The following is a 57,671-nucleotide window of genomic DNA, read 5'->3' on the forward strand; positions in this document are numbered from 1 at the left end:
CGGCAACAACGGCTTCAACTGGAACATGTGGGGCGGTGGCGGCGGAGGCGGCGGAATGGGAAGTTCCGGCACCACCGGCTGGCAAATCGAGAGCACCATGAAAACCGGCATGAGCGGGCTCAAGATCCCTAACTGGCTGCTTGGCATGTGGAAAGACAGCCATTACCAGAGCGAACTGAAAAAACGCTGGGCGGAACTCCGCAGCGGCGTATGGCACACCAAGACGATGGACATGTATCTCGACTCCATGAAGACATACCTGACCAAGGCTGCCGACAGGAACTTCAAGCGCTGGCCGAACCTGGGTAAATCGAGCGGTCAGGGAGATGCCGACCCGGAACCGATGAAATACTGCAACCAAGGCGGTGGTCAGCAAGGCTGGGGCATGAACATGCCTATGGGCGGCTACAATGCCGACACTTGGGACGGCGAGTTCGAACACCTCCGCAAGAAGATGAAGGAACGCATGGCATGGATGGACCAGCAGCTCGGATTTACCGAACCCGCGCAGCCCATCGTGACCGAGCCCGTAATCCACGTGCCCAACTGGCAGATGGACACAGTCACGCAAGATTTGCACGTCGACGACATAAGCAGGCTCTCCCCGACCAACTACTTTGCCATGAATGGAGAGTTCCTAGAAATTCAAACGGACCTCGGCGGCAAATTCGCCCTCATCGACCTGAACGGCAAGGTACTGTACACGACCCGAATCGGGACTGGCCTCACGACCTTGAAGATTCCGGCCAAGGCCATGAACAAACACTGGATAGCCACCCTCAACGGGAAGATGCTAAGCCGCTAAAGTTTTTACCGCGGCGCACGCCCCAGAAACTGTCGTGAACTTGGTGAAGTGTATTTTTACCGTTCACGACAATTTTTATTTCTAGGCGCGAGATGTAGACGCCAGTCCCGACCAAGCGGCCGCTATTGGAACGCATGTTCCATGCAAGGAAGATATTTCCCTTGTTCTTGAGGCAGCCCTCTTCGCCGTACACGCCCTTGTCGGAGCACCTTATCGTATTGGACGTTCCGCCCACGTACTCGCCGAACTGACTGTAATAGAACGTGCGGTAGTGCAGTTCCACGGCATCGTCAGATACAATCGTCCTTTCGCCGCTACGGTACTCTTCGAGATTGAATTCGGTTACCTCGCCCGCCTTTACGGCATCGATAAGTTCACGCGCAACGCCTGCTTCTGCAAGTTCCGCATCCAGCCTGCCGCTACGGATGGCATCGAAGAGGTCGGCCTGCGTCACGGTCTGGACGTTCCCTATGGTGATTACCGTATCGCGGCTCGCCTCGATATTCGCCTCCGCCATTTTCGCGAAGAGCTCCAGGTCGCCCTCGCCGACAAAGGACCTGTAGTTGTCCTCGGTAATGGAACCGTCCAAAATCCCGTTGATGGCCTGCTCGCTAAAACCGTACGAGGTATCCACCAGGTTCACGCGAATGTCGTTGAACAACTGCGTCAAGGCTTCCTGCTCGCTGATGCCGACAATCGTCGTGTCGTAATCAGTTTCGCTCCCGACGCGAGAGTTCACGAAGGCATCGAACTTCTCGACGGCATCCTTCGTCTGCTCTACCATAATCTTCGCGATATCAAAATCGACAAGCGAGCCCTGCACGCCGAGCGAATCCGCTATCTGCTGGGCGCTCTGGCTTATATCTGTCACAAGCTTCACCTGCGTAACCGTATCGTTCCCGATAACGCCATAGGGGTCTTCTCCCAGCGAGACTACGCCCGGGTTCTCTACACCGAGTTCCTGGTCGCCCGTAATGGCAACCCACGGATTGTCCCTGTGCGGTACGTTCCCGGCAAGGTCCTGCGCACCGCCCTTGGGTGCAAACCTGATCAGGTCACCATCCGTCGGCAGTACAGCCCCGTTCCCGCCCGAGGTATAGATGAGCGTCATGTGCGCTCCCGTTCCGCCCTGCTGCAGAGGCCTTTCGGGCTTCTCGTTTATTCCCGAGCGCATGCAGGTGTATTCAAAGATTTCAGTAAACAGGTGCCGGGACTCTTCAGAAATCGCCTCGCTGAAGGTAATGTCTATAAGCCTGCTCCCGTCCTTGCTTAACTTTTTCGAGGCAGAAAGCACGATGGGTCCGACACCGTCGGCAACCTGCTCGTTCTCGATAAAGAAGTTGCTGACCTCGCCCTCATTTTCGTAGGTAAACCAGTTGTTCAGGCTTCCAGAATAGATTCCCGACGCATCTCCGGTAAACTGCCTACTACCAAAACCGCAAACCTTCCCGGTACATTCCGCGCCAAGGTCTTCGGCAGTAAGCACGATATCGGTCTCGTTCACAATCTTGAAGTTCGATGTCGCCACGAACGTTTCTCCGAAAGTCAGCTGGATAGAATCCAGACGGCTCTTGCCATTGACTGCGCGCTCAAAGTGAACGTACAGGCTGTCGGCACGCCCGTCCCCGTTCCGGTCCATCGCGACCGCCCGCTCTACGCGCGGTGCGGGAGGTTCGGCAAACTTCAGGTCGGTCCATACCGAAACCCCCGCCGCGGCGCCCTTCGCCGTGAGCACGGCTCCGGACACGGGAGCATTCGCATGCACGTAGAATGTCGCACGCCCATCCTCGTCCAGGTTCACCGCGCTGATTTTCTTTCCGCCCGGCGCATCCAGGATATCTATCGCCGCATTCGAGAACGATAGGTTTATCTTGCGGTTGTAATTGTTGACGACGGCCCATTCCTCGAAGAACGTGATATTCACCTGGTAAGTCGCATACGCCCAGGGGCCAATCTGCGCCGTATCGCCAGAGACCTGCGTACCGAGAACAGTCCAGTCTTCCTTCGCGAACGCGACGCTCGGCACGGAATAGGACGGCACAGTAATTTCCACCTTCGTCACCTGGCTCGGGTCAGCCTTCAGGGAAACCTCCAGGAAGTAGTGCCCGGGAGCAAGCGCGTAGTTCGAAACAATCGCTGCAGAATCTATCGAGAACGTGGAATCGCTCGTAATCTTGATTCCCTCGTAATGGGTACCGACCCCGAGTATCTCGGGCCCCGCGAGGTTACCGCCGGTAAGCTTGAAGGTCGACGCGCCACCGGTCGTATCACGCTCGGCAGAATTCGCGTCGAAATTGCAGGAAAGCTTGCTCTTCTTGTTGATCTGCCATACCTCGTAACTCATTCCGGAGCCGCGCCTGTCCGAAGTCAGGAACAGCGACGCCTCGACCTGCAGGTCAATAGAAGTGCGCATGCGGAAATTAGACGAACCGGTATGGCGCTCCACGTAAAAGATATGGAAGTCGTACGTCTTGCCCGGAACAAGCATGTCACCGGTATTCTGCCCGATGGTATCGAGATCTACAGCACCCGCCACCTGGCCATGCTGCCCGCCGATATCCACCGCAAGGCGATTGTCGATAAAAACCCACACGTCGTCGTCGCCGTAAAAGTCGAAGTACTGGCCCGGGACATACTCGAACGTCGCCTGGATCTTTGCGGCATACCCGAAGTTGTGCTTCCCTATCTTCGTTCCCTTCAGCTGGTCGTAGTAAGGGTTCGGAACCGTCTCCGCATCGTCGAGAAACTCGAAATCGTCCAGCAGGAACATTCCGTCCGAATTGGCCTCGTTGCCTTTCGATATCTGGTCCTTCGAAACTTCCGCAAGCCAGAAACCCTCGTCGTCCATAGATACATACAGGTCGCGGCAGGTCATGTTCGTGTATTCGTTGCCCGCACTGTCCTTGGCGACAACCTCGGGTAGGAACCAGCTGTCGAGATGCTCCGTAATCTTGCACTTTTCCGGGAAGGGGTCCGCTCGCACGGGGACCCCGTTCGCACCGAGCCTGTATTCGACCATACCCGTAACAGCCTTGTCCTTGCCGGAGCACCCGCCCGAACCGAAGTCCGCGCTGACGCCGTTTGCGGGGTCACCGTTTTTTCCGCTTCCGTCGCCATCGCCATCGGTACCGTGCAGCCAGTCGTAGACGGTCACGGGAATCTTCTTGAGCGGGCAGTCGCCAAGCACGCCGGGGTAACCGGAAAACAGCGCGGGAACATCGGCCTTGTACCCCTGCACCCAAACCGTATCGGAGAGGGCGGCAACGGAATCCAGCAATATCTCGCTTGATTCCGTAGGTTCCTCGGCGACCATGCCCTCGGCACCCACGTAGTTGAGGCCAACAGTCTGCTTGAAGTAGACCCCGAAGCCCTCGGCGGGCGCATCCACCGTCGCCTTGAACCAGCCGCAGTAATTTTCGAGAGGCGTCATCGTGGCTACGGAATCGCCCCCTACGAACAGCACCGCGTTTGTGTTCGACCACGGTGTAAAGAAAACGACCGTCTTTTCGGCATGAGCCGTTCCGAGCGCCAAGACGGCAGCCACGGCCAGCATCCTGGCCCTTTCAACCCAATTCACCATAACATCCATCCCTGAGATCATCTACAATGTTCTCAAATTTTAGAAACAAATATAATATCATTCCAGCAAAATCTATTATTTTAAATAAAATTTTACCATTTTTCAACAGTAAATGTTCTCATTTTCCCCTTGAGCAGAACCAAACAAAAAAGGCGGCGCAAGGCCACCTTTAATTTGTTTTTAACACGCAGTATCGCGATGCGTTATAATTCGAATTACTTCGCGACGGTCTTTGCGAAGGAATCCTTCAGATCGACAGTCCTATTAAAGACAAGATGGCCCGGCTTGGAATCTTCGCTATCGAGGCAGAAGTAGCCCTGGCGCATGAACTGGAAGCGGTCTTCGAGCCTTGCGTTTGCGAGGCTCGGTTCCACCTTGGCCTGCTTGATGACCATGGATTCCGGGTTCAGGTAGTCGTGCCAGTCTTCGCCCTCGGGAACCGCGGCCGGATCCTCGAGCGTGAAGAGGTTGTTGATTAGGCGCACTTCGGCATCCACGGCGTGTGCCGCAGAAACCCAGTGGATGGTTCCCTTGACCTTGCGGCCGTCGGGAGTCTCGCCGCCCTGGCTCTGCGGGTCGTATTCGCAGTGAATCACCGTCACCTTGCCGTTTGCATCCTTCTCGACGCTCTTGCAGGTCACGAAGTAGGCGCCCTTCAGGCGGACTTCGCCATCCGGCTTGAGGCGGAAGTACTTCTTGGGCGGTTCTTCCATGAAGTCGTCGGCCTCGATGTAGAGTTCCTTACCGAAGGGGACTTCACGAGTACCGGCGGCGGGGTCGTTCGGGTTGTTTTCAACCTTGATCATCTCGACCTTGCCGTCTTCCCAATTGTCAATCACGAGCTTCACCGGGTCGATCACGGCCATCACGCGGTTCGCCGTCTTGTTCAGCTCTTCGCGGATGCAGAAGTACAGGAGGTTCACGTCGACCATGGAATCGGCCTTCGAAACGCCGATGCGGTCGCAGAACTCGCGGATGGAACTCGGCGTGAAGCCACGGCGGCGGTAACCGCAGACCGTCGGCATGCGCGGGTCGTTCCAGCCCATCACGGCCTTGGTCTCCACCAGTTCCAAGAGCTTTCTCTTGCTCATCATGGTGTAGGTCAGGTTCAAGCGGGCAAATTCAATCTGCTGCGGGCGGTTGTCGAGACCGAGTTCGATCAAGAACCAGTCGTACAGCGGGCGATGCGCCTCGAATTCCAGCGTACAGATAGAGTGCGTGATGCCCTCGATCCAGTCGCTGAGCGGGTGCGCAAAATCGTACATCGGGTAGATGCACCACTTGTCGCCGGTGCGGTGGTGGGTGCAGTGCTTAATACGGTAGATGACCGGGTCGCGCATGTTCATGTTCGGGCTCGAGAGGTCCACCTTCGCGCGGAGGCACTTCTCGCCGTCGGCGTACTTGCCGTCGCGCATCTCGCGGAAGAGCTTCATGTTCTCTTCGACGCTGCGGTCGCGATAGGGGCTCGGGCGGCTCGGCTTGCCGGCGTCGTTGCCGCGGTATTCCTGCATCTCGTCGCGGGTCAGGTCTTCCACGTAGGCCTTGCCCATCTCGATGAGCTTTTCGGCAAAGGCATAAATCTGGTCGTAGTAGTCGCTCGCGAAGTATTCGCCGCCCTTCCATTCAAAACCGAGCCACTTCACGTCTTCGCGGATGGAGTCCACGTATTCCACGTCTTCCTTGGAGGGGTTCGTGTCGTCAAAGCGCAGGTTCGTGATGCCGCCAAAATCCTTATACTTGATGGCAGTACCGAAGTTCAGGCAAATGGACTTCGCATGTCCGATGTGGATGTAGCCGTTGGGTTCGGGCGGGAAACGGGTATGCACCTTGGTGCGCTTGCCCGTCTTGAGGTCGTTGACGATGATGTCCTGCACAAAATTCGAAGATTCGGGGATTTCCATTGTGGTATCCTTTTAAAATTATGGGGCTAAATATAGCATTTTTTAAGATTTTCCACCACTTTGATGTCGGCAGGGCACCACTTGAGCGAGTCCAGGTCCCCGAGCGGAACCCAGCGGGCCGCCTCGTGCTCCAAAAGCGTGAGTTCCCCACCCACCATGGAGCAGTAAAGGCAGTGCATAGTCAGGTGGAAATTCGGGTAGTCGTGCTCCACGGTGCAAATAAAGTCGCCCACCTCCACCTGGACCGCGAGTTCTTCCCTAAGTTCACGGGCAAGCGCCTGTTCGCGGGTCTCCCCCGCCTCCATCTTGCCGCCCGGGAATTCCCAAAACCCCTTGTAGTTCCCATACCCGCGGGCGGTAGCAAAAAATTCCACTGCCCCATTTTGGGTACGGGTCAAGACTCCAGCAACAACTTCAATAGACTTCATAGAGATTACCTGAAATATAAAACCTCTCGTGTTTCAATAACGCCTTATTCGGGTAAAATTTCGGTAGCAGTGGAATTTTCGACCAAAGACAATATATATCTTTGTAGAAGATTATTTAGAGTTCAGCTCCAGGTGAGCGGACATATTGAGGAATTTATGGACGGAAAAACCGAGTCCTTGTGTATTTTTGGGCACCCGGTGGCACATAGCAAGTCGCCGCTGATGCACAATGCGTTATTCGATGCCCTCGGCATCAATGCCGCCTACCTCCCCTACGCTCCAGAAGCAGATCAGTTCGCCGACGCCATCCGCGGGTTCAGGGCGATGAAGTTCCACGGGGCAAATGTCACCATCCCCTACAAGACCGAGTTCATGGAAGCCGACGGCTCCCCCCGGCTGGTCGACGAACTAAGCGACATTAGCAAGTTCACAGGGAGCGTGAACACGCTCTACTGGAAAGACGGCATTGTCGGCGGTACGCTTTGCGGGACCACAACCGACCCGTACGGTTGCATCAGGAATCTCGAAGAACACGGCGTGGTGGCCTCGAACACGAAAGTCGCTCTGCTCGGGAACGGCGGTGCCGCCAAGGCAATCGCCTACACACTGGTGGAACAAAAGAACGAGCTCACCATCGTGTGCCGCAACAAAGAAAAGGGAACCGCCCTGGCGAACGCCCTCAAGGGGAACGTCGACGCGGTCACCTTCGGTGAATTCGCGGCGGTATCGGCACAATTCAAAATCATCATCAATGCCACATCGGTAGGCATGACGCCAAACGAAGGAGAAAGCCCGCTCGGCGAGGACTGCCTGCACGCAGGGCAAGTCGTATGCGACATCGTGTACACGCCGCCCCGCACCAAGCTTTTGCAAATGGCCGCGGCCAAGGGATGCAAGACGGTCACGGGCGAAGGCATGCTAGTCCACCAGGGCCTAGAGAGCTTTAAAAAATGGTTCCCCGTCGAAACGGCTGAGAAAACAAACGACGAATTGACGGCGATTATGCGCAAAGGAATGCAGGGTTAACATGAAAAAGCACATCTTTTTTACAGGTTTCATGGCGAGCGGCAAGTCCCGCACAGGCAGGGCCATGGCCGATCGCCTGCAACGGCCCTTTATCGACACAGACTCTGTAATCGTGGAACGCGCCGGCAAGAGCATCAGTGAAATTTTTGAACAGGACGGCGAGGCCAAATTCCGCGAGATGGAACGCGAAGTCATTGCCGAAATCGCGAGGAACGAATCCCCGCAAGTGGTTTCGCTGGGCGGCGGCGCACTGAACCAACCCGAGAACATCAAGGCAATCCGTAGCTCGGGTGTGTTGGTGCGTCTGTGGGCCAAGCCCGAAATTTTGAGTGAGCGCATTGGACGCAAGAATACGCGTCCGCTTCTTGCGAACCTGAACGACGAGGAACGCCTTGCCAAAATCAAGGTGATGCTCAAGGAGCGCGAAAAGAACTATGCCCAGGCGGACTTTAGCGTGGAAAGCACCAACGAAGCAAACGAAGCCCACGTGATCGAACGCATTTTGCACATGCTCAAGTTCTGGGAATCTCACGCCCTCGACGTGTGCCCCAGCAGCGGGGGGCGCTACCCGATCTTTATCGGCAAAAACATCACGCCCACCGCGGCATGCCTGCTGGAAGGGCTCCGCCTTACCCCCAACTACGAATTTTTGGTTTGCACCGACACCACCATCGCCAAGGCGCAAAACGAGATGCTCCAGGAGCTTCGCGGCCAGGCGGGACGCTGCCCGGTATTCAAATTCCAAGCCGGGGAACGCAACAAAACACTCCACAACCTGAACCAGCTTTACAGCTTTATGCTGCACCGCAACTACACCCGCAAGAGCTGCCTTTTGCAGTTCAGCGGCGGCGTCGTGGGCGACATGGCCGGATTCGGTGCCGCCACGTACCAGCGCGGCATCCCATTCATCCAGTTCCCCACAACCCTCTTGAGCATGGTCGACAGTTCGGTGGGCGGCAAGGTTGCCGTGAACCATCCCGAGGGCAAGAACATGATCGGCGCTTTTTACCAGCCAAGCGCCGTGGTTTGCGACATCTCTGTTTTGAGCACGCTCCCCGAAAACGAATACCTGGCAGGGCTCGCCGAAATCGTGAAGTACGGGGTGATTTACGACGAGGAATTCTTCAAGTACATGGAACAGAACGTGGAAGCCATCAAACGTCATGACTATGACACGCTCCGCCACTTGATTTTCCGCAGTTGCCAAATCAAGGCCGAGGTCGTGGGCATCGACGAAAAGGAAGCCGGTCTCCGCGCCATCTTGAATTACGGGCACACTTTCGGTCACGCCATCGAAAAAATCACCAACTACGAGAAATTCAGCCACGGCATAGCCGTTTCGCTCGGCATGCGCGTCGCCGCCCGTACCGCCGTTTTGCTCGGCAAAATTGACGAAGTTACCGAAAAACGTCAAAACGCACTTTTGGACGCCCTAGGATTCCCCAAGAGCTTTGGCGTCAATGCCGAAGCCGCATGGAACGCCATGGCCGTCGACAAGAAGGCAGAAAAAGGGACCCGCGTTTACATTTTGCCTACCAAAATTGGAGAAGTGGAGAAAGTTACAAACATCGACAAGGAACTCATCAATAAGTCCTGGTTAGCCATCCAGGCAAAAGAGGCGTAACATGAGTATTTTGGTTACAGGTGGTACAGGCGCGCTCGGCTTTCACCTGCTTTCGAACCTCAGTGGCACAAATCACGACCTTTACAGTTTTAGCGACGAACAGCCACAGCCCTGGCAAACATTGGACAGCGTCCACTACCTGAGCGGCGACCTGTTAAACTTCAAGGATGTGTACGACATGCTCCAAATGGTGCAGCCCACGCACATTTACCACTTGGCAAGCCAATCCTCCGTGGGGCTCAGTTACAAAAAGCCCTACGAGACTTTGAACATCAACCTCCTCGGAACGCAGACCATCTTGGAAGCTGCAAGGCAGGTGGTGCCCAAGGCGAAAATTCTTTTGCTGAGCAGTAGTGAAATTTACGGCCGCACCGACCAGAAATTAACTTGTCTGCACAAAGAAACCGACTTGCCGAACCCCCTCACGCCCTACGCCACGTCCAAGGCCTGCATGGAACTCCTCGGCAACCAATTCCGTAACGCCCACGGGCTCCACATTGTGTTTGCGCGTCCATTCCACTTTACAGGGCCCCATCACAGTCGCCGTTTTGTGCTGCCCTCCATCACGCACCAGCTAGTTAAAATCAAGTACTACGGGGCCGAGCCGGTCGTTTACTCTGGCAGCCTCGATGTGAGCCGCGACGTGGTCGACGTGCGCGACGTGGCCCGCGGCATGATCCAGATTTTGAATACCGCCGAATCGGGCGAAGCCTTCAACATTTGCTGCGGCAAGTCTTACACCTTCCGCGAGCTGGTTGAGATGCTCGTGGACATCGCCGGCGTGAGCGTCGATTTTCGCGTGGACCCCGCCTACGAACGCAGCAACGACATTCCGCTGTTGATTGGCGACCCCACCAAAATTACGAGCCTTGGCTGGAAACCCATGATTACCATGGACGACTGCCTTACCGACCTGTTCAACGAAATGGTGGTGCGCCGCCGCGTGGAACTCAAGATGGGCATGGGCCGAGATTTGCGACTGTAATGCCAGTTTAGCCGATGAATGCAGCCTTGCCCGGGCTGCATTTTTTTATTTTTATAGCATAATGTCATGGGTTAAGAAGTTTTCTTTTTTAGTTAGTGCCGTATTCGGGTTGACGCTCACTGCACACGCCGAAGATGTAGTAGGCCCCAAGGGTGCCGAGCGCAACCTGACCGTTGCAGACTTTATGCCGCACAAAAATTCGGCCAAAGAATTCAACGAAACCTGGAGCTACCAGTTCGTATTTGACAACGGCACCCGCGCCTTTGTCAACTACGCGACCCTCTACATCCCCGGCACAGGCAAAAAAGTCGCTTGCGACTTGAATTTTTGGAATTTCAAAGGCAAATCTTATACCGTCGGGCGTCAATACCCGCCAGAACGCCTTGAAGCCTACAAAGACAAGGCGACCATAGACATTAAAGGCGAATACGCCATGGAGCACAAGCCCGGCAAGGGCCACCGTGTTTATTTTACCGCCGACAAGGGCGGGAAGTTTTTCTTAGACGTCACTTTTGAAAGTGCCGAACAGGGCAAAGTCCCCGGAGACGGCGTTTGGCAGGTAGGTAAAAACAAGTTCGCCCAATACGTACACATTCCCTATGGTCGCGTAAGCGGACGCATTGGCTACGAAGGCGACACCATCGCCGTGAAGGGCTACGCCTACATGGACCAAACCTGGCAAACCGACCAGGCGACCGATATCGCCGCCCGTTCCATCAACTTTAGCACTAGCGCCAAAAGCCCGCTCTTTGCCGGCCGCATTTCGCTTACCGAGAGCGGCAAGCTCATTGGCTACGCCCTCTACAACAACGGCGAAGGCGTCAAGGTCGCCATGCCCACGGCCATCAAGGATGGCGACGACACCTACAAGGGCAAAAAGTTTCCCAAGGGCTCGCTCAGTTTTGAATTCAACGGCGGAGTCCCCGCCCTGAGTTTCGCCGCGAACAAGCCCCTGCAAAAGGCTTCCCTCCTCGACAAGGTCGACGGGTGGCTCGCCAAGAAGGCATTCAAGATCGCCGCCGGTGGCGAAGTGCTATTTTACCGTGGCCGCAGCGACGGCAGCCACGGCAAAAAAGTGGACTGGACCATTACAGGAGTCAAGGACTGATGACCAAGTTTCGCCCCTGCATAGACCTCCACGATGGCAAAGTCAAGCAGATTGTCGGTAGTTCGCTCAGCGACAGCGGCAAGGGACTCAAGACGAATTTCGAGACGGACCGCAGTTCAGCCTGGTTCGCCGAACTCTACAAAAAAGACGGCATTAAAGGCGGGCACATCATTATGCTCGGCAAAGGGAACGAGGACGCCGCCAAGGAAGCCCTCGCCGCCTACCCCGGTGGACTCCAAGTGGGGGGCGGAATCAACGCCGGCAACGCCAAAGAATATATTGACGCCGGGGCAAGCCACGTGATTGTCACCAGCTGGATTTTCCCCGACGGGAAACTGGACCGCGAACGCCTCGCCGAGTTAGTCAAGGCCATTGGCAAAGAGCGGCTCGTGCTGGATTTGAGCTGCAAGCGCACCAACGCACCAAACGAAGCCCCCGCTTGGAACATCGCCACCAACCGCTGGCAAACGCTCATCGATGTTCAAATTACCGAAGCCACGCTCAAAGACCTCGCGCAAAGCTGCGACGAATTCCTGATACACGCCGCCGATGTAGAAGGAAAGCAGCAGGGCATGGACGATGAACTCATTCGCTTTTTGGCGGCGCACAGCCCTATCCCGGCGACCTATGCCGGCGGGGCCAAGTCCCTCGAGGACCTGGTGCACGTAAAAGAAATTTCTGGCGGAAGAATAGACCTCACCATCGGAAGCGCCTTGGACCTTTTCGGTGGCAAAGGAGTGAAATATGACGACTGCGTCAAATTCAACCAAGCTTAAGGCCACCGATTCCCTGGATTCCCGCCCAAGTATTTTCGGACGCACGGTTACCAGCACCTTCCGCAAGGGCTTTAGCATCAAGCACAAGCCTCCCGGAAACATTCGCACCTGCTGGATTCCGCCCATTGTCTTTCTCTCGGTCATCTGCAATATACCGGCGCTTCTCAAGTTGCGTTTTTACCTCAAAAAGGAACGCAAAAAACACCCCGCCGACGACGTGCGCATTCTGTTTTACTCCGACAACCTGGACGAAACGAACGGCATCGCCAACAACCTGCGCAACGTGATCCCCTACATGCGTGCCCACGGCATGAAGGCCTTCCTTGCCGGAAGTGCGTTCAACACACGCCCCTGCGGCGTCGTGGAGAACAGCTACTGCATGCTGCTCCCCCGCATGTTCAGCATGGAGCAACTGGGCTACGCCAACAGCGAGCTCGCCATCCCGCGCATTAGCCCCGCACTGCGATTGCTCAAGCGCTACCCGGTGGATTTGATTGAACTCGAAACACCAAGCCCCGGCGCCTGGCTGGTATGTTTTTGCGCCAAGGTCGCAGGCATCAAGGTCTTTAGCCATTACCGCACCGACGTGCCCACTTACGCCAAAACGCTTGTGAAGGCCAAGTGGATGCACACCTACGTGCTCAAGCTGATGCAGATTTTTTACGGGATGGCGCGCCCGGTCATTAGCCCCTGCGACGACTACGCCGACATTTTGACCAAGGAACTCAAGGTTCCTGCCAAGCAGGTGAAAATCCTCCCCCGCGGGCTCCCGCTCGAAAAGTTCTCCCCCGACATGCGCGGCAAGGGAACGTGGGAAAAATACGGAGACTCGCGCGAAAAACGCCCTGTGCGGTTCTCGTTCATTGGACGAATCTCCAAGGAGAAAAACCTGGAGTTCCTGAACCGTGTGTGGCGCCAGTTTGCCGCTAGGCACAACGACGTGGAACTCATGTACGTGGGCTACGGCTGGTACCTTGAAGAAATCAAGAAGAGCTACGAGGGCGACGACTCCGTCCACTTTGCCGGGGAACAGGGCGGCGAGACCTTGGCCGGCCTCTACGCCGATACGGACTTTTTCCTTTTCCCGAGCACAACCGACACCTTCGGCAACGTGGTCGTCGAGGCCATGTCCACAGGCACGCCCGCCATCGTGAGCAATTACGGCGGTCCGCGCAGCATTGTAAAGGACGACCTGTGCGGACGCATTTTACCCATTGACGAGCAGAAATGGCTTGAGGCCCTCGAGGAATGCCGAGAAATCAAGCTCTCGAAACCCGAGCTCTACCAAGACATGCGCAAATGCGCCCACGAAAGAAGCCTGATGTACACCTTGGAAAGTTCCACTAGGGCGCAGTTCGACTATTTCCGCCAACTCAAAAAAGATTACTACAAACTCTAGCCGCACCATGCAAGGCGATGTGCTAAAAAAATTGCGAACATGGTTTACCAAGAACGCTGCGGAACTCCCGTGGCGTTTGGACGACCTGAACGCCCCCCGTGATCCTTACGCTGTCTGGATTAGCGAGACCATGCTGCAACAAACGCAGGTCTCGACAGTACGTGACTATTACGTACGTTGGATGAAACACTTCCCAAACGTGAACAAGCTCGCCAGCGCAACCGAGGACGAAGTATTCCGATATTGGCAGGGGCTAGGCTACTACAGCCGTGCAAAAAACATTTTAAAGACCGCAAAAATCATTGCCGGCAGTGGCGGCAAGTTTCCCGAAACAAGGGATGCCCTCGAAAAGCTCCCGGGCATTGGCGCCTACACGGCGGGGGCCATATTGAGCCTCGCCTACCACCAGCGCGAAGCCATTTTGGACGGGAATCTTGTCCGTATATTCAGTAGGCTCTACAAGCTGTCATTTTTACCTACCGAAAACAAAAAAGCCGCCGAGATCTACTGGGAACAAGCCCGCGATGTCGCCCGCGGTTCCAAGGCCTACCTGCACAACGAGGCCCTGATGGAGCTGGGACGCACCATTTGCAAGGTCCGTAATCCACTTTGCGACAAGTGCCCCTTGGCAACCGCCTGCCGTGCCCACAGCGACGACTGCTGCGCAGCGTTCCCGCCCGCAAAAAAACGCACCCAGCAAGAATGGCACGGCACCGTACTCGTCGTGGAATCCGCCGACCACAAGATTCTCGGCGTGATCGCGGGGTGTAAGTTCTTTAAAGGGCAGCTTTCGCTCCCCCACTTTGAATCTCCGCGCAACGCCACCGTAGGCCTGAGCGCCGAGGCGGAAAAGCTCATCCCTGACGACGACATAAATTCATTGAAGCCCTGCGGCAAGTTCCGCCACAGCATCACGACACACAAAATCGAATGCGACGTGCTGCACGTTACCCTAAGGGCCCGCGCCGCCCACACTGCCCAAGCAGCCAATGCGATCCAGTGGATTCCAAAGTCGAAGTCCATGGAGACCTTCGCGAACAGTTTCAGTTTAAAAGCGTTAAAGCTGGTCCAAAAAGACTAGAACGTCTTTTTGACGGTACATACAAAGCGAAGACGGTCCTCGCTCCCGTTTGGAGTCTGGATAACTTCGTCAGCCAGCACGTGCAAAAGCGTTCCCGTCAAATAGAGCCCCTGTTTGGGGAACATCTGTTCAAACGTGGCGTCCCAGTACCAGTCCCCCTTGACCACCATCGGGTCCCTGCCGCGCAGGTTCCACTCGGCATCGCTACGATAACGCAGGGAATGCGATATGCGGAACGACTTGCGCAATAGCCAATCGGCGGTAAAAGCCACAAAGAACTCCGCAGGGGTCACTTCAAAACGGAACGTATCGCCATCGATGCGTTCAAAGCCTCCCAGAGCCTTGAAGTTGAACATGTCCTCGTACCATAGGCCAAGCCAAAGTTCCCCCGTTATACCCTTGATCCAGTCGTTAATACGGGAGACGTTTCCATAACGGTAAATGGCATTCTCTTCTTCTACGGTTGCCGTCGTGTCGAACGTTTCGGCCCCGTACTCGGTCCAAAAACTGGCGCGACCGCCAAAGCCCACATTCCCGGCGGTATCCGAGAACACGGCATAGCCCTGAATCAAATTCATGTGGCCATCCGCCGAAAGCCTGATGGTCTTGCCATCAAAAAATTCCCTGTCGTCGGCCAAAGGATTCATTCGCGAGCCTGCAATGTTCTTTACACCGACAACTACACCCGAGAACTCCGGCGCAGGAGCCCGGAACTCAAGGCTGTCTTGCACAAGCCAGTCATCGTCGTTGATCCCAAACATCACGTCGGCAGTCACACGCTTATGCGGTTGCACGCGCAGTTCCATGAACGGCCAGGCGACAAATTCCTCGTCGAGGGCGGTGTAAACCTTGCCCGAATCATATACGGCACGAAACGCCATGCCCGCCGAAGCCTGGAACATTCCGCTACGGCACGCCCTGCCGCATTGGTAATGCACGGAACCATCGAGTTCCTTTCTCGCACCCTTTTCTTTTTTCGCAAAATTCTGATACTCCGCATTCTCGTACACCACAGAAGCCATCACGTTGCCAATGTCGGCACGGGCTTCCACACGGGGCTTGTAGTGGACGGGAATCCAACGGCTGCTCTCACTAAAGAGCCAAATGTGTTCTTCGCCCACCAATACGGACGCATTGACAAGATCGCTGGTATAGCCCAAGCCGCCGTACATGGTGCTGAACAGGGGCCTGTTCTCTCCAAAAAACGAGAAATCGTCCTCTACCCATGGACGGCGGTAGCTTGCGTTTCCCATTGAATAATGATCATCCTGAAAAGCGCGACCGGTTGCCCAAAAGCCCTTGATTGCTGGAGTCCTAAAGCCTCCATCCAAAATGGGCGTACGGTTCTCCGGACGTTCTTTGGTCGTGATAAAATCCTGGTAAATTAAATCCCCCAGTTCATTACCCGTCTTGAGCCAAATAGAAGGCTCGTAGGGATCCCAGCTTGGCAAAATAGACATCCGGTTGAACAAAAGGCGTTGACGCAATTTTTGAGGAGTCCAGAGTTCACTCTCGGAATGAATGCCGCCCGCACCGAGAATGCGGTCATAAATGTAGGTCGGACCGCCCACCAAAAAAGTCCCGTCATCGCGGGAAACGGCTTCCATGCCTTCCATCTCCGCATTCACTGCGGCAGAGGCCAGGGACACACACAAGGCGACCAGCGGAATAACGCAGCCTTTAAAAGAGAATTTCATCACCAAATCCTCCTCTCAAGGTAGACCCCCACCGAGAGCATGTTGGAACGTTTGGGCAACGTCCACAACTCTTCCCATAAGATATCCAGGCCCGCATAGAAATTACCCTTATGCCAACAAGGGAGATTCAAGCGAGCAAACCACCCGAACTCCGTCTCGTTATCGGTCAAGGTTCCCCCTGGTTCCGAAAAAGCCAGGTCGCTGTTTTCATCGTCGTAATCGGCTCGCGCCCAGTTGCATATAAAACCCGCTCCAATGGCCAACGGGCGAATTTTACTCCAGCGCCAATCCAGGCCAAAGCGCCCGCTAAACTGGTGCACCCCATAAATATTCACCGAATCGGCAATTGGCATAAAATAGGAGTAATTGAACTGGATAAAGCCGTCGAAATCTTCCCAATAAGTGTAACGGACACCGACACCCCCAAAAAAGGTGTTATCGACCGCATCAATCAAATCACCAAAGGGGTATATTTCACCACCCTCAATACCCACGTACAAATGCGAGAAGGCAGAATCCGCCGGTTCCGCATACGCGGCCATGCACGAAAGCGCTAAGGCGAGCATAAACTTTAGGATCTTCATTTTTTACGCTCCAGTGCCTGGGCAAAGAATCTGTCCAGGCGGGGGTCGCCGTTTCCGGGAAGCACAGGCGTTTCCACCTTTTCGAATTCGGGATGCGCCTTGACAAAGCGGTTGATAACCTGAGTCGTCTCTTGCGGGTCGGGGCTACAGGTGGCGTATACAATGCGACCGCCATCGGCAAGGGCTGTATAGGACTTTTCGAGGATGCTATACTGCAACTCGGTAAGTTCCTTGAACGATTCCGGAGTCACACGGTACACAGCCTCGGGGCGACGCGCCAGCACGCCCATGTTGCTGCAGGGGACATCCAGGAGAATGCGGTCGAACTTGCCCGTAACCGACAACGGCCTTTCCATCTTTACATTCTTGAGTTCAAGGCGGTCTACCAGATCCTGCATTTTTTCGAGACGCGCTTCAGAGGAGTCCGTCGCCGTGATTTCGAGGGAACGGTCCATCTCGGCCATGAGGGCTGATTTTCCGCCAGGGGCAGCACAGACATCCCAAACTTTTAAGCCCGGTTTAAGATTCAAAAGTTTAACGACCTCGAATGCCGAAGGATTCTGGAAACTGAACTCGCCCTTCACAAATTCTGGGGTCGCCAAAAGCAACTTGACGCCCACATCCCGCGGGAGTTCAATAAACCTGTCATAAAGAATCGAAGCGCCCGTAATACCTAGCTTTTGCGCCAGCACCGGAGCCGAGGTCTTTTGCAGGTTCACGCGGATCCATTCCACAGGGCGTTCCAAAGTCGACTTCGCCAAGGCTTCGGCACGGTCACCGCCGTACACGTCGAACCAACGGCGCACAATCCACTCGGGCACAGAATTCTCTATGCTGATGCGACGAACTCGCTGTGGAGGAAGAGCAGGTTCGCCGGACCGCCGGGCTGCCCGCAGCACGGCATTTGTGAGACGGGCGGCGCCGTCTCCCAAATTCGCCGCTTTCGCCATCTCGACACTCGTGTTGATGGCGGCGTGGTCCGGCACATCCATAAAGAACATCTGGAATAGTCCCATCTCCAAAATCACGCGCACTTCCAGCGCGGGCATCTTTTTGGTGAGCGTCTTGATAAAGTACTCCAAGTACAAGTGCCTGCGGCATACACCCAAGGCAAGTTCCATCGCAAACGGCGAAAGCCCGCTTTCTTTAATAAAAGCGTCTTCCTTTAGCCACAGCAACAACACACGGTATGCTTCTTCTCGTTCCGTCAGCAAAATACAAGTCCCTCGCGTTTTTGGATACCACGCATAAAATCGGCCACAGGCATGGACTTTTTACCCTCGGCCTGTATTTCAACCACCTCCAAAATACCATCGCCCGTGCCGACAAAGAATCGATTCTCTTTGAAGGCAACCGCACCAACAGGGAGGTTCGCCGAAACGCCCGACGCCAACTTGCAATCGCCCACCCCAACCACGTCGGTTTTGCGCAGGTAAACCGTGCGACCGCCGAACTTGGAATAGCCGCCCGGCCAGGGATTGAACGCGCGGATGCGGTCGTGAATCACTTGCGCCGGCATGTTGAAGTCAATATTGCCTTCTTCTTTCTTGAGCTTGGGCGCTCCAGAAGCCTGGGCATGATCCTGGGTCAAATCTTTTTCGCAACCGTTCTCAAGCTGGGCAATGGCGTCGTCCAAGGCTTCTGTGCCAGGAGCAACCATCTTGTCGAGCAGGCTTACCGTTGTATCTTGATGGGCAATCTCAACAGTACGCTGCGCAAGAATCGGGCCATGGTCCATCTTTTCGTCGAGGCGAAAAACCGTCACTCCCGTTTCTTTAAGGCCGTCGGCAATGGCACGCTGCACCGGGGCGGCACCGCGGTACTTGGGGAGCAGGCTTCCGTGAACGTTAACGGCACCGAACTTCGCCACGCCCAAGATGTTCTTGGGCAAAATGGAATACGCCACCACCACAAACAAATCGGCATTATACTTGCGGAGGTCTTCTTCAAATTCGGGAGCCTTCAAATCGAGCGGTTGCAACACAGGCAAATTGTGATTGAGGGCGGTCACCTTCACCGGCGGCGGCGTGAGCACGCGTCCCCTGCCCGCGGGTCTGTCGGGTTGGGTAACAACAGCAAGGACTTCCTTATCGGGACACGCAATGAGGTGTTCCAAAAAATGCGCCGCAAATTCCGGCGTTCCCATAAATACAATCTTCATGGCGAAAAAGATAGAAAGGACAAAAAGCAAAAGACGAAAGCTCAAAGAAAAGTCTCGGCTTTTTCGGCCTATATGCTCTTTTTCTAAATTTGGCAGTGGAATGCGAGTTTTACAGCAACTAGCCATTATTTTTGGAATCTGCCTTGTGGGCGACATTTTGCACACCCATGCAGGCGTCCCCGTCCCAGGCAACATCCTTGGGATGATCATCCTCCTTTTGTTACTTTGTCTTAAAATTGTCAAAGTCGACCAGATCAAGGACGTGAGCGACTTCTTTTTAAAACGGCTGGCGTTCTTCTTTTTGCCGCCCAGCATCGGTATCATGGCCGCTGGCGACGAGGTCTTGAGCCAGTGGCCCCTGCTGTTGATCCTCTGTATAGCGCTCACCATCGTCACCATGGCGGTGACCGGCTGGACCGTGCAACTTTTGAGCAAGAACAAGGAGGGCAAATAATGCAAACGCCTCTCTTTGGAATCCTCCTTTCGCTCATCGCCTTCGAAATAGGTGTCGCCATCCGCAAAAAGTGGCAGAACTCTCTTTTGAACCCGCTCCTCATTGCAAACGTCCTCATCATCGGTTTTCTCAGCATTACCGGAGTGAGCCTTGAAACTTACAACCTCGGCGGCGACTACATTTCGTTTTTTCTCGGGCCTGTGACCGTCGTGCTCGCAGTCCCGCTCTACAAGCAAATACAGAACCTAAAAAAATACTGGCTCCCCATCCTCACCGGGATTTTTGTCGGGAGCATCACTTCGGTACTTTGTGTTATCGGTTGCAGCAAGCTGGCGGGATTGAGCACGACCCTGATGCTATCCCTGGTGCCCAAGTCCATCACCATCCCGATGGGCTCCGTACTGTCAACGCAAATCGGGGGCGTTTCGTCCCTCACCATCATCGCGATTACCATTACGGGAATCACGGGAGCCGTCACTGCCCCCATGGTTTGCAAGTTCTTTAAAATCAAGAATCCTGTTGCGCAGGGCGTCGCCACCGGGACAGCGAGTCACGCCCTCGGCACCAGCCGGGCCATGGAAATGGGCGAAGTCCAGGGCGCCATGAGTAGTCTTTCTATTGGCGTCGCCGGTATATTTACCGCCCTCGTCGCCCCGTTCATCGTTCCGTTCTTCCTATAAAAAGAAAAGGCAGGCCCATTAAGACCTGCCTTTGTTTGGGGTGTATTAAAGATCCTTCACGCACCGCAAGTGGCATCCATCCGACTTGCGGTAATCATCGCCTGTCAAGTAATTGCTCGAATAAGTCATGGTGTAAATCCAGGCATAGCTCGCCGAATACGAATGCGCACTGCAATACCTAGCGGCAAGATTACCAGAATAACTATAGGAACCGTACGCGTAACCCGAAGGGAGGGCCGTAAAGCCCGTCGCATTTGACGGCGCCGCGACAGAACTCGAATACGGCCAAACGCCGGAAGCCTTCAAGGCAACGGCAGAATTGCCCGCGGCGACATAGAGTTTGCGCCATTCCGTGGAATCCGGGACATGCCACCCTGTGGGGCAAATGCCCTGGTGCGGCTTGTGAATCATGGTATCCGGAACAGACGACGAGTTGTAGGTAGAAGACAGGTTCATGGCCGATGCCCAACGGTAGCTCCTGCCGCCAATAACGCAATTGGAGTCCACATTACCGTAGCAGGTATGCCCGCTAATGAGATTGGGAGTAGCAGTGGTATCGGCGTAATTCAAATCCTCCGCCATCCAGGTAAGTCCGCCAATATCAACGGTCTTGTAGGTCTTATTATCGCGGGCATCCGTCAAGGTGGCGTAAGTCGCCGTTTTGCTAAAGTAGTCCTTTTTGCCAACTTTATAAAGGGAATCTTGCCCCCAAATGCCCGAGCGACAAACAAATGTGTAGCCGTTCATGTCACGAGTTTCGCCTTCGCGCTTCTTGGTACAGGCGTAAAGCATGCAGACTTCCATGGACTTCGCCTCGCGCCAATGGTCTCCGTCGTACACATAGTAGACTTGGCCACTTTCACCCTTGAACACGCAGGACGTACTCAAGTCAGAATACTTGCTGCTCGAATAGCTGAACGCCCCCGGCTTAAAGGTTCCATCGGTAGAAGCCTTCCAGCCAATTGTATCGGCCACGGAATTCGAAGCCGCATACCAATATTCGTCATCGCCGTCGCACACGTAATAGTCGTGTTTGGCATCGCCAATGACCCCATTGGAATCGTATGCAAGTTCGCCATCGCGGGCCGCCGTGCAATAACCGAGGGTGGCCTCACGAATGTTTATCGAAGACGAACTGTAGTAAGACGAAGATGAGTAACGGGAAGAAGACGAGGAGGACTTGGCTCCAGATGAAGAGGACGCTTGCAGCCAGAGAGTCGACTCAATCCACTCGTGTTCGGAGCAAATCACCCAACTCTTCATGGAAGATAGGTAGACCCGAGCCCCGGTAATCGAGGAAAGGCAAACGGGGAGCGCCGACATCGAGCTGACCGTATCGGGAACCGACTGCAAAGCGAATTCAAGCCACTTTCCATCTTCCTCAACGAAAATCAAGTTAATATTCAGCGACTTCACGTAATACACGTCCTTATCGCGGGAATAGTTGCAAGTCGGCAGGTTCGAGTAGTTCGAAACGGTGTCGTCGGCAAGCACATCGGGTTTTTCTTTTTCCCTCATGGCGGCCTTCCATTCAAAATACTTAATCCACTTGCCCTCGTAACAGACCATGCGCGTATCCGTTTCCGAGAAATGGACAATCATGCCATCGCGATCTTCGTTACATTCCAAAGAATCCAAGTCGTCAATGGACTTCATGTACTCATCAATTTTTTTCTCCTGCACACTTTCGTCATCACTACAAGCAACAAGGGCGGTAAAGGAGACAATCAGTATGCAACCAATAGCAAGAATACTCTTTTTCATAATTCCTCCTTATTCGTCCACGTCCTCAGTTGCAGATGAAGAACTCTCCGGGGCAGAAGAATCGCTTTCCGGGGTAGAAGAATCGCTTTCCGGGGTAGAAGTACTGCTTTCCGGAGCAGAATCGCTACTCGCCGGAACAGAAGAACTGCTCGCAGGCGCAGACACCGTATTCTTTATGCAGCGCAGGTTACAGGTGTCGATCTTGTCATCGCGCCTAAAGGACATGTAATTCGTCCCATAGCTCAGGGTAATCACGTAGCTTTCGTCACTATACGAGGAATACTGCGTCGCCGTGCAGAAATTGGCGTAATAGCCGCCATCGGAACCGGCTTCGTACCCGGCAGGAACAGCCGAGAAACCCGTCGTATTGGTCGCCACCTTCACAGAATCGCGGTAGAAGGGCCAGACGCCGGCGCTCTTCAAAAGCGAAGCGTCGTTGTTCACGGACTTTCTCAACACACCCCATTCCGTAGTATCGGGGACATGCCAACCCGAGGGGCACAATCCCTGGTGGCTGATGGTATCCAAAAGCGGTGCAGTCAAGCGCTTGCTGTTGTATGTGGAAGAAACCTTCATGGCAGCGTTCCAGTAATAGAAGCGACCACCAATGTCACAGGTAGTATCGGCAGAAACTGCATAGCAACGGCTGTAGCCGCCCTGCAGTGATTCCACCTTGATGGAGTCGGCAAAGTTCAAATTCTCGGCCATCCAAGTCTGGGTGCCGATGGTCACCGTTTTGTAGACCTTGCCGTCACGCTCGTCTGTAAGCGAACCATAACTCACGTCGGCATTAAAGTACTTTTTGTTGCCCATGCTGTACAGTGTCTTGGGCACCCAGTTAGTACCGTTGCACGAGTAGGTGTAGCCGTTCCATGTATTCACGGTTCCGGTCTTGGCCGAAGTACAACCTTTTTGGAAGCAAATCGACAAGGTGTCGGCAGCGCGCCAGTGCCCGTCGTAAATGTACACCTTGTGGCTATACGAAACATTGGAAGCAAGGCAGTTCTCGGAGAACGGCTTGTACGAGTAAGCAGACCACAGTCCCTCTTTCAAGGTGCCGTCCATACCGGCAGTCCAGCCCAAGGTGTCCAGGTACAGCTGGGAGGCTGCAATCCACAGACCCGAGCGGCAAACATAGTTGTAGGTACTGGAATAACCAATGAGGTCCGAGGAATCCATTTTGACAACGCCCTCGTTGGTCGGAGTGCATTCGCCAAGGACATCTTCCCTAGTGAGCGAAGAGCTCGAGGACCTCTTATAAGAAGAAGAGCTATAGCGGTAAGAACTGGAAGAAGAACCCCAAGTCACGTGCTCAGTCCACGACCCGTCTTCACAAACCAAGGTCATCTCGTCGTCCTCGACGTAAATCAAGTTGCCCTCGCTAGAGGAATTGCACTTGTACGAGGTAATCTTGGAAATCGTCGAGATGGTGTCGACCTTCGACGAACCCGCCGACGACGAGGAGGACGACGACGGAGTCTTGGGCTTGTATTCCATCCATTCGTAGTCAAGGCAAATCATGTACGTGTTGAGAGAGGCGATGAACACCACAGTGCTGTCGTAGCTGTATGTGCAGGAGCTCAACTGGGAAAGTGTGCGGAGCGTATCGTCGGCGGGGAAATAAATGTTCAACTTGCCCGAAGATGCGGAACCGCCCTCTTGCTTGTCCTCGACAGTGAATTCAGCCCAAAATCCGTCTGCGCAGTAAACGTACTTGTTTTCTTCTTTTACATAAACGGAATCGCCGTCATTCGACTTGGCGCACAAGCCCAGGTCGTCGTAGGTGTCGACCGCGGTATACTGGTCGGTCGGGTCTGTGTCATCGGATTTGGTCGAACTGCCACACGCAGTCAATATACATGACACTGAAAAAGCGGCAATGAGCGTTGCTGTTTTTTTCAAGAACATATTTGACTCCTTCAACCTCTTTCGGGTTGTCTTTTCAAAATAAAAAATTCGGTTCACATTCGTAAACCTACAACCCGTAAAAAATGTTGTAGCAAGGAGCAACAAATCCTTTTTCGGAACCGTCGCCCCTCACTCTACCTTGAGGCGCTCTGCAGGCGGAGGTTCTTCCCCACCAGGGAACAAGAAATCACTTGCTCGCTCTCTGGTATCCCGCTGACTTTCCTCAAGTCGTCTTGGAACACAAAATGTTCTGTACGCACATTCTTATGGAGCAACCGACCCGAAAGGTCCAAAGACTCCTGTAAGAATCCTGCGTTTAAATTTAGATAACGATACGCTCTTTCGCCAAGGATCCCGCAAGATTCTTCCAAATTTGAGGTCAAAATGACCGCGAACGAGGCATTCTGGACCGCCTCGGGGTCGGCAAAACACTTGGCAAACTTTTTGATGTTCGCATCGTGCCTCTGCATATAGATGGATTTGCGCACCGGAACGTAGCGGTAAGCACCCGAAAAAACGAACATCACGTCAAAGACGACCACCCATATTTTAAGTAGCCCCGCCCCGAAGGCGTTTATCGGTCCGGCCTCGAGCCAGCGCAGCATCGAAGAAAAATCGTCAATGTCCATCGTGGCGCGGTCAAAGGGAACGGCTCGACGTTCTGGCGACTTCAGGAACCATATCTCGTGGAAAAAGAAATCGCCTGGGTACTTTGCCGGGGTAAGAGGGAATTCCTCGCCCGAGAGAGGCTTGGTCACCACACGGCGCACCTTGATGCACCGGTTGAGGTCGTTGATGCACTCCCCCCGGTTTTGCAACATAAAGCGCGACGGGTAACGGGGGCCCGGTTCCATATTCTCGCTGCGGTTGGAGTAGGCGAATTCGCCCATGCCGTCGTCCACGGAGTTGAAGGCGACCATGCTGTTCTCCGGGAATAGCGCGACCGCCGCCAGCGGGAGCTCAGTCGGGCCGAGTTCAAGCGCCACGGCAAGCGCATCATCAACAAAACCGGCAAGAGGGAATACTTTTTTGCCCTGCGACTTGGCAAAGAGAATCGTATTCGCGCAGGCGGCGCCCACGTCCATTTGCACCTGGCGGTAAGCGGACTCCCTAAAGCGCCACACAGACCGTTCCATGAGGCCGGTGTACAAATAAAGGATATTCGCCTGCTCCACAAAATTTTTTTCGGGGAACACAGCGGCAATGGCCGCCATCATCGGCCTCCCGCCAATGTTCACCAGCTCGCGCGAATCCTGGTCGTAAAAGTAGACGCCGTCGGGAACTTCGCCACCGCGAACCACCAAGTACACCCCAACCGAGCAAAGCCCGTCGGCAAAGGCGGGAGCGTGCAGCGGGCACTTGGATTCACTCAGGGCATAGCGCTTGGCACCCGCATACCGCTTGTCGAGCAGCGGCATGTTCTCCCAGTGAAGCATGACCGGGTCGCCACTGCTGCGGGGCGCGTACTGAGTGGAGTCGTGATATGTCTCTGAATAAAAGGGCACGGATAAAAATTAAATAAAAAGCTAAAAAAAAGCCCCGAAATACGCAAAAAATAGGCAAATTTCGCAAATCCAATACATTTAATACAGTTTTGTCTCTAAGTTCACTTTCCGCACAGACATTCCCATTCAAAGTTCGTAATTTAAAAAAGGAAGAGACTCAATGTTTCAAATCTCCTTTCATAACCAAACCCACAAGCTGCACGGCAGAACCGTGCGGCTTTCTTGTTTTTAAATCCCTAAAATTCCTAAATTTATGGGTATTATGCGTTTATACAGGAAGACTTGGCTCTGTTCGGTAGTTTTGATGGCGGGCGCCGCCCATGCCGCCGGTTTTTATGGTAACCAAAGCGACATCAAGTGGAAAACCGCCGGAACCGAGCATTTCCAGTTCATGTATCCGCAAGAATACACGGAGCACGCCGCCGTGGTCTCGGCCTATGCCGAAGCCGTTTACGACTCGGTGGTGAGCCGCTACCGCATCGACCTGCCCGGCCGCGTGAACGCCACCCTGAACAACGCCCTGTACAGCAATGGCAGCGCTGTCCCCAGCGAGAACGCCATCAACCTGTGGCTCACCAACTGGGATTTCAAAGTGAGAAGCAGCCACGGCTGGGTGAGCGACGTGGTGACCCACGAGTTCAGCCACCTGGTGAGTATCGAGAACGGGAGCAAGTTCGTCCCAAGTCTCTACGGCTTCCAGGTCAGCTACACCGACTACTACAACGAACGCACCACCAGCGACTTCGCCACCATGGTGCCCTTCACCCTGCAACCCCTGTGGTTTGCCGAGGGTACCGCCCAGTACGAATCGAGCCGCATGGGCTTTGACGCCTGGGACGCGCACCGCGACATGCTGCTGCGCACCGCCGCCCTGAACGATAGCCTGCTCCCGCTCGAGTACATGCACGACTTTTCAGACAACTCGTTGTTTGCGGAGCTGGGCCCCTACACCCAAGGCTTTGCCTTGGTGCGATACATCGCCAAGCACTATGGAGACAACGCGGTGCCCAAAATTTGGTCCGAGCTGGCCCGCCCGCACCGCGTCACCCTCGATGCCGCCCTCAAAAAAGTACTACGGGTTGGCGAAAAAGAACTCTACGAAGCATGGAAAAAGGAAATTACCGCCGGCTACAAGGCGCAAAAGGACTCCCTCGGCACACTGGTCCAGGGAACCAAGATTACCGCCGACGCCTTCTGGCAGGATTTTCCCGTGGTCGCGGGCAAGCACCTGTACGGCGTTTCGAACTTTGGCGGGCCCTGGTTTGACGGCTCCGTTTTCAAGATGCCCATCGAAGCCGACACCGTAAACGCAAACAGCGATAAAATGGACTCCGCCGACAAGAACGATTCCACGGGCACTTCTGTCAAGGTCGGTGATATTTCTATCGAGGGCGCCAACACCGACAGCACCATCGACATTTCGGAATACGCCAAGAGCGGTTTCAAGGCCAAAAAGCCTTGGTTCGACAAGGGCATTGACGTAATCGACTTGCCCGAACGCGGACCGATTCTCGCCTACGTGAGTTACCAGAACCGCGACAAAGACGGCCACGCGCACTTTGACATCGCCGTGAGCGACACCAACAAAAACCAGCTCACCCTCACCTACCTCGCCGACGCCATCTACCCTGCCTTCGACAAGCAGGGCTCCACCATCGTGTTCGCCCGCCGCGAGCCCTTCAGCACCCGCTTTGTACTGAGCAAGGTTCCCTTCAACGCCGATTTTTCGGAATACGTTTCCGAGGACCCCATTGACCTCTACGTTCCCGACAAGACCTTTAGATACTACAACATATACAGTCCCAAGTTCAGCCCCAACGGCAAGCGCATCGCTTTCGGCTTTTTTGACGACAAACAGCGCGGTATTGCGGTGATTGACGCCGACGGGCAGAACTTCAAAGTCGTGAGCACCAAAGGCTTTGACGAGCGCGACGTGAACTGGATCGACGACGACAAGATTGTTTTCGCCAGCAACCGGAACGGCATATTCAACCTGTTCGAAAAGAGCCTGAGCACCGGAGTCGAGCAGCCCCTTACCAATGTTTTGGGCGGCGCGTTCACGCCAACAGTCGACAAAGACACGATATACTTTACCCAGTACGACAAGGACGGGTTTTCCCTGTACAAGCTGGGCTACAAGGCTCCCGTTCCCGCCACAAGCGACACGACCGTGAGCATCACCACGCGTGACAGCACCATCCAAGTCGCCGACACCACCTGGAGCGTGTGCCCCGACTCGACCCTCAAAGACAGCACCGCCGATTCTACAGCCCAGTGCGTGCCGACACCGACCGTAGCTACAAGGGACAGCGTCATCCACATTCAAGACACTGTCAGGACGGTTAACGCCAAGGAGGCCGCCAACGTCATCACCCTCCACAGGAGCCTCCCCGTGCGCGAAAACAAGCCCCTGGAACTCACCGAGCGCGAATTCGCCGGTGCCGAAAAAGACTACAGGCCCATCCCCACCGTCCCCATGTTCGTTCCCATCTTGAGCTTCAACGAAAACGCCCCGGACCTCACCGTATTTGGCGAAGGTGAACTCAAAACAAAAGCCGGGCTTGCCGTCATCTTGAGCGACCCGCTCAAAAAGAACGTGGTGCAGCTGGGACTCTTGCTGGAACTGGGCAAGGGAATCGACTTCATCAACGGCGACGGGCTCAATCCCGAGCAAGAAAAGGAATTCTTTGCCGCGTGGGAAAACCACAGCACACCCATTGACCTCGGACTCTCTTACAGCTACGCGAACTACACCAGCAAAGACACTGTGCGCTACGAGGATGTGCGCGCCCACAACGGCGACAGCCTGGGCATGAGCCACTACGCCATCCCCATGCAGTCCATCATCGGCACGGCGGGCTACAGCATCTTCAAGAGCATCGACACCTTGCAGGTCGCCCTCGGTTACGACTGGGCCGACTTCAACCTCTACGAAGACAGCTTTAGCTGGACCTACCAAAAAAGGATCAGCGCGCTAGTCGCCCTCGGCCTTTACGGCGACCATGAAGGCGAAGAGGGCACCGGCATTAGCGGGCAGGGCAACGGCCTCTTGCTCTATTACCAGTACGCCAACAGCGACCTCTACCGTCCGGGCACCTTCGCCGAGAGCTTCTACATTACCGAGAGCGGATCCATCAAGCCCAAGTACAGGAACTTCAACATCAACGAAGTCGGCTTGAACCTTTACGGCAGCATCCAGAGCCCGTTCACCGGGGCTCGCCTCGCCGCAGGCGGCAAGGTGAGCGGCATTGTGAGCTGGAACACCGACGCCCCCGAAGACACGCTGGACTCGTACTACTACAGCCCGGTGTTCCTTGAAGGCTACCCCTACCTGCGCAGCAGCGAAGACTACACGCGCGCCGGCACCAAGACCGCCATGGCGGAACTCCACTACCTGTTCCCCATTTACGACGACTGGCGCAAGTCCGCCTGGATCTTTAGCACACGCGCATTCTACTTTGACGTGTTCGCCCAGGTGGGCGCCGCCTGGAACAGCAAGTGGTTCGACACCGACAAATTCACCGATCACCGTTTCTGGGACCGTGACGTGGGCATCAGTTTCCGCATGTCGAACAAGATTTTCTACAGCATCCCGCTCGACATCTCGCTCACGTTCGCCCGTGGGCTCAGCCGCATTGGCGAGGACGACGAACTGCACGGAGGCTGGAAACTCCACCCCATCGACCTGCCGCTACTCCCCGAGAGCATTTGCCCCACGAGGATCAAGTTCGCCATTGGCATGGGTTTTGTGAATTCTTGGCAGTAAGCTAGCGCCTTTTTTTGCTGTTGACTTCGCCGGGCAATAACTGTCCCGGGCTGGAGCGCTGTCCGTCCTTGCCCGTAAAGTTCGGGTTGAACGGTTTCACTAGGTTGTTCTTCTTGATTTCACCCTGGACCTCGGTCAAGTGCGCTTCCCACTCCTGCATGGCGTTGTCCAAGTCGGCACGAGCTTGCAGCATCATTTCGCGAAGCTGCACCAGTTCCATCATCTGGTCACGCTTCATAATCCAGAGTTCTTCTTCCTCCGGCATGCGCTCGATGTTAAAGAGCAGGTTCAGGTACTTGTCCTCGGCTTCTTTGTACGCCTTGTAGGTATCCGTGTAAACCATGTGGCGGTCGTCCACCATCGTCTGCTGCGGAGACGGATGGCTGGTACAGCCCGCAAAAACGAGAGCCGAAAAAAGCAAAGACAAAGGAGCCGAATATCGCATATCGTTAAACTACAAAAATCCTACTCGGCAGGCGTCTCGGCGGCGACTTTCAAGTTGTAAAGGCGCTCAATCGAAATATGGCTTGTGAACTTGACGGTATCCTTGGTAATGGGGTGCACCATCGTATGCGTTCCGACCTTGACCTCGCGTTCCTGGCAGGGCACGCCCGTTTCGGGCTCAAGCATGACCTCGTACTGGGTATCGTACTCCGCCTTGAGCCCCATGTTGTACGCCTTGTACTTTTCGGGAATGATGTTGCTATTCACATGCTGTTCCCAAATGTAGTACGGGAAGCTTTCCTTTTCGTGCAAATAGATGATGTAATCCAGGCAGTGGCGATGGTCACGGTTCTCGAATCCCTTGGTCACCACGGAGTCTATTTGAATCAAGGCGAAGTTCAAACGGCCCTGATCCTTGAGCATCTGGGTCACGTTCGCCTTTGTAGGCACATTGCCAATAAGCAGGTGGTCCATCTCCCAGCGGTGCTTTTCCAGGCGCCTGAGATGCGGCTTGTAGTCGGGATTCAAAAGTTGGGTACGCCAGCGCTCGGGCATGGGGATGTGCGCCACAAGCGTGTCGTAGCCGTCTTCAAGGCCGGTCAGCGAAACGACCTCGCGGTCCACCGCCTTGGTCTCGACCTCGGCCACACGCCAAGCCAGTTCCGAGGGCATGTAGTTTTTGAGGTAACCGCGGGATTTGTCGATGATGTACTTGCGCTTGACAACTATCGTATCGCCAACGGTAGAATAGTTCAAGTCCACATACGCCGCGGTAATGGTCCCCATCTTTTCTTCGCCCTCCATGTCCAGGGTGGCAAAGTAGCTCTCTGTATAGAGTTCCAAATCCACGGGTGTCACCACCTTGTAGTTCACGGTCACTTCGGACTCTCCGCAAGCCGCAAGCATCAAGGAGGCAAAGCCGGTCACAGCCAAAAACTTTTTATACATCATCTGTTTCCCAATAAAACAACTGGGCCAAAATTACTTAATTGTCGTGAGCTGGAGTTCCTTGGCGGCAAGAACCTTGCCCCCCGTAGAGACTTCGACCACGATGGACCCTGCGTGTTTGTGCTTGGTCATATCGCGGGCAGTCAGGTACTGACCATGCTTGGTGCGGCCCTGCAGCGTGTAAGAGCTCATCTTGTCGGTCACGCGGGCCTCGTGACTCCAAATTTCGGCGCCCCTGTTTTTGAGGGTTCCCTCATAGAACGACATCTTGAGGGTATTGAAGTCAAAACCCGTACCGTAGCTGAACTGAATAATCAGCTGGTCCGTGAGGTCGAACGTGCTCGACGTGTCGGCCACAATCTGGGAACCCGGGTTCCATTCTCGCCCGCAAACGATCTCGGGAGTCGGATTCGAGCAGCCCGCCAGTAGCGAGACCAGCGAGAGTGCAGTCAAAGCTGCGATTTTTGTCAGTTTTCTCATTTTACCCTTCCTTGTTAATTAAAACCAGAACCGCAGGCCTATGCGGAAGTAAAAGTCAGGAATCTCCCATTCCACATCACTATCGTCATGGCCTACATAGTCTTCGTCCCACCACAGGTAGTGGAACTCACCCACAGGGTTCAATTCCAAATAGAGCTGCAGAGGCATCACAGGGAATTCCCACTGGTAGCCGCCCACCACGCCAAAGCGGATGGCAAGTCCACCATAATCCCAGCCGCTGTACGACTCGCCCCACCAGCCTAGACCGCCGGCAGGACCGCCATACACGCCCATGCGTCCAAGTTTACCGGGGACACCGGCAAAATAGTAGTTCCAATAATACCCCACGTAGCCGCCCAGCGAGTTGTCGCCGCTGCTAAAGTAAAAGTGCAGGTAGATGTCGACCGTAATCAGGTCGCCCTGACGCAGTTCAAAATCCAGACCAAAACGTTCACCGGGATTGCCGGCTTGCGCCCAGCCACCAATACCCATGCTCTTGCCCGCGGCCTCGCTTTGGGCAAAGGCGGCAACAAAAGAAAACAACAAAACAGCAATTAACTTTTTCATACGGTCTCCGGTTTCAAGTTAGCAATAAGGCATGTAAAATAGGCGAAACAATAAAAAAAAAGCGGTAAAATCCGACCTTCTTTCGCACAAATTTATATGATATGCAAGCTTTAGCGCGAAAGCACAAACATCATTTCGAGGTGAGGCGTTTGCGGGTAGAACGCGAACCCCTCGGCATGCTTGAGCGCAAAGCCCGCGGCGGCGAACTTGGCGTAATCGCGGGCGAGCGTCACAGGGTCGCACGAAACGTAAATCAGGCGGTTCACCGAGGATTCCGCTATGGCGTCGAGGGCTTCTTTCGGGAGGCCCGTGCGCGGCGGGTCCACGATGAGCGTCGCGGGGATGTTTACCACGTTGCTCGCAAGCCATTCCTCGGCCGGGGCGGAAATCGACTCACACGTATCAGATAAATTAACTTTCGCATGCTGCAGGCATTTTTCTTCGCGTTCCACGGTCGTGACGCGTTTGAACTTTTCTTGCAAGAGGGCAGCAAAGAAACCTACCCCGCTAAAAAGATCGATAAGCCATTCGTCGCTCGCTTCACCGCTTGCCAGGCCCTCGTCCACGGCATCGCGCACGGACTGTACCAGCGCGGGCAACAGCGCGAGATTGCTCTGGAAGAACACGCTAGCGTCACTCTCGATTTTCTTGCCGCAGATTTCGGCGACGCTCGCCGCATTCTCGCTGAACTCGCGGGCAGGCATTCCCTCGTAATAGTACGAGATTTCGCCAGCGCCGTTATCAAAGAGGTTCACCTCCATCTCGCGGCCGGGGCGGAACTTGCCCGCAAAAATCTCGCGGGCGCGACCCTGCAAAAAATCGTTGAGCGCGGGAGTCAATACGGGGCAGTTCTTGAACAGCACCACGCTGTTGCTTTCTTGCTTGCGGAACCCGAAACGCACAATCGGCTTGTCGCCGGCCTGGTCGCAAACCACGACGACCCGCGCGCGGTTGCGGTAACCCCACGCGGGGCCCGTATGCACCTTGAAATCTTCGGGCAAATCGATGCGGGCGATGCGCCGGAAGTTCTCGCGCTCGACCTGCGCCAGGTATTCCGCCTGCTTTGCGCTATCCAGGTGCTGCAAACTACACCCGCCGCACTTGCCGTACAGCGGGCAGCGCGCTTCTACGCGGTCGGGATTTGCACCTTCCAGGAGCTCCACGACATGCCCGCGAGCAAAATCCTTTTTCGTAAACGTCACCGCCACCTTGCAGAATTCGCCAGGCAACGCGCCCGCGACAAAACACACGCGGCCATCGGGCAGGCGCGCCATCCCCTTGCCGCCCTGCACCATCTTCTCGATGCGGACATCGAACACCTCGCGGGCGGGCACGGAATATGCGGGGCGTGCAGACGCAGGGCGCTTGTGGCTCGGTCTGCGAGGCTTGCCAGGTTTGTAGAAATTGCGGGACATCGGGCTTAAAGATAGAAAAGACACACCTATCTGCATACAACTTTCTTATATTAACAAACATGAAACGCGCTCTCCTCTTTACTCTTGCACTTATTCCTGCGTTCTTTGTTGCCTGCGATGATAACGATTCCTCTGCAACAGTCGCCGGCACCGATGCAGAACAATCGCCTAGCAGTTCGTCCATGGACGAAACCGAATCCAGTTCCGCGATATCTTCGTCCAACAGTGCGCAACCATCAAGTAGCGACATTTCCTCGTCAAGTGAAGCGCAACTGTCAAGCAGCGAAGTCTCTTCGTCAAGCGAATCCCCTAACACAAGTATAACACCCGCCAGTTCCACAACGGACGTCATCCTGAGCAGTAGCGACAATGCGACTAGTTCGGCTGATTCGGCAGGTTCATCAACCGAATCGATTTCCTCGAAGTCTTCGTCAAGCAGCGCACAGTTATCGAGCAGTACACAATCGTCGGGCAGCAAAACATCATCGTCCAGCACCGAACCGAGCAGTTCCTCTGAAACCCTAGTGTCGATAGAGACATGCCCGAATCCGGATATCGAATATGGGACCTTGATCGATCCACGCGATGGCAAGACCTATAGAACCGTCAAGATTGACGGGAAAAACTGGATGGCAGAAAACCTGAACTATGCGGACAGCGTAAAAACTCCAAGCCTTCTGACAGGAACCTGGTGCTATAACGAGAATGACACGAACTGCAATGCCCTAGGGCGTCTTTATACCTGGGGTTCCGCCATAGATTCCGTTGCGCTGGCGACGGAACAATCCCTTGATTGCGGCTATCTAAAAAAATGTCGTATTCCCGACGAAATCCAAGGAATCTGCCCTCCAGGTTGGCGTCTGCCTAATGAAGGAGACTGGAATAGCCTACTCAAGGCCGCCGGCAATAATAGGGGAAGTGTCCTTAAGTCGCGGTGTGGTTGGGCTAATGACGGGAATGGAACGGATGATTTTGGCTTTGCAGCATTGCCTGCAGGCGGAGGAACCGGAACCGACCAGTTCACCGGATTTGGCACCGCCGCACACTTCTGGACTTCATCTGGTGGCGCAGTAGCATCTTCAGCCTCCCAGATAACCTTCTACGAAGATTACAGCAATTACGTCTATGTAGGTTCTGGACTTGGCAATAAGAATTCCGTATTTTCTGTCCGCTGTATCCAAGACTAGCTTTTCTGCACTTTATCGGGAAAACAAACTCTCCGCATAAGCGGAGGGCGTTTTATTTCTATCTTTGAGCCCGAAGATGTCGACGATTCTTTTGCCAGAAACCCTTTCGGCAGCCAACAGCAAGGTGCTGCTGCAGAACTGCAAGAAGCAGCTCTGCACGGGAGCGCTTACCCTGGACGGATCGCAACTCAAGACCATGGACTACAGTGCCGACGCCTTTTTCGCGCTTCTCGCCGAGCTGGCCGAGAAAACGGGAAACAGGCTCACGCTGGCACACTTCAACGAAGACATCAAGGCGCACCTGAAATCGCTCCGCAAGATGGACCCGCCCGAAAAGCCCGTCAAGGGCACGAACAACGTCCTCGAGATGCTCGGCGGCCTCGGCTTCACGTTCATCAAGGAATTCGTCGAAGTCCTCATCCTGCTATTCATGTCCATCTACTGGACCGTATTCGGGCCGTTCGACAAGGGCAAAATCCATTTTGGCGGAGTCACCAAGCAGATGTTCAAATCGGGCAGCGAAGCCATGGGAATCTGCTTCTTGTTCGTGGGGCTCATTTGCCTTACGATGGCTTTGCAGAGTTCGGTGATGCTCAACGCCGTCGGTGGCGGTTCGTACCTCGCATCCGGCCTCGGCTTCCTCATCTTCGCCGAAATCGGCCCGCTCCTCACGACCATCATCCTCGCCGGCCGTTCCGGCAGCGCCATGGCCGCCGAAATCGCAAACATGAGCGTCTGCGAAGAAGTCAAGGCCATCAAGTCCATGGCCATCCCGCCGGTGCAGTACCTGGTTGTCCCGCGCTTCATCGCCTTGAGCATCACGACACCCATCCTCTCGTTCTGCTCGTCCATTGTCGGGTGCCTTGCCGGTTTCCTCATCGCCTACTTCTTCTGCGACATTTCTTTTTCTAACTACATGATGGGCATTCGCGACGGCATCGCCCCCATCACGTTCCTCAAGAGCAACGTCAAGGCGCTCGTATTCGGCTGGATCGTGACGCTCATCGCCTGCAACAAGGGCCTCAACGCCCACGGCGGCGCCGAAGCCGTCGGCAAGGCGACTACCGCGAGCGTCGTTTCGGCCATCTGTTCCATCGTCATCGCGGACACGCTGTTCGCCTTCATATTCTACTAGGGGTAACCATGGAAGAAATCCTGAAAGTAGATCACCTGAAGGCCAGTTACGGCAACGAGACTATCCTCAAGGACATCTCGTTCGGCGTAAGGAAGGGCGAAATCCGCATGGTACTCGGAAGTTCGGGTTGCGGCAAGTCGACGCTCCTGAACAATATCCTGAAATTCATCAAGTCGGATTCGGGAACCATCACCTACTTCGGCAAGCAGTTCGGCCCCAAGGACGGGCTCGACAGCGAGACCCGCATGCACACGGGCGTACTCTTCCAAAGCGGGGCACTCATCGCCGACTTGACTGTCGCCGAGAACGCGATGTTGCCCTTGAAACGCAGCATGCCCTACATGCCCAAGAGCCAGATGGAAGCGATTGTTGCAGACCGCCTGGAAAAGGTGCACCTGTTGCACGCTTTCCACAAGTACCCCGGCGAGATTTCCGGCGGCATGAAAAAGCGCGCCGCCCTCGCCCGCGCTATAGCGCTCAAGCCCGAACTGCTCTTTTGCGACGAGCCTTCTACAGGCCTCGACCCGGTGACGGCACGCTCGCTCGACGAGCTGCTCCTGGAACTGCGCGACACGCTCGGCGTCTCGATGGTCATCGTGAGCCACGAACTTGAGAGCATCAAGATTATTTGCGACCGTTTCGTGTACCTGAAAGACGGCTATGTCCTGATGGACGGCACGCTCCAACAAGGCATGGAGTCCGACGACCCGACGCTCAAGCACTTTTTCAGCCGGCAATGCCCCAAGGAAACGTATTCCACCGGCTTCTACAATTTTGAATTTATTGATTGAGTTGGAGACACAATGGAAACCACCCGATCCGAAAGAATTAAACTTGGCGCCTTCATGCTGTTTTGCGGCATCATGGTTTGCGTATTCCTCGGCTACGTGCTCAAGCGCTACCTGAGCGAGCAGTACGACAACTACTACACCATTTTCGACACCGACGTGAACGGTCTCTTTGTAGATGCAAAGGTCAAGCTGAACGGTATCGACGTCGGTAGCGTCACGAACATCGTGATTAACGACTCGAACCTGAACCAAGTGGTGGTCTCGTTCAAGGTGCATGAGGGGACCCCTATTAAGCAGGGCACCCGCGCGGGCATGACGGCAGGCATGAACCTCACCGGCGAAAAACAGCTGGTGCTCTCGGGCGGCAATTTCAACGAGCCGAACGTTCCCGAGGGCGGCCTCGTGCCGGCGGCCTACTCCACCTTTGACCACATCACGAACCAGGCATCCAACATCGTGGGGCACGTAGATTCGGTTCTCGTAAACATCAACACCATTTTTTCCGAAGAAAACGCGCAGAACCTGAGCAAGGCCATCCAGAATTTCGAAGCCATGACAAACAACCTCAAGCGCGTCACGCAAAGTATGTCGGGACCCATCGAGAACATTTCCAAGTCTGCGGAATCCATGCACAAGGTGATGACGGAAATCGAAGAAGCGAAGATTGCCGCCAAGGCCAGCGAAGACCTGGATATCGTCAAGGAAAAGCTCGAAGCCATCGACACGAAGAGCCTGAACGACAGCTTGCAGCAAGCCATGGCCGCCATCAGCCAGCTCTCCAAGCGCATGGACCTGATGATCTACAACAACCAAGACCAGCTGGGCGAAGTGATGACGGAGCTTGGCTCCGTGCTCGAGAACCTCAACGAATTTAGCCAAAAGATCAAGAACAACCCGTCGGCACTCATCCACGGCGAAAGCCAGAGCCGCCGTAAGTAAGGGGAAGAGCCATAATGAAGAATATTCGAATTTTTGCCATTGTCGCAACGTTCCTAGCCACCACGACGCTTACCGCATGCCTTGGAGGCGGCAAGAGCGAGCCCACCCGTTACTACACGCTCGCTATCGAGAACATCAATATGCCCTCTGCCGGCGACGCCCAGAACGCCCCACGCGTCCAAATTCGCAAGTTCACCGTAGAGGCCGCCTACCAGAGGAACAACATTGTCTACCGCGAATCCGCCTACGACTTTATGTTCTACGACCTGGACCTGTGGGCAAGCCGCCCCGACAACATGCTGACGCAGCTTGTGACCGAATACGTGAACCAAAGTGGTCTCTTTAAGCCCGCCGAGGCAAAGCCCACGATCAAGCCCGACTACGAGATTGTCGGGAACGTGAACGCCATCGAGGAAGTGGACGAAGGCAGCAACCGCTACGTCCACCTCGCCCTGTCGCTTACCTTCCGCAAGGTCGACGATGCGAACGCCCTGTGGGAAGGCCGATTTGACGAAAAGATTTCCATGAACGGCAGTGAACCGCACCATGTGGCCGAGGCGGCATCCAAGCTTCTCGCCAAGTACATGGAACGCGCCCTCGGCGAAATCGCTTCGGCAATAAAATAGGGATATTCACAAATTGTGTACCCCTTTTTTTGTGAAGGGGCACCCTCTTTTGAAAATTTTGATTAGTTTATAGATGTAAAAGGAGTGTCCTATGGATTTCAACAGACAAGAAACATCTTCGATGGCAAAGCCCTATTTGTTTGCTGTTAAAATCACATTAGAAAACGTTCCTGCCGGGAAAGAAGACGAATTTGACGAAATCGGGCACCAGTTGTCGGCCCGTTGTAGAAGCATCCGCTTTTTAAAAGAAAACACCAGCGACGTGTTCACCGTCGTCGAGATCTCGTTTGACGAGTTCGAGGACTTTTTAATGACCACAAGCATCAAGAAAGAATACCTCAAGAGCTTCAAAATGACCGTGCAGCACTTTTCACACGACATGAAGCCCGTCTACGAAGAAAAGTTCATTGACTGCAAGGCCGTGTACATCGAAGAGTTCCTCTACGACAAGTCCGACACCTCGCAAGATCACCTCATTAAAACAATCGGCGTCAAGTGCAAGCGCTTCTAACAAGAAGCGCCACTAGCAGCATCTCTATTTTTTTAGAATCGGCAAAAGCGAGAGCGCTGCCGAACTGAGCATTGCCGTAAGGGTCGGCCCGATCGGCGATTCACCAGCAAACTGGTACACCATAAAGCCAACGAACCAGGCCACCAGATTCCAAACCAAAATGACACGCGACGGAGCGCCGCGGCGCACCACGTAATGGGCCACCACAAGTACAGCGGCCATCGGGGCAAACACCGAGGCAATCAAGTACAAAAAGTCGGTATACCGGTCAATGATACCCGAAATCGCCAACAGAACGCCAATCGCGCAAACGACGACACCCACCAGCTTGGGGTTTAGCTTGCCGTAAATGGTCTTTGCCGATTCGCCAGCAGAGTAGGCGTCCAAAAAGGTTGTCGTGACCGTAGAGAAAATGACGACCACGACACCCACCGCGCCAAGGCCTACGGCGAGAATTGCCGCCGGGAGCGTCGCGACGCCAAGGCTTGCAATCGCCATGCCGATGGCGTACATCCATATGCTCACCACCGTATAGACAATCGCCGAGGTCGCCGTCGCCTTCAAGGGCTTCTCGGCATTCTTGGTGTAGTCCGAAATCAGCGGCAGCCACGAAAGCGGCATGGCGGCAGAGATTTCAAAGACGACCCAGAACGGGAGCGCCTCACCAAGAACCGGAGCCTCTGCAAAAGCCTGGCCAAAAATCTTGAAGCTGAGCACCGCGGTAAGGAGGGCGAGAAGTCCCATGGCAACAGACGCCACGCGAGAGAAATTCTTGAGACCCACAAAGATCCAGGCGGCCACCAAAACGGCGAGCACCACGCACCACACGGCAAACGGGGCATTGCCAAAGAGCGCGCCCACAGCGGTAGAGCCCTGGGCGATCATCACCGCGGTCCAGCCCACAAGCTGGGTCACGTTGAGCACAGCAAAGAACTTGGCGCCGTATTTGCCGAACACGCCCGCCGTACTTTCCATGGCATTCACACGGGCCTTGGCCCCCATAAAACCGACGGCAAAAAGCATGAGTCCCCCGAGCAAATGCCCCAGGATCAAAGCCAGCCAGTTGTTCCCTGATTGAATTCCAGCCTCGATTTCTGCCACAGAAACCGCAGCACCAAACCAAATGACACCATTAGCGAAAACGCTAGTTTTCTCGTTCATATTACCTCCGCAGGCATTACCCTGATCAGGATCCCGGGTATTTTCTCAGCCGCTCCGCACTCACGTAAGCAGCACCCCGAATGAATCAGCGCTAAATATAACATTTTTTGCTTTTCCCCTTCCTGGCGCCCTTCCTTTTTTATATATTTATGCATAAAAGCGAATAAATGCATAAGGCAAAAAAAAACGGTGGTTCGTGCCATGGAAAAGAAAATGACGCTACGCGAGGCTTTTGAAAGCAAGATGATGCTGCTCGATGGCGGCATGGGTTCTGTCATTCAGACTTACGGCATCAAGGGCGCGAACAACGACATGCTCTCCATCGAAAAGCCGGAAATCATTCTCGATATCCAGCGCCGCTATGTGGATGCAGGCGTGGACTGCCTGACGACGAATACGTTCTCGAGCCAGCGCGTGAGCCAGCATGAATACCACCAGGAACACCGCATTGCCGAAATGAACCGCGCCGCGGTGAAGATTGCGAAGCAGGCCGCGGCAGAGGCCATGGAAAAGTATGGCCGTCAGGTGTACATCCTCGGCGACGTGGGCCCCACCAGCAAGATGCTCTCCATGAGCGAAGACGTGAACGACCCCGCGAGCCGTAGCATTACTTTCGACGAGCTGGAAGACGCCTACCTGGAACAGATTCAAGTGCTGGTGGAAGAAGGCGTCGACGCAATTCTAATCGAAACGATTTTTGATACGCTGAACGCAAAGGCTGCCGCAAGCGCTTTTACCAAAGTGATGGAAAAACGCGACGCCGATGCAGCCGCTGCAGGGATTGCCGCCGACCTCAAACCTGTGGAAGTCATGTTCTCCATGACGGTGAGCGATGCCTCGGGCCGTACGCTTTCGGGCCAGACGGTGGAAGCGTTCGCCGTGAGCGTGATGCACATGCATCCGCTTTCCATCGGCCTCAACTGCGGGCTCGGTGCCGACGGTATGGTGCCGTACCTGCGCCGCATGGGCAAGGTCGCTCCCTGCTACATTTCTTGTCACCCGAATGCGGGTCTCCCGAACCAGTTCGGCGGTTACGATGACACGCCCGAAGACATGGTGCGGCTCATGGGCGTTTACCTGGACGACAAGCTGGTGAACATGATTGGCGGTTGCTGCGGTACCACACCGGAACACATCGCCGCCATGCGCAAGATGCTGGATGCCCTGCCGGCCGATTACGAACGCAGAAAGCCCGCGCCCAAGTACGCCACGAGCCCGCTATTACGCCTCGCGGGTCTCGAGCCGCTGTTCAAGGAACAGGTGCGCCCCAGCGACGGTGCCGACAGTTGCAACGCCGAAGACTTTGTGAAGGTGGGCGAACGCTGCAACGTAGCTGGCTCCAAGAAGTTCCTGCGTCTCATCAACGAAAAGAATTACGACGAGGCGCTTGACATTGCACGCAAGCAGGTCGAAGACGGCGCCGACGTGATTGACGTGAATATGGACGATGGCTTGCTCGACGCCACCGCCGAAATGCAGACCTTCCTGAACCTGATTGCATCGGACCCGGCCGTGAGCCGCGTGCCCATCATGGTGGACTCTTCCCGGTTCGAGGTCATCGAAGCGGGCCTCAAGTGCATCCAGGGCAAGAGCATCGTGAACTCCATCTCCTTGAAGATGGGCGAACAGGCGTTTATCGAGCACGCGCTTACCATCAAGCGTCTGGGTGCAGCCGTCATCGTGATGCTCTTCGACGAAGAAGGCCAGGCCACCAACTACGAGCGTCGCGTAAATATTGCCGCTCGCGCTTACGACATCATGGTGAAGAAGCTCGGCTTCGATCCTTCTGACATCATCTTTGACCCGAACGTGCTGACGGTCGCGACCGGCATGGCCGAACACAACGCCTACGCCATCGACTTTATCCGTGCTGTCCGCTGGATTATGGACAACCTTCCCGGCGTGCGCATTTCGGGCGGTCTTTCGAACCTCTCGTTCGCCTTCCGTGGCAACAACTACCTGCGCGAAGCGATGCATACCACCTTCTTGCATTACGCGATTCCGAACGGCATGGGCATGGCCATCATGAACCCCAGCGCGATTATCGATTACAAGACGATTCCGCTGGAACTCCGTATGGCCATTACTGAGGTGCTTTTGAACACGGAACCGGATGCTAGCGAAGCGTTGATTGAAATAGCAAGCCGCATGACTGCGGCCGCCGCTGCCGCCAAGGAAGCGGGCACCAAATACGACCCGAAGGCAATTTTCGCCATGAGCACAGGCGCGGGCAGTTCCGACGCGGGTAGTAACAGCGTCGCCGACTCCGCGCAGGCAAAAACCACGCCCGAAGAACGACTGCAAGAAGCGCTCCTCAAGGGAACTTCCACCACTCTTCAGCCCGACCTGATGGAACTCATCAACCGCGGCGATAGCCCGGTGGGAATCATCTCCGGTCCGCTCATGGACGGCATGAACGAAGTGGGCCGCCGCTTCGGTGAAGGCAAGATGTTCTTGCCGCAGGTGGTGAAGACCGCTCGCACCATGAAGAAGGCGGTAGAAATTTTGCAGCCCTACATCGAGGCGGGCAAGGACGCGAACGCTTCGAGCCGCGGAAAAATCGTGATTGCGACCGTGAAAGGCGACGTGCACGATATCGGCAAGAACATCGTCTCCGTGATCATGGCCTGTAACGGCTACGAAATGGTGGACCTCGGCGTGATGGTTCCCGAAGACGTCATCGTGAAAGCGGTCATCGAGAACAAGGCCGACATCTTGAGCCTCTCAGGACTGATTACGCCCTCCCTCGAAGAAATGTGCACCGTGGCAAAAGCCATGCAGGCCGCGGGCCAGCGCATCCCGATTATCGTCGGCGGCGCAACGACCTCGCCCACGCACACGGCCGTAAAGATTGCCCCGTGCTACGAAGGCCCCGTATTCCACGTGCGCGATGCCGCCAGTAACCCGGGCCTCGTGCAAAAGCTCTTGGACCCCGCGACCAGCGAGCAGACCATTCAGGAAAACCGCGAAGAACAGCAGCGCATTCGCGACAAGCAAAACGGCATCCAGACCGAAGCCGCAAGCGCCATGGCCGCCGCCGAAAAGACTCCCGAAGAGCGCCGCTTCCAGTGCGACTGGAGCAAGTACCAGCCATGCGAACCTCCATTTATGGGCGAAAGCAAGCTCCCGCCGATTCCGCTCGAAAAAGTCATCCCGCTTATCAGCTGGGAATACTTCTTCTTCACCTGGAAAGTCAAGGCCGACCAGGAAGAAGCAAAGAAACTCAAGGCCGACGCCGAAGCACTTATCAAGAGTTTCACGAAGCCCGAGTATGCGCTGCGTGCCGTGCAGGCGTTCTACCCTGCCGCCGGTACGGAAAATTCCATCAGGTTCAACACGGGCCGTACCGGCACCGACTCCGACCTTGTCGAAGTCGTCACGGCACGCCAGCAGAACCCGGAAGGCACCTGCCTTGCCCTCTGCGACTACGTTGCACCCGCAAACGCGAAAACCGCAAGCATCTTTGCCGCTCCCGCCGGTAAGGACGCTTTCCGCGACATCGTGGGTGCCTTCGCCGTCACCGTGAGCGACGCCTTCGTGAAGCGCCTCGAAAAGCTCAAGGCCGAACAGGGTGGCAGCGACTACGACGTTCTTTTGATGCAGACCGTCGCCGACCGCCTCGCCGAAGCCGGCGCCGAATACCTGAGCCAGGAACTCGCGCGCACCAAGGGCTGGAAGGGCATCCGCCCGGCCGTCGGCTACCCGGTACTCCCGAACATCAAGGAAATCTTCAACGTCGCGAAGCTCATCGACTTTGGCAGCGTGGGCATCAGCCTCACCGAGAACGGCGCCATGTACCCGCAGGCCTCCGTGAGCGGCCTCTACATCAGCCACCCCGAAATCGACTACTTCCACGTGAAGGTGTAATAGCCAACCGCGGCTATCAATAGCCGCTATTGAACAGTCGTTACAATTAGTCCCGCTTAATCGTCGGCACGCTCGCCAGTAGTTTTTGCGTGTATTCATGCTGCGGGTTCACGAGGACCTCGTCCGAAATCCCGCGTTCCACCACCTTGCCAAAGTACATCACCAGCACTTCGTCGCTCAAGGCGCGCACCACCTGCATGTCGTGGCTAATGAACACAATCGAAAGTCCTAGGTCCGTCCGCAAGTCGTCGAGCAAGTGCAGGATCTGCGCCTGCACCGAAACATCCAATGCACTGGTCACCTCGTCGCAAAGCAGAACCTTGGGCGAGACCATCAAGCTGCGCGCAATGCACAAACGTTGGCGCTGCCCTCCCGAGAACTCGTGGGGGAACTTGTCCATCGCCCCCGACGAGAGCGACACGCGGTCCAAAAGTTCCAAGGCGCGTTTTTGAGCGGTGTCAAACACCACGCCGCGAGCCACCAGCGGCGCCGTCATTATCTCGGTCACCGTCTGTCGCGGGTTCAGGCTGCTGAACGGGTCCTGGAAAATCATTTGCACCAGGTTCCGCACTCGCTTTACCGAAGCGGCGCTCTTAAAATCAACACGTTCGCCAAAAAGGCGGTATTCGCCCTGGTCCGCGGGCACAAGTCCCACCAGCGACTTGACCAGGGTTGACTTGCCGCAACCGGACTCGCCGACCACCGCCAAAATTTTACCGGGAGTCAAGGTAAACGAAACGCCGTCGACCGCCGTAAAGTAGTCGGTCACACGCGAAAGTACGCCACCCCGCATGGCAAAGCGCACCCGCCAGTCGCGCACCTCCAAAGCCGGCGCAGGCTCCACCACGCGCTCTGTGGCAAAACTAGCCATCGACTTCCCCGTCCAGGCTCTTCAAGGCTTCCTGCACGTTCTTTTCGGTATCGACCAGAATCTTGCGGCACTTCTTTAAAAGTTCCGTGGCCTCTTGCACCTGACCCGCCAATTCGTCAATTTCCATTTCAGAATTGTCAATGCGTTCCAAAATGGCCTCAAGGCGGTCCATTGCGTTTTTATATTCAAAATTTTCTTGACTCATATTCAAGAATATAGTTAGATTTAAAACAGATGAAGCAGAATTCTCTGCATACCGGCATTCGTTTTTACGCAACCTCGGTCACAACCATGGTCGTATTTTGTCTTATGCTGACGGCAACGCTCGTCGGTTGTCTCGACATCCCCGACGCCCCGGACTCGAACCGCCGCATTGAATACGCCAACGTCTATGTAGTGCAAAAGGGGATTTCGGATTCGACGACCCTCAAAATACACCCTTCCGACCCAGCGACACTCAAGGTGGACGTATACCCCAGGCAATACAAAAAGGAACTCTCTTTTGAATGGTTCCGCACGGGAATATTTGCCGATTCCTCGGACCTCAAGAGCGTCGGGACGGGGGACGAGTTCGTCATCGACGAAGAAACCGCACCAATATTCATCCCAAATACTTTACAAATCACCGACCAGCAGGGAAACTCCATGACAGTCAAATTCAATGTCATCGTGAACACCCCGCCCAAAATGGACTCCGTCACAACCCCTGCCAACAAGGACACTCTATACGGGACCCTCTCGACTTCGTTCCCGTTCACGTGGGGCGCCACCGACCCCGACCTGCGTTACGAAGACTCGCTCTCCTACGTTTTGATTATCGACTCCGTCTCCTACGACATTGGTTCGCTGACTCAAATCATGCAGTCCGGTTTTAACGAAGGGGCTCACACGTTCCAAGTCCTTGTTTCGGACTCCCACGGAGACTCCGACACACTGCCGGTTTGTCATTTTTACGTAGTAGACACCCTGGGAGGCAAAAAATGAAGTACTGGTTACTCATTGTCTCCCTGTTCATTTTCGCCTGCACCAACAGCGACGACTACCTGTACAACGAGAACGATGTCAACGAAGTCACCATTAGCGCCCAAATGGCACTCGACATTGACTCCATCAGCATCCAGATCAAGGCAGACACAGTGCAGCTCGGCGATACCATTATTTTTATTGCCGAAGTCAAGCCTTCCAAGTCCATCCGTCTACAGCACTACTACTGGACTTTGGACGGCGAGCACTTCGCCTCTGAATTCAGCTTCCGCAGGGCGATTACCAAACCAGGGCACCACAAGGTGGCCCTGGTCCTAATAGACTACTTTGGCGACACACTCTCCGACACGCTCCAAATATGGGTTACCAAGCCGCCTCTGCTCAACGAAAACGTTTTTATCCCGGCCAATGGTTCGCAGGGGCTCCCCACACAGGGCGGCATTTCGTTTGCCTGGAACGCCTACGACCCCGACTCCATTTACAAAGTCCACAATCACTTTACGCTTACCGATTTTAGGGGGGACATTTTGGTCGACACCATTGTTCCTGGGAACGTGTTTACCTACAACGAACCGTTGCAACCACTAAAGCGCTACGATTGGCAAGTCTCCGCCATCAACGAGCTCGGCATGCCATCCAACGACTCCCTCTCAGGCCACTTCTTTACCCAGGGCGTCCTCGGCGAATCCGGGATAACCGGGAGCGTGCAAATCAAGGAACTCGATCGTTTTTTTTGGTCCTGCCTTCTTTCTATATACGACACCACCGGGCAGTTGCTCCAAACAGACACCATCAATCACAGGTCCGCACGTATCACCCCCTTCCTGGTTTCTCCGGTCAAGGCAGGGAACTACCAAATTTCAATATCCCTGTTGAACCACCCTCACTATCAAAGCAACCTCAAAAAAATTTCGCTTCGTGAAAACGAAATCAAGGATATCGGCAACATCACGTTGATCGACACCATCAAGCCTTCCATCGATTTGATTGGCGCCCACAACGGCGACACCATCGACTTTGCCGACACCCTCTTTTTTACCTATGACTCACTGGAAGACAAATACTCCTACTACCGCGCCGCACAAATTGACGGGCAAACTATTGACATAAAAATCAAAGACAACCAACTGTACACAGTCATCCCCAGGAGTTTCCAGTCCTTCCGCCATACACTCTTGACCGTAACCGCAAAAGACAGATCCAACAACGAAACCGTCAGGAACTACTATATTAGGCCGTCCTTAAAATGGTTTGCCTGCAACAGCGACACCACCTTGGGCGACAGCACCGTTTTAAAGATTTTCATAGAAGACCAAAATCCATACGGGTTTGTGCCCGAGGTGTTCCTCTTTAGCATTTTCAAAGATTCAAACCCCATCGCAGCCGGCTACAATGGCCAAAACAGCTACAGTTTTTTGATTACGAGCGCGCTCTTCCCCGACTCCGTAAACTACATGCGCACGGGCATACGCTACACCAACGGCATTACGCAATGGTCCGACTGGACCGTATACCGCAAATTTGGGGAGGGTGGCAATGAATAAGTTACGCCCTCTGTTCCTCTTTGCCACGGCGGCTTTGCTCACGCAAGCCCTTTGCAGTTGCGGCGACGATTCCCGCTTTGAAGCCGGGAGCGTCCCCGTGATTGGGCAATACATTTACATGCTCCCCGAAAGGTCTTATGGCGAACCCTACAATTACGGGTTCCCGTCCAAAAGGTATTACCTAGACACAGGGGAAGTCATCAAGTTCGCAGCGGCTTATTCCCTAGGCGACGTCTTTATCACCAGTGATGAAGCTGACCTTTACATATTGGGCAAAAACTGGGATGTTGACGGGAACAACTTCAACCTTACGTCGTTCCGCTATTCCTTTGAAAAGGCCGGACGGCACCTGGTCATATTGCAATCAACGGATCTCGCCGGCGACACCATCACCGACACCGCCGAAGTCTACGTAAACACGCCCATCTCGGTCACCATCACCAGTCCCGAGAACGGGAACAACCTCGTGGACCCCCATTCAAAAGAAGGCGTTGACCTCAAGTGGGTTGTGCAGGGGACAGACGAATGGGAAACCGCGTCCTGCGGCATTTTTGCATCCCTAAACAAGGATGACGTATGGGAATCGCTGCAGGCCACCGGCGCCTGCAATAAAAACGGGCACATTTCCGGTCCATTGTTCCCACAGGCTTTGGGCGACTCCTCCGTCACCGTCTACTGGGGCATTGCAGCCATCAACTCCACCAACGACGGCTTCTCTGAAGAAAAGAAAACCCCCATTTACCATTTCACCACAAAGTTCGTCGGTTCCGATTCCGCCCGCATCACCATCCCCATTTACTACGACAACCTGTGGGGTTACGACCGCGTCAACACGCAAATCACCGTTGTGAATTCGTCACAAGACACCATTGGCACCTACAACAGCACACTTGCCGAAACAAGCTTTGACATTCGCGTACTCCCGCAGTCAGGGTTGCACATTTACCTCGAAGAAACCATGAAAACGGACTTCCAGAGTTCGCCATACTCCAACGAATTCACCCGCACCGCCAATATCGAGATGAACGTAACTGCCCCCTCGCTTTACACAACCGACACCGTCGTATTCTACGACAAAACGCCCCCCGTCGTCACTCCGCTTCAAAACGTTTTTTCGCCAAAGGATATGCTCGCTTTCTACATTTTGGACAACGGCTCCGCAGTCAACCCGTCGCACATCTCGGTAATAACCGATTTCGACACACTTGCCTACACCTTTGAACCGCCTATAGTCACATTTGAAAACCCGTGCGCCGTATCGTGCAATGTCAAGATTATCGCACGAGACTACAGCCGGAACGAGACCCACAACATTTATTGGCACGTCGACAACAGCGCAGATTCTGCCTCCATAAGCGGTCCTTTTTTAGAGAGGGGGATGTAAATGAACAAGCCAATCATTTCCATTCTCGTACTCCTCCTTGGTTTTGCCGCCGCCATGGCGCAAAGCCCTACAGATAGCGTCCAGCTCCAGCCCAAGTACCTGCACATTTCCACCAATCCCTCGTATGCCGACGCCTACATCAACAACACCAAGCCGAACCACGCCAGCGAACCCGACTACAAGCTTCCAGGCTTTATCGAAGTGCCCGCAGGCGAATCCAGTATCCAGGTCACCTTGTTCCGCCCCGAGTTCGCCGACACCAGCATCAACGTCCAGCTATCGCAAAAAGACACCTCTTTTTTGATTGTAGCGCTCCGTCCCCATTACGACGAAGCAAAGACCGAAAAACAGTACGGCGAAATTGCGCACCGCGACCGCCGCAAGCTCGGTCACAAACTTTTGCTCACTTCCCTCGCCCCCTTCTTAATGAGTGGCATCTCGGCAATTGTGTCGTGGTACAACATAGAGCAGGCGAACCGCAAAAAAGACGACATCAAAAAAACGCTTATTAAAGATGACGAATATCAAAAATCGCTGGACCAATTCCTCGACTACCGCGAATCGGCGCAAAACGCACGATACCTGGCGCAGTTCGGCCTTGTTCTTGGCGGAATCATTTTTACAACCGGTGTAGTATTTTCATTTTAGGTGCTATATGAAAAAACTTCTCGCAATATTAACCTTCCTACTAGCGACTTCCGCCTTCGCCCAAGGGCAACAGGGTCCCAAAGTCAATGTGGAATTGGTTTCGGGTACAAAGCAGTCGGCCCAGTTTTTGGGCATCCAAAACGACACCGTCCAGCTGGGCGGCTACATCAAGAACCAGTTTACCGTAATCCGCCTCCACAAAGACAAGTTCAAGAGCATTGTCGACGAGCAAGGGAACGACCTGCTGCACCCAGCACCGGCAGCAGTCCCCGCACAAGCCGACACCGCCACCGTGACGGCCGTTGCTGATTCTGCGGCTACGGATTCCACCGACCTCGCGACAGCCGCCGCACCCGCGACACAAACCTGGAGCGGCAACATATTTGTCTCGTTCGAGGGAACCTACGCCGACACCCTCCTCTCGCAACAACTGACGGCGATCGCCGCAACGCTATTGTACGAGGCCAACGAGCAAGTTCAAATCATTAGGCGCAGCGACATCCCCGAATGTCACGACAACATTTGCATACAAAACACTCTGTTGCATGGCGGCGCCAAAAACGTCTACGTTGGCAAAATGGGCGCAGGCTCCACCCCCGACAGCATCGGGGTCGAACTCTCCAAGGCGACCCTCCACGACGACCTGCCTGAAATCTACATGTCCAAGATAAACGTCGCCAAAAATGCCGCCTTGAGCAGCGCTATAGAAAACAACAAAATGAAGGTCCTGCTTATGCAGGCTAAGCCCGAACCCGAAGCCATCCCCGCCCCAAAGACCAGCTACATATCGGTAGAAACAACCCCCGAGGGCGCCACTGTTTCGCGCCCCGATATCAACGCCATTTGCCGGACACCCTGCACCTTCCCCACGCGCGATACAAACAAAATAACGCTCAATGCCTATTGGAACGTGGGTGAACAACTGTGGGGTGCGCAAAGCGTCATTCGTCCCATCCCAGGCGACACAACCAAGGTGAACATCAAGCTCAAGCCCATCTCGCCCGAGATCCACGTGATATCCACCCCCTCCGACGCTGAAGTGTTCGCCGGTTCCGCCCCTATTACCAAGCACAGCGAAACACTCATCAAAACCCCAGGCAAGTTCCACTTGAACGACCCGGGCATGGCAAACATCACGCTCCGTCGCGCCGGTTACAGAGACACCGTTGTTTCGTTCTATGTGGCTCCAGTCGCCGAGACCCGCCTCAACATCGAGATGGAACGCATTACCAACGTTGACGACATCGCCAAACAAAAGGAATGGGAACACGACCGCACCATGCTCCGCGTAGGGCATATTTTAATGGGGACCTCCATAGCCCCGCTTATCATGGGAGCCATATTCGCCTACCTGGGCAGCCAAGACTATGACGACGCCGACGAGATCAAGAGCCAGCTCCAAATGCCGGGATCCTCGTACGGAGAGAACTTCCAGAACAAGGTCAAAAAGAACCACGACTTGGTCGATTCGGGCGATAAAAAAATGATTATCGGCGCATCGCTGGCCGGAGCGAGCGTAATTCTCTTTGGAGTGGGCTTTTTCCTCGCTTTTTAACCATATTTTCGACCCATAGGCCACCCTTTTTTGTAAATAAATCCTAAATTTGTAGTGATGCGTAGAATTTTATTTACTTTATTGCTTCTCACGGTGGCGGCCTCCGCTGCCGACTTTGAGCGTTCCAATTGGCGAATGCAGTTGTATTTGCAGGCCGAACCTGCAATCCTTGTTTTTGAAGATTCCGACCCCCAGTTCCTAGTCGATAAAGACTCCAAGAAAGGTCTCGTCACCCGCGAGATCGACGAGGAAATGTTCACGGTACCGCTCTCCATGGGCTTTTTGTGGAGCCCGCTCATCACCCCGTTCTGGAAGGCCGACATTCCGTTCACCCTTTGGCTGGGTGCCGAACTCAACACCTTTATTTTTAACTTCAATTCTAAGAACTTTGGCGACATTTTGAGCGATGACCGCTATTACTTTGATGGGGCATCCAACTCTAGCACCTGCAACGACACAGATGGGTGCAAAAGTGACGACCAGACTCTGAGTTTCCGCTCTTACGCCCCGTCTGTGCTAGCCGGTTTCACCTTCAATATTGGCGGTGACTTCGACCTCAGGGTTTTGGGCGGCTACGGTTTCCAGTTCTTCACCTTCACCAACGACGTTCAGGGCACCCAGCGTGACGTGACCGAATACGCCCCCACGGCGTTTGTTTCGGGCGCCTTGGAATACCGCATTACCGAAGTATTCCAGGACGTGGACCTCAAGGTCGCCATCAACGTACGCAAGGAGTTCCTGCCCTACGAAGACTTCAAGGCGACAAACAAGGTCAACGAAAAAACAATCGAAGGGCTCCCGCCTGCATACTCCGGAATCGAATTCGACAAGATTTCTTACAAGTACCCGGTCCGCGTCGGTCTTGAGTTCTCCCTCGACTTCGGCCGCGAGAGCCGCCGTGACCGCCGCATGCGCTACAAGCTGCACGACCGCGACGACGTGCTCCGCCAGAACAGCGAAGTCAAGGACACCCTTTCTGACTGGGACTGCATGGCCATCGAGCGCGACTACCGCTTCTTCCTCGACGAAGACGGCGAACTCCCCGACATGAGCGAAGCCTACACCCGAACCCAGTTCAGCGACGTGCTCGAGAGCTTCCTCGCCTTCTGCCACCCGGCAGACCTCGCCACCAAGGAAAAGCTCTATGCGACCTTGGATACCGGTAAGGTGCAGTTGAAGGAATACCAGGTCCGCCAAGAGGATTCCCGCTTCGACCAGGTCATGGCGTCCAACGACCCCGAAATGCTTGAGATGTACTTGGAGTACTACCCCGACTCTCCGCGTCGTAGCGAGGTCGAAGCCAAAATCAAGACCCTGAGCGAATACCACAAGTTCCGTGAGATCCAGGCCCAGAACACCTTCAAGGCCTACCTCATCTACTTGAACGACAATCCCGATGGCGCCTTCCGCGACGAGGCTGAAGCCGGCATCTTTGAACTCGTCAAGAGCGGCAACCGCCTCAAGGACTACGAGATTTACCTGAAGCGCTTCCCCAACGGCAAGTACGTTGAAGAAGCCAAGGCTGCGCTCAAGGCGGCTAATACGACTGAACCCTCCATGATCGAAGTCCAGACTCCGGAATACGCCGAACCCGAACCGCAGGTCGAGGAACCGGAGGAAGAACCCGAAGAGGAAGTCGCCCCCAAGAAAAAGAGCCGCAACGCCAAGAAGGCTGCAGCCAAGGCCAAAAAGAAATCTTCTGCCAAAAAGAAAGGCAAGAAGAAGTAACCTTTCTTTAGTTCAATGAAAGTCAAAACAGTTTTTCTCCTAGTGCTCCTGTTTGCAGGAGCCTCCTTTGCTGGTGACTCCGGCGAGTCCGCAAGCATCTACACCCAGATTATTGACTGGTACAACAGCAACCTCAACTACTGGACCATCGCGCTGTTGATGGCCATCGAGAGTTCGTTCATCCCCTTCCCGTCCGAGCTCGTGATTCCGCCGGCGGCCTACCAGGCCATGCAGCCCGGCTCCAGCTTGAACATCGCCTTCATTGTACTCGCCGGCAGCATGGGCGCCCTCATCGGTGCGTTCATCAACTACTTCCTCGCTAAATTCCTGGGACGCCCCATTATATACAAGTTCGCCGACAGCCGCCTAGGGCACTTTTTGCTCATTGACAAGCAGAAGGTCGAAAAGGCCGAGGACTACTTCCGCAAGCACGGCGCCATCTCGACGTTTATCGGCAGGCTCATCACGGTCATTCGCCAGTTGATCTCGATACCGGCGGGCCTTGCCAACATGAAACTAGTTCCGTTTACTTTATTCACATTCCTGGGCGCAACCATTTGGAACTGCGTGCTCGCCTTTTTGGGCTACCTCGCCCACGGCCAAAAGGACCTGATCGAAAAGTACAACTCGGAACTCGCCATTGCTCTGCTTGCAGCGGGAGTACTCTTCATCGGCTACATGGTGTGGAACGCAGTGAAGCCTAAAAGTCGCAATTCTTGACGCAGCGGTTCGCTTGGAATTCCGCTTCAAGCACCTTTACGCCCTTTTGGTAGCGGCGGTATGTCCCGTTGCGAAGCCCGTTCTCGAACGTCATCTCTTCTTTGAGCGCGCCTAGGTCGTCATAGACCTGCGCCTTGCCGTGGATGTGCCCGTTCACGTAAGGGATTTTGCGGCGGACCAGTCCACGCTCGTCGTACTCTTCACTCACGCCGTCGAGCACGCCGTTCTTGTAGCTCTCGCGGGACTGTTTTTTTCCGTTCTCGTAATAGCTGGTGCTAAAGCCTTCTTCAATGCCGCCCCTGTAACCGATGGTCTGCCACACCTTGCCGCTTTCGTAGTAGCTGCGGAACACGCCGTCCATCTTGCCGTCTTTGTACGGGACTTCGATGGCGAGTTTGCCGTTGGGGTGGTATGTCCACGAAACGCCCTCGCGAACGTCGGTCCCATGGCGGACCGTGTACAGGCGGGCCAGGGAGCCGTCGTCAAACATTGTTTTGACCGTATCCAAGGTGGACACAGGGGCCTCGGGCTCCGCAGCAAGCGCGTTGATAAAACCGCAACACGCAAATAGCACGAAAAAAAGATTTTTCATCGCACTAAAATGTAGCATTATCGCCTTAGATTATGTATTTTGTGGGCGACATGCATGTTACTTTTTTAAATCCGCCCTTCCACCCGATGTTCAGTCGGGAATCCCGTAGCCCCTGCGTTACCAAGTCCAGCACGCTTTATTGGCCCATGTTTTTGAGTTATGCCGCCGGCGTTTGCGAAGCCGATGGCAACGAGATTCAACTCATCGACAGCCCCGCCATGGAACTGGACCTCCCGCAGACGCTCGAGGGCATCAAGAAATTTGCACCCGAACTGGTCATTTGCAGCACGAGCACTCCCAGCATTTTGAACGACCTCAAGGTGGTCAGGGCCATCAAGGAACAGATTGGCTGCAAGGTCGCCATCATGGGCACCCACGCTACCGCCGAACCGCTCGAATCCATGGAAATGGAACCCGCACTCGATTACGTGGTAATCGGCGAAGCCGACTACACTTGCCGGAACCTGGTGAGGAGCCTCCGCGGCGACGGGCAGCCCATTGGACAGTTCCCCGGCCTCGCCTACCGCACCGCCGAGGGCAAAGTCGACTTCCAGCCCGAGGGTCCCAAGATCGAGAACCTCAACGAAATCCCGTGGGTCTCGAAGGTCTACCGCAAGCACCTCTACAGCTGCTACAAAAAGTATTTCTACGGCGCGAACCTGAACCCGCTCATCGTGATTTTGAGCGGCCGTGGCTGCCCCAACCGCTGCAGCTACTGCGTAATCCCGCAAACGCTCAACGGTCACAAGTTCCGCATGCGCGACCCCAAGGATGTGGTCGACGAACTGCAGTACATCAAAGAAAATTTCGAGGACCTAGGCGAAGTCTTTTTCGAGGACGACACCTTTACCGCAAACCACGAGCACGTGAAGGAAATCTGCAACCTGATTCTGGAACGCAAGCTCAAGATCACGTGGAGTTGCAACGCCCGCGCCGACGTTCCGCTCGACCTGCTCAAGCTCATGAAAAAAGCCGGCGGACGCGAAATGTGCGTGGGCTTTGAAAGCGCAAGCCCCGAAGTTTTGCAGAACATCCACAAGGGCGTCAAGAACACCGACAAGGCGATCGAGTTTACCAAGAACGCACGCAAGGCGGGGCTCCTGGTACATGGCTGCTTTATGGTGGGGAACCCGGGTGATACCCCGGCGACGCTCCGTGAGACCCTCAACTATGCCAAAAAGTTGAACCCCAACACGGCGCAGTTCTACCCCATCATGGCGTACCCCGGCACCGAGGCCTACAAGGAGGCGCTCGCAAGCGGCGCACTCAAGACCAAGGATTACAACCAGTGGCTGGACAAGGACGGTTTCCACCGCACCACCATCCAGCGTGGCGAACTCACTAGCCAGGCGCTCGTGGACTTTTGCGACAAGGCCCGCCGCGAGTTCTACCTGCGTCCGAGCTACATTTTGCGCCAGGGCATCATGGCCATCAAGAACCCGCGCGAACGCTACCGCGTGCTCCGCGGATTCGGCACGCTCGTAAAGCACCTGTTCCGCAAGCACGGAGAGCTCGCGCCTGTGGCACGGCAAGCCCCGACTATCAAGGAATAAAAAAAATGCCTCGGCTTTGCCGAGGTTTTTTAGGTTCCTGCCGTTGCGAGCCCGCAGGGCGCGGCAGTCCATCGCGGTCCAACGTATGGATCTACAATGTTATTCGGCGGTTTTCGGCTCGATCACCAAGAGCGGAGTGCATTGCAGTATTCCCGTGCCATTTGGCGTCCTAATCGTCAAAGAGGCTTTCTTTATACCAGACGTTGTATAGGTTATCGCGGGAGTAACCGCGTTTCCCGTCACAGAATAAGCCGATGGGGTCCCCCCTTCAAGCGCCCACTCAAATTTCGACGAGAGCAAATCCATCGGGGTAGTAATGGCCGGGCCCCTGGAATACTCCCATACAACAGAACCGTTCAACTCAATCACCTCAACCTTCGAGGCACAAGAGCCATACTCGGTATTTTCAGGAATCAATGTAGCCTCAGAAGAAGACGGGACAACTATCGCAGATATTGGATTCGTCACTGCGCTCGACGAAGACTTTTCGGCAAAGCTCAAATTTACCTCTATCGCGGAGGTCGAGTCCTCCTCGGACAAATTTGACTTGATTTCTGAATAAGTCTCCGATGAACTCGGTTCGTCGCTTGTCGAAGAAACAATGTCCTTGACAGAAGGTCCCACCTCTTTTTTGACGGTATAATCAGTAACGCCTGAATCGTCGCACGCCACCAGGGCAAACGTCAAAACAGGCAAAACCGGCAATGTCAGACGGCTCAATCGCACAAGAACTCCTTGTTAAAAAGCTCCTGTGCTTTAATATATATATAAAACACGCATCATGTCACTGTGAGCCGAAGGTGCGGCAGTCCAAAGCTACAGGCTTTCGCAGGCCTTCTCGAGCTTGGCGAGAGCCTCGTCGCATTCGGCGGCGCTCACATTCAGCGGCGGGAGGAGACGCAGCACATTGCCCTTGGCAGAAAGCACCATGAGCTTTTCGGCGCGTGCAGCAGCGATGATGTTGTTCACCGGCATGGATTCGTCAAGCGCGACACCGAGAATCAGGCCTTCGCCGCGGACTTCCTTGGCGAAAGCATACTTCTCGACGAGAGCGTTCAGGCCGGCCTTCAGCTGAGCGGAGCGTTCTTCCACATTCTTGAGCAGCCCCGGAATCTGCTTCACGACAGCGAGACCAGCAGCGCATGCAATCGGGTTTCCGCCGAAAGTTGTACCGTGGTCACCGGCCTTGAGCTGGTCGGCAATCTTCTGACGCAGCAGCACTGCACCGAGCGGAAGACCGCCACCGATGCCCTTGGCAAGCGTTACGAGGTCCGGATTCAAGCCGTACTTTTCGAAACCGAGGAAGGTCCCGAGACGTCCCACGCCCGCCTGCACTTCGTCGACAATCACGAGGCAGCCGAATTCCTTCTGCAAGCCGTTGATGGTCTCGACCATCTCCTTCGAAAGCGTCATCACGCCGCCTTCGGCCGCGAGGCTTTCGAGCATGATAGCGCAAGTGTCCTTGTTGACTTCGGTCTTCAATGCTGCGCAGTCATTCCAAGTCACGTGAACGAAGTCGCCCGGCATGGAGCCGAAGCCTTCCCTGATAGCCGGCTGGCCTGTCGCAGAAAGCGCTGCATAAGTCCTTCCGTGGAAGCTGTTCACAAAGGTCACGATCTTCTGCCTGTTCTTTTCGCCCTTCCGGTCGAAGTACTTACGAGCAAACTTGATTGCACCTTCATTAGCTTCGGTACCCGAGTTGCAGAAGAAGGCCTTGTCGAACTTGGTGATCTCCAACAGGGCCTTGCCCAGTTCGATCTGCGGGTAGTTCGGGTAGAGGTTGCTGATGTGGTTGAAGTGGTTCATCTGTTCCACCACAGCATCCTTGATAGCCTGGTTCTGGTGACCGAGCGCGTTCACGGCGATACCCGCCACGAAGTCCAGGTACTTGTTGCCCTGGTCGTCGTAGAGGTAAGAGCCTTCGCCCTTCACGAAGTTGATGTCAGCCTTGCCGTAGAGCGGCGCGATAATTTGTTTGTCCTGTTCGAGCAGGTTAGCGCAAGATTGTGCCATAGTTTAAATCTCCATTAATTTGTTTACCAAAGTGTTCCGCGTCCTTCCAACCCACGATGTGGATACTCTTGAGTCCTCGTCGGATCGACTTGAAACTCTCGCGGACTTTGGGAATCATACCGCCGGAGATGACGCCGGCTTCAATCAGCTTTTCGGCGTCCGCCTCGCTCAGTTCGGGAATCACGTTCTTGTTTTCGTCCATCACGCCCGGCACGTCGCTCACCAGCACGAACTGGTCGGCTTCGAGCGCCACAGCCAGTTCGCTTGCGGCGGTGTCGGCGTTCACGTTCCAGCTCACGCCGTTACCGTTAGCGTCGGGACCAATCGAAATCGGGCTCACCACGGGAACAAACCCCGCCCCCCAGAGCGCGGTCACAATGCCCGGGTTCACCTTCTTGATTTCACCCACCAAGCCAAGGTCCACCTTGCCCTGCTTTTTTTCGACCTGGAACAGGTTCGCGTCTACGCCCGAAATGCCAACGGCGCCACAGCCGTTGTTCAAGAGCATGCGCACAAGCTTCTTGTTCACGTGGCCAGAGAGGGTCATCTCGACCATCTTCATGATGCCGGGAGTCGTCACTCGCAGGCCATCAATGAATGTCGGTTGTTCCTTGAGCAAGGCGATATTCTCGTTGATATCCTTGCCACCGCCGTGAACCACGGCCACCTGACAGCCACTACCGGGAAGTGTAGAGACTGCCGACACAAAATCAGCGAGCTTGGCTTCGTCGATTGCCAGGCTGCCACCAATTTTTACAACCACTTTTTTCATCGCA

The 57,671-nt window shown here is 54.9% G+C and carries 48 protein-coding genes and 1 riboswitch (1 of these 49 running past the window's edge); of the genes, 26 read left to right on the top strand and 22 right to left on the bottom strand.

The genetic code is table 11. The annotated features are described in order from the left end of the window. Window positions 1-805, top strand: partial view of a CotH kinase family protein gene (locus BUB55_RS01545; RefSeq protein ID WP_073187576.1) — the 3' end only. It extends 977 nt beyond the left edge of the window; 805 of the gene's 1,782 nt are visible here — the last part of the coding sequence; its start codon lies off the left edge, out of view; its stop codon occupies window positions 803-805. Here BUB55_RS01545 and BUB55_RS01550 read toward each other — a convergent pair. The 3 genes from BUB55_RS01550 to BUB55_RS01560 form a co-directional block, all read right to left on the bottom strand. Beyond that, window positions 780-4,385: a fibro-slime domain-containing protein gene (locus BUB55_RS01550; protein ID WP_234971754.1), complete on the bottom strand. Its 3,606-nt coding sequence runs from the start codon at window positions 4,383-4,385 to the stop codon at window positions 780-782. The two genes, BUB55_RS01545 and BUB55_RS01550, sit on opposite strands and share 26 nt — an antisense overlap. Before the next feature lie 215 nt (window positions 4,386-4,600). After that, complete coding sequence (locus BUB55_RS01555; RefSeq protein WP_073187578.1) at window positions 4,601-6,286, bottom strand: glutamine--tRNA ligase/YqeY domain fusion protein; 1,686 nt, start codon at window positions 6,284-6,286, stop codon at window positions 4,601-4,603. 26 nt (window positions 6,287-6,312) lie between these two features. Next, on the bottom strand, window positions 6,313-6,714 hold the full coding sequence (locus BUB55_RS01560) for a (deoxy)nucleoside triphosphate pyrophosphohydrolase (RefSeq protein WP_073187579.1): 402 nt from the start codon (window positions 6,712-6,714) through the stop codon (window positions 6,313-6,315). A gap of 156 nt (window positions 6,715-6,870) precedes the next feature. Here BUB55_RS01560 and aroE point away from each other — a divergent pair, with 156 nt between their 5' ends. From aroE to BUB55_RS01595, 7 genes are all read left to right on the top strand, one after another. Beyond that, a complete protein-coding gene (gene aroE / locus BUB55_RS01565) occupies window positions 6,871-7,740 on the top strand; it encodes a shikimate dehydrogenase (RefSeq protein WP_073187581.1) in 870 nt (289 codons plus the stop codon). A gap of 1 nt (window position 7,741) precedes the next feature. Further along, window positions 7,742-9,364, top strand: a complete 1,623-nt coding sequence (gene aroB / locus BUB55_RS01570; protein WP_073187583.1) for a 3-dehydroquinate synthase — start codon at window positions 7,742-7,744, stop codon at window positions 9,362-9,364. Between the two features lies 1 nt (window position 9,365). Next, window positions 9,366-10,349 carry a GDP-mannose 4,6-dehydratase gene (locus BUB55_RS01575; RefSeq protein WP_073187585.1) on the top strand — a complete coding sequence of 328 codons (984 nt, stop codon included), beginning with the start codon at window positions 9,366-9,368 and terminating at the stop codon, window positions 10,347-10,349. 61 nt (window positions 10,350-10,410) lie between these two features. After that, window positions 10,411-11,457 (top strand): hypothetical protein, encoded by a 1,047-nt coding sequence (locus BUB55_RS01580; protein WP_073187587.1) that lies wholly within the window; start codon window positions 10,411-10,413, stop codon window positions 11,455-11,457. After that, on the top strand, window positions 11,457-12,233 hold the full coding sequence (gene hisA, locus BUB55_RS01585; RefSeq protein WP_073187588.1) for a phosphoribosylformimino-5-aminoimidazole carboxamide ribotide isomerase: 777 nt from the start codon (window positions 11,457-11,459) through the stop codon (window positions 12,231-12,233). The genes BUB55_RS01580 and hisA overlap by 1 nt, the downstream gene beginning before the upstream one ends. Beyond that, window positions 12,202-13,632 (top strand): glycosyltransferase, encoded by a 1,431-nt coding sequence (locus tag BUB55_RS01590; RefSeq protein WP_073187590.1) that lies wholly within the window; start codon window positions 12,202-12,204, stop codon window positions 13,630-13,632. Before hisA ends, BUB55_RS01590 begins: the two co-directional genes overlap by 32 nt. Window positions 13,633-13,651: 19 nt before the next feature. Beyond that, on the top strand, window positions 13,652-14,713 hold the full coding sequence (locus BUB55_RS01595) for an A/G-specific adenine glycosylase (RefSeq protein WP_234971755.1): 1,062 nt from the start codon (window positions 13,652-13,654) through the stop codon (window positions 14,711-14,713). Here the strand turns inward: BUB55_RS01595 and BUB55_RS01600 are convergent. The 4 genes from BUB55_RS01600 to fmt are packed head-to-tail and all read right to left on the bottom strand — an operon-like array spanning window position 14,710 to window position 19,155. Further along, window positions 14,710-16,410, bottom strand: coding sequence for a hypothetical protein (locus BUB55_RS01600; RefSeq protein ID WP_234971760.1), 1,701 nt, complete (start codon window positions 16,408-16,410; stop codon window positions 14,710-14,712). The two genes, BUB55_RS01595 and BUB55_RS01600, sit on opposite strands and share 4 nt — an antisense overlap. Beyond that, on the bottom strand, window positions 16,410-16,994 hold the full coding sequence (locus BUB55_RS01605) for a hypothetical protein (RefSeq protein WP_073187594.1): 585 nt from the start codon (window positions 16,992-16,994) through the stop codon (window positions 16,410-16,412). Before BUB55_RS01605 ends, BUB55_RS01600 begins: the two co-directional genes overlap by 1 nt. Beyond that, complete coding sequence (locus BUB55_RS01610) at window positions 16,991-18,208, bottom strand: transcription antitermination factor NusB (RefSeq protein WP_073187596.1); 1,218 nt, start codon at window positions 18,206-18,208, stop codon at window positions 16,991-16,993. Before BUB55_RS01610 ends, BUB55_RS01605 begins: the two co-directional genes overlap by 4 nt. Next, window positions 18,202-19,155, bottom strand: coding sequence for a methionyl-tRNA formyltransferase (gene fmt / locus BUB55_RS01615; protein WP_073187743.1), 954 nt, complete (start codon window positions 19,153-19,155; stop codon window positions 18,202-18,204). Before fmt ends, BUB55_RS01610 begins: the two co-directional genes overlap by 7 nt. A 100-nt stretch (window positions 19,156-19,255) precedes the next feature. Here fmt and BUB55_RS01620 point away from each other — a divergent pair, with 100 nt between their 5' ends. Together BUB55_RS01620 and BUB55_RS01625 are read left to right on the top strand one after the other, a co-directional pair. Next, complete coding sequence (locus BUB55_RS01620) at window positions 19,256-19,609, top strand: CidA/LrgA family protein (RefSeq protein ID WP_073187598.1); 354 nt, start codon at window positions 19,256-19,258, stop codon at window positions 19,607-19,609. Further along, complete coding sequence (locus tag BUB55_RS01625) at window positions 19,609-20,289, top strand: LrgB family protein (RefSeq protein ID WP_073187600.1); 681 nt, start codon at window positions 19,609-19,611, stop codon at window positions 20,287-20,289. The genes BUB55_RS01620 and BUB55_RS01625 overlap by 1 nt, the downstream gene beginning before the upstream one ends. Window positions 20,290-20,334: 45 nt before the next feature. Here BUB55_RS01625 and BUB55_RS01630 read toward each other — a convergent pair whose 3' ends face one another. The 3 genes from BUB55_RS01630 to BUB55_RS01640 all read right to left on the bottom strand — a co-directional run bounded on the left by BUB55_RS01630 (window position 20,335) and on the right by BUB55_RS01640 (window position 25,466). Continuing rightward, window positions 20,335-22,053 carry an FISUMP domain-containing protein gene (locus BUB55_RS01630; protein ID WP_073187602.1) on the bottom strand — a complete coding sequence of 573 codons (1,719 nt, stop codon included), beginning with the start codon at window positions 22,051-22,053 and terminating at the stop codon, window positions 20,335-20,337. 9 nt (window positions 22,054-22,062) lie between these two features. Continuing rightward, window positions 22,063-23,961 carry an FISUMP domain-containing protein gene (locus BUB55_RS01635; RefSeq protein ID WP_073187603.1) on the bottom strand — a complete coding sequence of 633 codons (1,899 nt, stop codon included), beginning with the start codon at window positions 23,959-23,961 and terminating at the stop codon, window positions 22,063-22,065. A gap of 134 nt (window positions 23,962-24,095) precedes the next feature. Next, the gene (locus BUB55_RS01640) at window positions 24,096-25,466 is read right to left on the bottom strand and encodes a nitroreductase family protein (protein ID WP_073187604.1); all 1,371 of its coding nucleotides are present in this window, start codon (window positions 25,464-25,466) and stop codon (window positions 24,096-24,098) included. 262 nt (window positions 25,467-25,728) lie between these two features. On the opposite strand from BUB55_RS01640, the gene BUB55_RS01645 reads away from it, so the two are divergent. Then, on the top strand, window positions 25,729-29,232 hold the full coding sequence (locus BUB55_RS01645) for a TolB family protein (protein WP_143152845.1): 3,504 nt from the start codon (window positions 25,729-25,731) through the stop codon (window positions 29,230-29,232). A gap of 1 nt (window position 29,233) precedes the next feature. On the opposite strand, the gene BUB55_RS01650 is transcribed toward BUB55_RS01645, so the two are convergent. The 5 genes from BUB55_RS01650 to BUB55_RS01670 all read right to left on the bottom strand — a co-directional run bounded on the left by BUB55_RS01650 (window position 29,234) and on the right by BUB55_RS01670 (window position 33,086). Continuing rightward, window positions 29,234-29,659, bottom strand: coding sequence for a hypothetical protein (locus BUB55_RS01650; protein ID WP_143152846.1), 426 nt, complete (start codon window positions 29,657-29,659; stop codon window positions 29,234-29,236). Between the two features lie 38 nt (window positions 29,660-29,697). After that, window positions 29,698-30,627 carry a hypothetical protein gene (locus BUB55_RS01655; RefSeq protein WP_073187607.1) on the bottom strand — a complete coding sequence of 310 codons (930 nt, stop codon included), beginning with the start codon at window positions 30,625-30,627 and terminating at the stop codon, window positions 29,698-29,700. Between the two features lie 30 nt (window positions 30,628-30,657). Continuing rightward, window positions 30,658-31,104 (bottom strand): hypothetical protein, encoded by a 447-nt coding sequence (locus BUB55_RS01660; protein WP_073187608.1) that lies wholly within the window; start codon window positions 31,102-31,104, stop codon window positions 30,658-30,660. An 18-nt stretch (window positions 31,105-31,122) separates the two neighbouring features. Then, a complete protein-coding gene (locus tag BUB55_RS01665; RefSeq protein WP_143152847.1) occupies window positions 31,123-31,671 on the bottom strand; it encodes a hypothetical protein in 549 nt (182 codons plus the stop codon). 110 nt (window positions 31,672-31,781) lie between these two features. Continuing rightward, window positions 31,782-33,086 (bottom strand): class I SAM-dependent RNA methyltransferase, encoded by a 1,305-nt coding sequence (locus tag BUB55_RS01670; RefSeq protein WP_083596815.1) that lies wholly within the window; start codon window positions 33,084-33,086, stop codon window positions 31,782-31,784. A gap of 59 nt (window positions 33,087-33,145) precedes the next feature. Here BUB55_RS01670 and BUB55_RS13770 point away from each other — a divergent pair, with 59 nt between their 5' ends. The 6 genes from BUB55_RS13770 (at window position 33,146) to BUB55_RS01700 (ending at window position 38,275) form a co-directional block, all read left to right on the top strand. Then, window positions 33,146-34,273 carry a fibrobacter succinogenes major paralogous domain-containing protein gene (locus BUB55_RS13770; RefSeq protein WP_159431912.1) on the top strand — a complete coding sequence of 376 codons (1,128 nt, stop codon included), beginning with the start codon at window positions 33,146-33,148 and terminating at the stop codon, window positions 34,271-34,273. Between the two features lie 76 nt (window positions 34,274-34,349). After that, entirely contained in the window at window positions 34,350-35,408 is a 1,059-nt protein-coding gene (locus BUB55_RS01680) for an MlaE family ABC transporter permease (RefSeq protein WP_073187611.1), read from the top strand. A gap of 8 nt (window positions 35,409-35,416) precedes the next feature. Further along, entirely contained in the window at window positions 35,417-36,199 is a 783-nt protein-coding gene (locus BUB55_RS01685) for an ABC transporter ATP-binding protein (RefSeq protein ID WP_073187612.1), read from the top strand. 12 nt (window positions 36,200-36,211) lie between these two features. After that, window positions 36,212-37,138 (top strand): MlaD family protein, encoded by a 927-nt coding sequence (locus BUB55_RS01690; RefSeq protein WP_073187613.1) that lies wholly within the window; start codon window positions 36,212-36,214, stop codon window positions 37,136-37,138. A 14-nt stretch (window positions 37,139-37,152) separates the two neighbouring features. Beyond that, window positions 37,153-37,764 carry an ABC-type transport auxiliary lipoprotein family protein gene (locus BUB55_RS01695; RefSeq protein ID WP_234971756.1) on the top strand — a complete coding sequence of 204 codons (612 nt, stop codon included), beginning with the start codon at window positions 37,153-37,155 and terminating at the stop codon, window positions 37,762-37,764. Between the two features lie 91 nt (window positions 37,765-37,855). Continuing rightward, the gene (locus BUB55_RS01700; RefSeq protein WP_143152848.1) at window positions 37,856-38,275 is read left to right on the top strand and encodes a hypothetical protein; all 420 of its coding nucleotides are present in this window, start codon (window positions 37,856-37,858) and stop codon (window positions 38,273-38,275) included. A 24-nt stretch (window positions 38,276-38,299) separates the two neighbouring features. Here BUB55_RS01700 and BUB55_RS13900 read toward each other — a convergent pair whose 3' ends face one another. Then, the gene (locus tag BUB55_RS13900) at window positions 38,300-39,436 is read right to left on the bottom strand and encodes a cytosine permease (RefSeq protein ID WP_159431913.1); all 1,137 of its coding nucleotides are present in this window, start codon (window positions 39,434-39,436) and stop codon (window positions 38,300-38,302) included. Beyond that, window positions 39,421-39,525, bottom strand: a riboswitch (TPP riboswitch). Its footprint overlaps the gene before it by 16 nt. A gap of 112 nt (window positions 39,526-39,637) precedes the next feature. Here BUB55_RS13900 and metH point away from each other — a divergent pair. Further along, complete coding sequence (metH, locus tag BUB55_RS01710; protein ID WP_234971757.1) at window positions 39,638-43,303, top strand: methionine synthase; 3,666 nt, start codon at window positions 39,638-39,640, stop codon at window positions 43,301-43,303. Between the two features lie 46 nt (window positions 43,304-43,349). Here metH and BUB55_RS01715 read toward each other — a convergent pair whose 3' ends face one another. Both BUB55_RS01715 and xseB read right to left on the bottom strand, forming a co-directional pair. Next, window positions 43,350-44,174, bottom strand: coding sequence for an ABC transporter ATP-binding protein (locus BUB55_RS01715; protein WP_073187618.1), 825 nt, complete (start codon window positions 44,172-44,174; stop codon window positions 43,350-43,352). Beyond that, on the bottom strand, window positions 44,167-44,379 hold the full coding sequence (gene xseB, locus BUB55_RS01720) for an exodeoxyribonuclease VII small subunit (RefSeq protein WP_073187748.1): 213 nt from the start codon (window positions 44,377-44,379) through the stop codon (window positions 44,167-44,169). Before xseB ends, BUB55_RS01715 begins: the two co-directional genes overlap by 8 nt. Before the next feature lie 29 nt (window positions 44,380-44,408). On the opposite strand from xseB, the gene BUB55_RS01725 reads away from it, so the two are divergent. The 7 genes from BUB55_RS01725 to BUB55_RS01755 are packed head-to-tail and all read left to right on the top strand — an operon-like array spanning window position 44,409 to window position 52,737. Then, window positions 44,409-45,158 (top strand): hypothetical protein, encoded by a 750-nt coding sequence (locus BUB55_RS01725; RefSeq protein WP_073187619.1) that lies wholly within the window; start codon window positions 44,409-44,411, stop codon window positions 45,156-45,158. Further along, window positions 45,155-46,702 carry a hypothetical protein gene (locus BUB55_RS01730; RefSeq protein ID WP_073187621.1) on the top strand — a complete coding sequence of 516 codons (1,548 nt, stop codon included), beginning with the start codon at window positions 45,155-45,157 and terminating at the stop codon, window positions 46,700-46,702. Before BUB55_RS01725 ends, BUB55_RS01730 begins: the two co-directional genes overlap by 4 nt. Next, window positions 46,695-48,086 carry a hypothetical protein gene (locus tag BUB55_RS01735; RefSeq protein ID WP_073187623.1) on the top strand — a complete coding sequence of 464 codons (1,392 nt, stop codon included), beginning with the start codon at window positions 46,695-46,697 and terminating at the stop codon, window positions 48,084-48,086. Before BUB55_RS01730 ends, BUB55_RS01735 begins: the two co-directional genes overlap by 8 nt. After that, window positions 48,087-48,734 carry a hypothetical protein gene (locus BUB55_RS01740; RefSeq protein WP_073187624.1) on the top strand — a complete coding sequence of 216 codons (648 nt, stop codon included), beginning with the start codon at window positions 48,087-48,089 and terminating at the stop codon, window positions 48,732-48,734. A gap of 7 nt (window positions 48,735-48,741) precedes the next feature. Beyond that, window positions 48,742-50,289, top strand: a complete 1,548-nt coding sequence (locus BUB55_RS01745) for a hypothetical protein (protein WP_143152849.1) — start codon at window positions 48,742-48,744, stop codon at window positions 50,287-50,289. Between the two features lie 57 nt (window positions 50,290-50,346). Further along, window positions 50,347-52,017 carry a hypothetical protein gene (locus tag BUB55_RS01750; RefSeq protein WP_143152850.1) on the top strand — a complete coding sequence of 557 codons (1,671 nt, stop codon included), beginning with the start codon at window positions 50,347-50,349 and terminating at the stop codon, window positions 52,015-52,017. Window positions 52,018-52,032: 15 nt separating this feature from the next. Continuing rightward, entirely contained in the window at window positions 52,033-52,737 is a 705-nt protein-coding gene (locus BUB55_RS01755) for a DedA family protein (RefSeq protein ID WP_083596816.1), read from the top strand. Here BUB55_RS01755 and BUB55_RS01760 read toward each other — a convergent pair. Further along, window positions 52,718-53,329, bottom strand: a complete 612-nt coding sequence (locus BUB55_RS01760) for a toxin-antitoxin system YwqK family antitoxin (RefSeq protein ID WP_073187752.1) — start codon at window positions 53,327-53,329, stop codon at window positions 52,718-52,720. The two genes, BUB55_RS01755 and BUB55_RS01760, sit on opposite strands and share 20 nt — an antisense overlap. Before the next feature lie 50 nt (window positions 53,330-53,379). On the opposite strand from BUB55_RS01760, the gene BUB55_RS01765 reads away from it, so the two are divergent. Continuing rightward, window positions 53,380-54,882: a B12-binding domain-containing radical SAM protein gene (locus tag BUB55_RS01765; RefSeq protein ID WP_073187755.1), complete on the top strand. Its 1,503-nt coding sequence runs from the start codon at window positions 53,380-53,382 to the stop codon at window positions 54,880-54,882. Window positions 54,883-54,981: 99 nt separating this feature from the next. Here the strand turns inward: BUB55_RS01765 and BUB55_RS13905 are convergent, their stop codons facing one another. The 3 genes from BUB55_RS13905 to argB all read right to left on the bottom strand — a co-directional run bounded on the left by BUB55_RS13905 (window position 54,982) and on the right by argB (window position 57,667). After that, window positions 54,982-55,608, bottom strand: a complete 627-nt coding sequence (locus tag BUB55_RS13905) for a hypothetical protein (RefSeq protein ID WP_143152851.1) — start codon at window positions 55,606-55,608, stop codon at window positions 54,982-54,984. Window positions 55,609-55,698: 90 nt separating this feature from the next. After that, window positions 55,699-56,895, bottom strand: a complete 1,197-nt coding sequence (locus BUB55_RS01775) for an aspartate aminotransferase family protein (protein ID WP_073187632.1) — start codon at window positions 56,893-56,895, stop codon at window positions 55,699-55,701. Then, on the bottom strand, window positions 56,876-57,667 hold the full coding sequence (gene argB / locus BUB55_RS01780) for an acetylglutamate kinase (protein ID WP_073115270.1): 792 nt from the start codon (window positions 57,665-57,667) through the stop codon (window positions 56,876-56,878). Before argB ends, BUB55_RS01775 begins: the two co-directional genes overlap by 20 nt. Window positions 57,668-57,671 lie beyond the last annotated feature (4 nt).

Source organism: Fibrobacter sp. UWP2, from assembly GCF_900141705.1.
Taxonomy (GTDB): Bacteria; Fibrobacterota; Fibrobacteria; order Fibrobacterales; family Fibrobacteraceae; genus Fibrobacter.

What these genes read in the sequence shown, in the direction of transcription:
- BUB55_RS01775 (WP_073187632.1), bottom strand. Translation starts at nt 56,895, where the DNA reads ATGGCACAATCTTGCGCTAACCTGCTCGAACAGGACAAACAAATTATC.
- BUB55_RS01695 (WP_234971756.1), top strand. Translation starts at nt 37,153, where the DNA reads ATGAAGAATATTCGAATTTTTGCCATTGTCGCAACGTTCCTAGCCACC.
- BUB55_RS01600 (WP_234971760.1), bottom strand. Translation starts at nt 16,410, where the DNA reads ATGAAATTCTCTTTTAAAGGCTGCGTTATTCCGCTGGTCGCCTTGTGT.
- BUB55_RS13770 (WP_159431912.1), top strand. Translation starts at nt 33,146, where the DNA reads ATGAAACGCGCTCTCCTCTTTACTCTTGCACTTATTCCTGCGTTCTTT.
- metH (WP_234971757.1), top strand. Translation starts at nt 39,638, where the DNA reads ATGGAAAAGAAAATGACGCTACGCGAGGCTTTTGAAAGCAAGATGATG.
- BUB55_RS01750 (WP_143152850.1), top strand. Translation starts at nt 50,347, where the DNA reads ATGCGTAGAATTTTATTTACTTTATTGCTTCTCACGGTGGCGGCCTCC.
- BUB55_RS01655 (WP_073187607.1), bottom strand. Translation starts at nt 30,627, where the DNA reads ATGATGTATAAAAAGTTTTTGGCTGTGACCGGCTTTGCCTCCTTGATG.
- BUB55_RS01660 (WP_073187608.1), bottom strand. Translation starts at nt 31,104, where the DNA reads ATGAGAAAACTGACAAAAATCGCAGCTTTGACTGCACTCTCGCTGGTC.
- xseB (WP_073187748.1), bottom strand. Translation starts at nt 44,379, where the DNA reads ATGAGTCAAGAAAATTTTGAATATAAAAACGCAATGGACCGCCTTGAG.
- BUB55_RS01590 (WP_073187590.1), top strand. Translation starts at nt 12,202, where the DNA reads ATGACGACTGCGTCAAATTCAACCAAGCTTAAGGCCACCGATTCCCTG.
- BUB55_RS01605 (WP_073187594.1), bottom strand. Translation starts at nt 16,994, where the DNA reads ATGAAGATCCTAAAGTTTATGCTCGCCTTAGCGCTTTCGTGCATGGCC.
- BUB55_RS01575 (WP_073187585.1), top strand. Translation starts at nt 9,366, where the DNA reads ATGAGTATTTTGGTTACAGGTGGTACAGGCGCGCTCGGCTTTCACCTG.
- BUB55_RS01555 (WP_073187578.1), bottom strand. Translation starts at nt 6,286, where the DNA reads ATGGAAATCCCCGAATCTTCGAATTTTGTGCAGGACATCATCGTCAAC.
- BUB55_RS01635 (WP_073187603.1), bottom strand. Translation starts at nt 23,961, where the DNA reads ATGTTCTTGAAAAAAACAGCAACGCTCATTGCCGCTTTTTCAGTGTCA.
- BUB55_RS01560 (WP_073187579.1), bottom strand. Translation starts at nt 6,714, where the DNA reads ATGAAGTCTATTGAAGTTGTTGCTGGAGTCTTGACCCGTACCCAAAAT.
- BUB55_RS01765 (WP_073187755.1), top strand. Translation starts at nt 53,380, where the DNA reads ATGCATGTTACTTTTTTAAATCCGCCCTTCCACCCGATGTTCAGTCGG.
- argB (WP_073115270.1), bottom strand. Translation starts at nt 57,667, where the DNA reads ATGAAAAAAGTGGTTGTAAAAATTGGTGGCAGCCTGGCAATCGACGAA.
- BUB55_RS01685 (WP_073187612.1), top strand. Translation starts at nt 35,417, where the DNA reads ATGGAAGAAATCCTGAAAGTAGATCACCTGAAGGCCAGTTACGGCAAC.
- BUB55_RS01630 (WP_073187602.1), bottom strand. Translation starts at nt 22,053, where the DNA reads ATGAAAAAGAGTATTCTTGCTATTGGTTGCATACTGATTGTCTCCTTT.
- BUB55_RS01645 (WP_143152845.1), top strand. Translation starts at nt 25,729, where the DNA reads ATGCGTTTATACAGGAAGACTTGGCTCTGTTCGGTAGTTTTGATGGCG.
- BUB55_RS01580 (WP_073187587.1), top strand. Translation starts at nt 10,411, where the DNA reads ATGTCATGGGTTAAGAAGTTTTCTTTTTTAGTTAGTGCCGTATTCGGG.
- BUB55_RS01665 (WP_143152847.1), bottom strand. Translation starts at nt 31,671, where the DNA reads ATGAAAAAGTTAATTGCTGTTTTGTTGTTTTCTTTTGTTGCCGCCTTT.
- aroB (WP_073187583.1), top strand. Translation starts at nt 7,742, where the DNA reads ATGAAAAAGCACATCTTTTTTACAGGTTTCATGGCGAGCGGCAAGTCC.
- BUB55_RS01730 (WP_073187621.1), top strand. Translation starts at nt 45,155, where the DNA reads ATGAAGTACTGGTTACTCATTGTCTCCCTGTTCATTTTCGCCTGCACC.
- BUB55_RS01700 (WP_143152848.1), top strand. Translation starts at nt 37,856, where the DNA reads ATGGATTTCAACAGACAAGAAACATCTTCGATGGCAAAGCCCTATTTG.
- BUB55_RS01745 (WP_143152849.1), top strand. Translation starts at nt 48,742, where the DNA reads ATGAAAAAACTTCTCGCAATATTAACCTTCCTACTAGCGACTTCCGCC.
- BUB55_RS01755 (WP_083596816.1), top strand. Translation starts at nt 52,033, where the DNA reads ATGAAAGTCAAAACAGTTTTTCTCCTAGTGCTCCTGTTTGCAGGAGCC.
- hisA (WP_073187588.1), top strand. Translation starts at nt 11,457, where the DNA reads ATGACCAAGTTTCGCCCCTGCATAGACCTCCACGATGGCAAAGTCAAG.
- BUB55_RS01760 (WP_073187752.1), bottom strand. Translation starts at nt 53,329, where the DNA reads ATGAAAAATCTTTTTTTCGTGCTATTTGCGTGTTGCGGTTTTATCAAC.
- BUB55_RS01625 (WP_073187600.1), top strand. Translation starts at nt 19,609, where the DNA reads ATGCAAACGCCTCTCTTTGGAATCCTCCTTTCGCTCATCGCCTTCGAA.
- BUB55_RS13900 (WP_159431913.1), bottom strand. Translation starts at nt 39,436, where the DNA reads ATGAACGAGAAAACTAGCGTTTTCGCTAATGGTGTCATTTGGTTTGGT.
- BUB55_RS01715 (WP_073187618.1), bottom strand. Translation starts at nt 44,174, where the DNA reads ATGGCTAGTTTTGCCACAGAGCGCGTGGTGGAGCCTGCGCCGGCTTTG.
- fmt (WP_073187743.1), bottom strand. Translation starts at nt 19,155, where the DNA reads ATGAAGATTGTATTTATGGGAACGCCGGAATTTGCGGCGCATTTTTTG.
- BUB55_RS01735 (WP_073187623.1), top strand. Translation starts at nt 46,695, where the DNA reads ATGAATAAGTTACGCCCTCTGTTCCTCTTTGCCACGGCGGCTTTGCTC.
- BUB55_RS01550 (WP_234971754.1), bottom strand. Translation starts at nt 4,385, where the DNA reads ATGGTGAATTGGGTTGAAAGGGCCAGGATGCTGGCCGTGGCTGCCGTC.
- BUB55_RS01680 (WP_073187611.1), top strand. Translation starts at nt 34,350, where the DNA reads ATGTCGACGATTCTTTTGCCAGAAACCCTTTCGGCAGCCAACAGCAAG.
- BUB55_RS01620 (WP_073187598.1), top strand. Translation starts at nt 19,256, where the DNA reads ATGCGAGTTTTACAGCAACTAGCCATTATTTTTGGAATCTGCCTTGTG.
- BUB55_RS01670 (WP_083596815.1), bottom strand. Translation starts at nt 33,086, where the DNA reads ATGTCCCGCAATTTCTACAAACCTGGCAAGCCTCGCAGACCGAGCCAC.
- BUB55_RS01740 (WP_073187624.1), top strand. Translation starts at nt 48,087, where the DNA reads ATGAACAAGCCAATCATTTCCATTCTCGTACTCCTCCTTGGTTTTGCC.
- BUB55_RS01725 (WP_073187619.1), top strand. Translation starts at nt 44,409, where the DNA reads ATGAAGCAGAATTCTCTGCATACCGGCATTCGTTTTTACGCAACCTCG.
- aroE (WP_073187581.1), top strand. Translation starts at nt 6,871, where the DNA reads ATGGACGGAAAAACCGAGTCCTTGTGTATTTTTGGGCACCCGGTGGCA.
- BUB55_RS01690 (WP_073187613.1), top strand. Translation starts at nt 36,212, where the DNA reads ATGGAAACCACCCGATCCGAAAGAATTAAACTTGGCGCCTTCATGCTG.